General features: G+C 70.9%; 50 protein-coding genes (2 of these 50 running past the window's edge). 14 read left to right on the top strand and 36 right to left on the bottom strand.

The window, feature by feature from the left end; translation table 11 throughout:
- A protein-coding gene (locus IPK24_09615; GenBank protein MBK8075808.1) for an ATP-dependent DNA ligase crosses the window boundary here: on the bottom strand, positions 1-634 show its 5' portion. It extends 449 nt beyond the left edge of the window; 634 of the gene's 1,083 nt are visible here — the first part of the coding sequence; the start codon lies at positions 632-634; its stop codon lies beyond the left edge, outside the window.
- 236 nt (positions 635-870) lie between these two features.
- Here IPK24_09615 and IPK24_09610 point away from each other — a divergent pair, with 236 nt between their 5' ends.
- From IPK24_09610 to IPK24_09600, 3 genes are all read left to right on the top strand, one after another.
- Positions 871-1,782, top strand: coding sequence for a hypothetical protein (locus tag IPK24_09610; GenBank protein MBK8075807.1), 912 nt, complete (start codon positions 871-873; stop codon positions 1,780-1,782).
- Between the two features lie 224 nt (positions 1,783-2,006).
- Entirely contained in the window at positions 2,007-2,912 is a 906-nt protein-coding gene (locus IPK24_09605; GenBank protein MBK8075806.1) for an Rpn family recombination-promoting nuclease/putative transposase, read from the top strand.
- A 2-nt stretch (positions 2,913-2,914) separates the two neighbouring features.
- On the top strand, positions 2,915-3,991 hold the full coding sequence (locus IPK24_09600) for a DNA polymerase domain-containing protein (protein MBK8075805.1): 1,077 nt from the start codon (positions 2,915-2,917) through the stop codon (positions 3,989-3,991).
- Between the two features lie 165 nt (positions 3,992-4,156).
- Here the strand turns inward: IPK24_09600 and IPK24_09595 are convergent, their stop codons facing one another.
- The 3 genes from IPK24_09595 to IPK24_09585 all read right to left on the bottom strand — a co-directional run bounded on the left by IPK24_09595 (position 4,157) and on the right by IPK24_09585 (position 7,381).
- A complete protein-coding gene (locus IPK24_09595) occupies positions 4,157-5,041 on the bottom strand; it encodes a sugar ABC transporter ATP-binding protein (GenBank protein MBK8075804.1) in 885 nt (294 codons plus the stop codon).
- Positions 5,038-6,078: an ABC transporter permease gene (locus IPK24_09590; GenBank protein ID MBK8075803.1), complete on the bottom strand. Its 1,041-nt coding sequence runs from the start codon at positions 6,076-6,078 to the stop codon at positions 5,038-5,040. Before IPK24_09590 ends, IPK24_09595 begins: the two co-directional genes overlap by 4 nt.
- 181 nt (positions 6,079-6,259) lie before the next feature.
- Positions 6,260-7,381 (bottom strand): substrate-binding domain-containing protein, encoded by a 1,122-nt coding sequence (locus IPK24_09585; protein ID MBK8075802.1) that lies wholly within the window; start codon positions 7,379-7,381, stop codon positions 6,260-6,262.
- Positions 7,382-7,529: 148 nt separating this feature from the next.
- Between IPK24_09585 and IPK24_09580 the strand changes: the two genes are divergently transcribed.
- On the top strand, positions 7,530-8,594 hold the full coding sequence (locus IPK24_09580) for a LacI family DNA-binding transcriptional regulator (protein MBK8075801.1): 1,065 nt from the start codon (positions 7,530-7,532) through the stop codon (positions 8,592-8,594).
- Between the two features lie 111 nt (positions 8,595-8,705).
- Here the strand turns inward: IPK24_09580 and IPK24_09575 are convergent, their stop codons facing one another.
- The 16 genes from IPK24_09575 to IPK24_09500 all read right to left on the bottom strand — a co-directional run bounded on the left by IPK24_09575 (position 8,706) and on the right by IPK24_09500 (position 26,778).
- Complete coding sequence (locus tag IPK24_09575) at positions 8,706-9,743, bottom strand: polyprenyl synthetase family protein (GenBank protein ID MBK8075800.1); 1,038 nt, start codon at positions 9,741-9,743, stop codon at positions 8,706-8,708.
- Between the two features lie 58 nt (positions 9,744-9,801).
- A complete protein-coding gene (nuoN, locus tag IPK24_09570) occupies positions 9,802-11,352 on the bottom strand; it encodes an NADH-quinone oxidoreductase subunit NuoN (GenBank protein ID MBK8075799.1) in 1,551 nt (516 codons plus the stop codon).
- A 65-nt stretch (positions 11,353-11,417) separates the two neighbouring features.
- Complete coding sequence (locus IPK24_09565; protein ID MBK8075798.1) at positions 11,418-12,953, bottom strand: NADH-quinone oxidoreductase subunit M; 1,536 nt, start codon at positions 12,951-12,953, stop codon at positions 11,418-11,420.
- 45 nt (positions 12,954-12,998) lie between these two features.
- A complete protein-coding gene (nuoL, locus tag IPK24_09560) occupies positions 12,999-14,882 on the bottom strand; it encodes an NADH-quinone oxidoreductase subunit L (protein ID MBK8075797.1) in 1,884 nt (627 codons plus the stop codon).
- 70 nt (positions 14,883-14,952) lie between these two features.
- A complete protein-coding gene (gene nuoK / locus IPK24_09555) occupies positions 14,953-15,252 on the bottom strand; it encodes an NADH-quinone oxidoreductase subunit NuoK (GenBank protein ID MBK8075796.1) in 300 nt (99 codons plus the stop codon).
- 7 nt (positions 15,253-15,259) lie between these two features.
- A complete protein-coding gene (locus tag IPK24_09550; GenBank protein ID MBK8075795.1) occupies positions 15,260-16,090 on the bottom strand; it encodes an NADH-quinone oxidoreductase subunit J in 831 nt (276 codons plus the stop codon).
- Positions 16,087-16,743 carry an NADH-quinone oxidoreductase subunit NuoI gene (nuoI, locus tag IPK24_09545; protein MBK8075794.1) on the bottom strand — a complete coding sequence of 219 codons (657 nt, stop codon included), beginning with the start codon at positions 16,741-16,743 and terminating at the stop codon, positions 16,087-16,089. The genes IPK24_09550 and nuoI overlap by 4 nt, the downstream gene beginning before the upstream one ends.
- Positions 16,721-18,124 (bottom strand): NADH-quinone oxidoreductase subunit NuoH, encoded by a 1,404-nt coding sequence (nuoH, locus tag IPK24_09540; protein ID MBK8075793.1) that lies wholly within the window; start codon positions 18,122-18,124, stop codon positions 16,721-16,723. The genes nuoI and nuoH overlap by 23 nt, the downstream gene beginning before the upstream one ends.
- A gap of 2 nt (positions 18,125-18,126) precedes the next feature.
- Complete coding sequence (locus IPK24_09535) at positions 18,127-20,694, bottom strand: NADH-quinone oxidoreductase subunit G (protein MBK8075792.1); 2,568 nt, start codon at positions 20,692-20,694, stop codon at positions 18,127-18,129.
- Entirely contained in the window at positions 20,691-21,938 is a 1,248-nt protein-coding gene (nuoF, locus tag IPK24_09530) for an NADH-quinone oxidoreductase subunit NuoF (protein MBK8075791.1), read from the bottom strand. The genes IPK24_09535 and nuoF overlap by 4 nt, the downstream gene beginning before the upstream one ends.
- A gap of 62 nt (positions 21,939-22,000) precedes the next feature.
- Positions 22,001-22,669: an NADH-quinone oxidoreductase subunit NuoE gene (nuoE, locus tag IPK24_09525; GenBank protein MBK8075790.1), complete on the bottom strand. Its 669-nt coding sequence runs from the start codon at positions 22,667-22,669 to the stop codon at positions 22,001-22,003.
- On the bottom strand, positions 22,669-24,033 hold the full coding sequence (locus IPK24_09520) for an NADH-quinone oxidoreductase subunit D (protein MBK8075789.1): 1,365 nt from the start codon (positions 24,031-24,033) through the stop codon (positions 22,669-22,671). Before IPK24_09520 ends, nuoE begins: the two co-directional genes overlap by 1 nt.
- Entirely contained in the window at positions 24,033-24,767 is a 735-nt protein-coding gene (locus tag IPK24_09515; protein MBK8075788.1) for an NADH-quinone oxidoreductase subunit C, read from the bottom strand. The genes IPK24_09520 and IPK24_09515 overlap by 1 nt, the downstream gene beginning before the upstream one ends.
- Complete coding sequence (locus tag IPK24_09510) at positions 24,764-25,318, bottom strand: NADH-quinone oxidoreductase subunit B (GenBank protein MBK8075787.1); 555 nt, start codon at positions 25,316-25,318, stop codon at positions 24,764-24,766. The genes IPK24_09515 and IPK24_09510 overlap by 4 nt, the downstream gene beginning before the upstream one ends.
- A gap of 71 nt (positions 25,319-25,389) precedes the next feature.
- Positions 25,390-25,749 (bottom strand): NADH-quinone oxidoreductase subunit A, encoded by a 360-nt coding sequence (locus IPK24_09505; protein MBK8075786.1) that lies wholly within the window; start codon positions 25,747-25,749, stop codon positions 25,390-25,392.
- Positions 25,750-26,085: 336 nt separating this feature from the next.
- On the bottom strand, positions 26,086-26,778 hold the full coding sequence (locus tag IPK24_09500) for a demethylmenaquinone methyltransferase (protein MBK8075785.1): 693 nt from the start codon (positions 26,776-26,778) through the stop codon (positions 26,086-26,088).
- A gap of 51 nt (positions 26,779-26,829) precedes the next feature.
- On the opposite strand from IPK24_09500, the gene IPK24_09495 reads away from it, so the two are divergent.
- The gene (locus IPK24_09495; protein MBK8075784.1) at positions 26,830-28,095 is read left to right on the top strand and encodes a chorismate-binding protein; all 1,266 of its coding nucleotides are present in this window, start codon (positions 26,830-26,832) and stop codon (positions 28,093-28,095) included.
- Positions 28,096-28,248: 153 nt separating this feature from the next.
- Here IPK24_09495 and menD read toward each other — a convergent pair whose 3' ends face one another.
- The 4 genes from menD to IPK24_09475 form a co-directional block, all read right to left on the bottom strand.
- The gene (gene menD / locus IPK24_09490) at positions 28,249-30,036 is read right to left on the bottom strand and encodes a 2-succinyl-5-enolpyruvyl-6-hydroxy-3-cyclohexene-1-carboxylic-acid synthase (protein ID MBK8075783.1); all 1,788 of its coding nucleotides are present in this window, start codon (positions 30,034-30,036) and stop codon (positions 28,249-28,251) included.
- A 462-nt stretch (positions 30,037-30,498) separates the two neighbouring features.
- A complete protein-coding gene (locus IPK24_09485) occupies positions 30,499-30,918 on the bottom strand; it encodes a hypothetical protein (GenBank protein MBK8075782.1) in 420 nt (139 codons plus the stop codon).
- Positions 30,919-30,944: 26 nt separating this feature from the next.
- Positions 30,945-31,664: a hypothetical protein gene (locus IPK24_09480; GenBank protein ID MBK8075781.1), complete on the bottom strand. Its 720-nt coding sequence runs from the start codon at positions 31,662-31,664 to the stop codon at positions 30,945-30,947.
- Positions 31,665-31,875: 211 nt separating this feature from the next.
- The gene (locus IPK24_09475; GenBank protein ID MBK8075780.1) at positions 31,876-32,898 is read right to left on the bottom strand and encodes an o-succinylbenzoate synthase; all 1,023 of its coding nucleotides are present in this window, start codon (positions 32,896-32,898) and stop codon (positions 31,876-31,878) included.
- Here IPK24_09475 and IPK24_09470 point away from each other — a divergent pair.
- A complete protein-coding gene (locus IPK24_09470; GenBank protein MBK8075779.1) occupies positions 32,816-33,865 on the top strand; it encodes a 1,4-dihydroxy-2-naphthoyl-CoA synthase in 1,050 nt (349 codons plus the stop codon). The genes IPK24_09475 and IPK24_09470 overlap by 83 nt on opposite strands.
- Positions 33,866-33,942: 77 nt before the next feature.
- Here IPK24_09470 and IPK24_09465 read toward each other — a convergent pair whose 3' ends face one another.
- The 4 genes from IPK24_09465 to IPK24_09450 form a co-directional block, all read right to left on the bottom strand.
- Positions 33,943-35,880, bottom strand: coding sequence for a hypothetical protein (locus IPK24_09465; protein MBK8075778.1), 1,938 nt, complete (start codon positions 35,878-35,880; stop codon positions 33,943-33,945).
- A 324-nt stretch (positions 35,881-36,204) separates the two neighbouring features.
- Complete coding sequence (locus IPK24_09460; protein MBK8075777.1) at positions 36,205-38,253, bottom strand: PilZ domain-containing protein; 2,049 nt, start codon at positions 38,251-38,253, stop codon at positions 36,205-36,207.
- Between the two features lie 69 nt (positions 38,254-38,322).
- A complete protein-coding gene (locus tag IPK24_09455; GenBank protein ID MBK8075776.1) occupies positions 38,323-39,123 on the bottom strand; it encodes an N-acetylmuramoyl-L-alanine amidase in 801 nt (266 codons plus the stop codon).
- Between the two features lie 89 nt (positions 39,124-39,212).
- Positions 39,213-40,592 carry a hypothetical protein gene (locus IPK24_09450; GenBank protein ID MBK8075775.1) on the bottom strand — a complete coding sequence of 460 codons (1,380 nt, stop codon included), beginning with the start codon at positions 40,590-40,592 and terminating at the stop codon, positions 39,213-39,215.
- Between IPK24_09450 and IPK24_09445 the strand changes: the two genes are divergently transcribed.
- Together IPK24_09445 and IPK24_09440 are read left to right on the top strand one after the other, a co-directional pair.
- Positions 40,561-41,820 carry an AMP-binding protein gene (locus IPK24_09445; GenBank protein ID MBK8075774.1) on the top strand — a complete coding sequence of 420 codons (1,260 nt, stop codon included), beginning with the start codon at positions 40,561-40,563 and terminating at the stop codon, positions 41,818-41,820. The genes IPK24_09450 and IPK24_09445 overlap by 32 nt on opposite strands.
- Before the next feature lie 9 nt (positions 41,821-41,829).
- Positions 41,830-42,702 carry a 1,4-dihydroxy-2-naphthoate polyprenyltransferase gene (locus tag IPK24_09440; protein ID MBK8075773.1) on the top strand — a complete coding sequence of 291 codons (873 nt, stop codon included), beginning with the start codon at positions 41,830-41,832 and terminating at the stop codon, positions 42,700-42,702.
- 40 nt (positions 42,703-42,742) lie between these two features.
- Here IPK24_09440 and IPK24_09435 read toward each other — a convergent pair whose 3' ends face one another.
- Complete coding sequence (locus IPK24_09435; GenBank protein MBK8075772.1) at positions 42,743-43,048, bottom strand: DUF4229 domain-containing protein; 306 nt, start codon at positions 43,046-43,048, stop codon at positions 42,743-42,745.
- A 165-nt stretch (positions 43,049-43,213) separates the two neighbouring features.
- Here IPK24_09435 and IPK24_09430 point away from each other — a divergent pair, with 165 nt between their 5' ends.
- Both IPK24_09430 and IPK24_09425 read left to right on the top strand, forming a co-directional pair.
- Entirely contained in the window at positions 43,214-45,175 is a 1,962-nt protein-coding gene (locus IPK24_09430; protein MBK8075771.1) for an EAL domain-containing protein, read from the top strand.
- A 3-nt stretch (positions 45,176-45,178) separates the two neighbouring features.
- Complete coding sequence (locus IPK24_09425; GenBank protein MBK8075770.1) at positions 45,179-45,586, top strand: PLDc_N domain-containing protein; 408 nt, start codon at positions 45,179-45,181, stop codon at positions 45,584-45,586.
- On the opposite strand, the gene ccsB is transcribed toward IPK24_09425, so the two are convergent.
- From ccsB to hemL, 6 genes are all read right to left on the bottom strand, one after another.
- Positions 45,574-46,566, bottom strand: a complete 993-nt coding sequence (gene ccsB, locus IPK24_09420) for a c-type cytochrome biogenesis protein CcsB (GenBank protein ID MBK8075769.1) — start codon at positions 46,564-46,566, stop codon at positions 45,574-45,576. The genes IPK24_09425 and ccsB overlap by 13 nt on opposite strands.
- On the bottom strand, positions 46,566-48,227 hold the full coding sequence (locus tag IPK24_09415) for a cytochrome c biogenesis protein ResB (GenBank protein ID MBK8075768.1): 1,662 nt from the start codon (positions 48,225-48,227) through the stop codon (positions 46,566-46,568). Before IPK24_09415 ends, ccsB begins: the two co-directional genes overlap by 1 nt.
- On the bottom strand, positions 48,227-48,967 hold the full coding sequence (locus IPK24_09410; protein ID MBK8075767.1) for a cytochrome c biogenesis protein CcdA: 741 nt from the start codon (positions 48,965-48,967) through the stop codon (positions 48,227-48,229). Before IPK24_09410 ends, IPK24_09415 begins: the two co-directional genes overlap by 1 nt.
- The gene (locus IPK24_09405) at positions 48,964-49,671 is read right to left on the bottom strand and encodes a TlpA family protein disulfide reductase (protein MBK8075766.1); all 708 of its coding nucleotides are present in this window, start codon (positions 49,669-49,671) and stop codon (positions 48,964-48,966) included. The genes IPK24_09410 and IPK24_09405 overlap by 4 nt, the downstream gene beginning before the upstream one ends.
- Positions 49,672-49,688: 17 nt before the next feature.
- Positions 49,689-50,363, bottom strand: coding sequence for a histidine phosphatase family protein (locus IPK24_09400; protein ID MBK8075765.1), 675 nt, complete (start codon positions 50,361-50,363; stop codon positions 49,689-49,691).
- Positions 50,364-50,508: 145 nt separating this feature from the next.
- Positions 50,509-51,855 (bottom strand): glutamate-1-semialdehyde 2,1-aminomutase, encoded by a 1,347-nt coding sequence (gene hemL / locus IPK24_09395; protein ID MBK8075764.1) that lies wholly within the window; start codon positions 51,853-51,855, stop codon positions 50,509-50,511.
- Positions 51,856-51,952: 97 nt separating this feature from the next.
- Here hemL and IPK24_09390 point away from each other — a divergent pair, with 97 nt between their 5' ends.
- The 4 genes from IPK24_09390 (at position 51,953) to IPK24_09375 (ending at position 55,303) form a co-directional block, all read left to right on the top strand.
- Positions 51,953-52,558, top strand: a complete 606-nt coding sequence (locus IPK24_09390) for a hypothetical protein (GenBank protein ID MBK8075763.1) — start codon at positions 51,953-51,955, stop codon at positions 52,556-52,558.
- Positions 52,559-52,578: 20 nt separating this feature from the next.
- The gene (locus IPK24_09385) at positions 52,579-53,346 is read left to right on the top strand and encodes a prolipoprotein diacylglyceryl transferase (GenBank protein ID MBK8075762.1); all 768 of its coding nucleotides are present in this window, start codon (positions 52,579-52,581) and stop codon (positions 53,344-53,346) included.
- Positions 53,343-54,941: a radical SAM protein gene (locus tag IPK24_09380; protein MBK8075761.1), complete on the top strand. Its 1,599-nt coding sequence runs from the start codon at positions 53,343-53,345 to the stop codon at positions 54,939-54,941. The genes IPK24_09385 and IPK24_09380 overlap by 4 nt, the downstream gene beginning before the upstream one ends.
- An 86-nt stretch (positions 54,942-55,027) precedes the next feature.
- A complete protein-coding gene (locus tag IPK24_09375; protein ID MBK8075760.1) occupies positions 55,028-55,303 on the top strand; it encodes a hypothetical protein in 276 nt (91 codons plus the stop codon).
- A gap of 29 nt (positions 55,304-55,332) precedes the next feature.
- On the opposite strand, the gene IPK24_09370 is transcribed toward IPK24_09375, so the two are convergent.
- Positions 55,333-57,671, bottom strand: partial view of an AAA family ATPase gene (locus tag IPK24_09370; GenBank protein ID MBK8075759.1) — the 3' portion only. 796 nt of this gene lie beyond the right edge of the window; the window shows 2,339 of its 3,135 coding nt (coding positions 797-3,135); its start codon lies beyond the right edge, outside the window; its stop codon occupies positions 55,333-55,335.

Below are 57,671 nucleotides of genomic sequence, written 5' to 3'. Positions count from 1 at the left end.
AACCGGCCACCACGCAGTCCGCCGTCCGTTCGTGTTTGACCTTGAACATCACCCGCTTGTCGGGTTGGTACCCCCCGATGAGCGGCTTGGCGATCACGCCGTCCAGCCCGGCTCCCTCGAAGGTCTCGAACCACTCTCGGGCCAGCACCAGGTCGGACGTCGCGGGCGTGACGTGCACACTGCCCCCCTCGACGCGGGTGGCGCCCAGGGCCTCGACCAGGACGGCGCGACGCTCGCCGAAGTCGACGTCCATCAGGGAGCGATCGCCGAGCGCGAGGATGTCGAAGGCGACGAACGAGGCCGGTATCTGCCCGGCCAGCAGGTTCACCCGGCTGGCTGCCGGGTGCAGCCGCAGTTGCAGACTGTCGAAGTCGAGCCGATCACCGGTGGCGACCACGATCTCGCCGTCCAGCACGCAGCGGGGCGGCGTGGCCGCCTTGATCGCCTCGACCACCTCGGGGAAGTAGCGGGTCAGCGGGCGCTCGTTGCGCGAGCCCAACTCCACCTCCTCGCCGTCGCGGAAGATGATGCTGCGGAAGCCGTCCCACTTGGGCTCGACGTGGCCGACATCGGGGATGTCCTTGATCGCCTTGGCCAGCATCGGCGACACGGGTGGCATGACGGGCAGGTCCATGGCGCCATCATGCCCGGCGGCACCGACAGTCGCGGCCCGGCAGACGGGCATCGGCCGGACGGCGACCCGCCTGCCCCCACCGGGAGCCGACCGTTTGTCGGTGGTCCCGGTTAGGTTCCCTGCAGTTCGACGTCCGCTGTCACCCCGACAGTCGTGAGGCCGCGTGTGGCCACCCCGGGGTCAGCCGGCGTCCGAGCGCCCTGAACCCGGTCCGGACCTCCTCTACGGAGTTGCTCATGACCGACGTCCGCCCACCCTCGGCACCCGGCCCGGTCGAGGTCACCTCGACCGAACCCCGCCCGGGGCCGATCCACGACAACGCCCTGCGCCAACTCGCCGCCGACGAACTGTTGGCCCTGTGCCGCTGGCTGGGCATCCCCGCCGATCCGGGCGCCGTCCGGATCGGCGAGGCCTTTCCCTCGACCACCCGGTACGCCGATCTGCTCGTCGGGTGCGGGCCCGGCCGGCTGGCCCAGGTCGAGTTCGTGCGCCGCCCGACCCGGGAACTGCCCTGGCGACTGCTCGAGTACCGCGCTCGGATCATGCGGCTCGAACCCGAGTGCCGGCTGAGCCAGCACATCGTCGTGTTGGCGGGCGGTCGGGTCCAGGCCGAACTGAGCGACGGATCCGAGGTGTGGACCCGGTTCCACGTCACCTACCTGCGCGAGCAGGATCCGGCCGAGCTGCTCGCCGACCCCGCCCTGGCTCCGCTGGCACCCCTGGCCAGAGTGCAGCGCGGCACGTCCCGACCGCAGCTCTTGCGGCAGGCGCTGCAGACCATTCGGAGCGCCCCTGAGGATCGCGTCCGCGGCCTGGCTGCCCTGGCGATCGTTCTGGCGGCGATCCACCTCGACCCCGATACCATCGAGACAGCACGAAGGGAGACGGCCATGCCGATCAGCCTCGAGGGAACCGTCGCCGGGCGCATCCTGGAGCAGCGGGCCGAGGCCCGTGGCCGCACCGAGGGCGAGGCACATGGGCGCACCCAGGGCGAGATCGCCGCCGTCATCCGCGTCCTGAACGCTCGGTTCGGTTCCGATCCGCGGGTCGAAGCGCTGGCCCGCCGACTGGTCGGACGAGCCGGCGAGCGCGCGATCGATATCGCGCTCGCCGCTGCGCAACTCGACGATCTCGACACCACCGACTGACCTCTCACGCTCGCCCGCTGCCCTGGCAGGTGCCGCCGGGAAGCAGCGGGCGGGCTTCGCCATGGTTTGTTCGGCGTGGTAGGTTTTCGACCGTTTTCCCAGCACCTTCCCAGCACCGCCGTCACGTCGGACGGCGTTGAGGCCGTTCCTGTGTGGGCGGTCGCCCGGAGCAGCATCAGGCGGCTCCGGGTCCTGCGGGATCCTCTCCGAGGCAGGTCAGCTCTGTGAGCGATACCCCGTCCCCATCCGAGAACCCCCGATCCGGTCCGATCTACGACAACGCCCTCCGCACCCTCGCCGGCGACGAGATCCTCGCCGTGTGCGGCTGGCTCGGCATCCAGGCCGACCCCGGCACCGTTCGGCTGAGCGAAGCCCTGCCGTCGGCGACGCAATACGCCGATCTGCTGGTCGGCACCGGGCCGGGACGCCTGGCACAGGTCGAGTTCATCCGGCGGCCGGCACGTAATCTGCCCATCCGCATGCTCGAGTATCGGGCTCGGATCATGAGGCTGGAACCGACGGCACGGCTCTACCAACACGTCGTCGTCCTCGCGGGCGGCGACGTCGAGAACGAACTGACCGATGGCGACCGCTTCTTCACCCGATTCGACGTCACCTACGTACGCCGACAAGACCCTGATGAGCTGCTGAGCCAGGTCGCCCTGGCGCCACTGGCCAGCCTCGGGGCCGTCCAACGGACCCGGGACCGGCGCGTGATCCTACGCCGAGCGCTCCAGGTGATCCACGACGGCGCCGCCCCGGAACAGGCCCGACGACTCGTCGACGTCGCCGCCGTCCTGGCTGCGATCCATCTGGACGCGGCTACCATCGAAGAAGTGGGAAGGGAGGCAGCGATGCCGATCAGTCTCGAGGGCACCGACGCCGGCCGGGTGATCGCCCAACGCGGTCGAACCGAGGGGCGTGACGAAGGCCGGGTCGAGGGCCGGGTCGAGGGCCGGCTCGAAGGCCGCGCCGAGGGCGAATCCGCTGTCCTGGCCGAACTGCTCACGGCACGCTTCGGCGCCGACGATCGCATCCCTCACCTCGCCCGCAGGCTGGCTGCCGCCGGTGAGAAGGCCGCAGTCAGCGCCGTCCTGGCCGCTGCGACGCTCGACGCCCTCGAGACCTGAGCGTGGCCTCTCCCGCCGAGGAGCTGGACGTCGCCGGGGTCCCGGTCCGACTGACCAGCCCCGACAAGACCTACTTCCCCGCACTGGGCGAGGCAGGCACCAAGCGACACCTGGTGGAGTACTACCGCTCGGTGTCGACCATGACCGGTACCCCGCTGGTCACGGCCCTGCGCAACCGTCCGACCTACCTGCAGCGGTTTCCCGACGGCATCGAGGGCGAGGAGGTCTACCAGAAGCGCCTTGCCGCCAAGGGCGTCCCGAGCCACATCGAGTCCTGTCGGGTCACGTTTCCGTCCGGCCGCTGGGCCGATGCGCTCAAGGTCGTCAAGCCTGCGGACGTCGTGTGGGCCGCCAATCTGGGCACCGTCACCTTCCATCCGTGGCACGCGCGCTGCGCCGACGTCGACCACCCTGACGAGCTGCGGATCGACCTCGACCCTCAGCCGGGCACCGCGTTCGGTGAGGCGCGCACGGTGGCGTGTGACGTCGTCCGGCCGCTGCTCGAGGAATTCGGCTACCGCGGCTTCCCCAAGACCAGCGGCGGCCGGGGCATTCACATCTATCTACGGATCGAGCCGCGCTGGACCTTCGTGGAGGTGCGCCGCGCGGCCATCGCCTTGGCCCGTGAGATCGAGCGCCGCGGCGGCGGGCTGGTCACCACCGCCTGGTGGAAGGAACAGCGCGGTGAGCAGATCTTCATCGACTACAACCAGAATGCCCGCGATCGCACCATCGCCTCGGCCTACTCGGCCCGCCGGACGCCACGCGCCACCGTCTCGACTCCGCTGACCTGGGACGAGCTGACCGACGCCGAGCCCGACGACTTCACCATCGCCACGGTGCCCGACCTGCTGGCCCGGCGGGGCGACCCGATGTCGACCCTGGACGACGTCGCCCACTCCCTCGATCTGCTGTTGGAACTGGCCGAACGCGATGAGGCCGGGGGCCTCGGCGATCTGCCCTATCCACCGAACTATCCGAAGATGCCCGGCGAGCCCAAGCGGGTGCAGCCCAGCAAGTCCCGTTCCGACACGGTCGGCAATCCCCCACCCGTCGGCCAAGGCCTGCCCGACCTCTGAACACCCCCACCGCACGCACACCCCCAAACCTGCTCATGCTCCGCAGGTGACCTGTTCATGCTCCGCAGACACGGCCTGTGGCGTCATCCGCGGAGTACGAGCAGTCACCCATGGAGCATGAGCGGGTTTGGTGCAGGTGTGGTTCGGGTTGTTGTGTGGTTCGGGTCAGCCGTCGGCGGCTTCTTGCAGACCGGTCTTGATGATGCCCTCGACCTTGGCGGGGACACGGACCGGACCGAGGGTCTGCTCCTCGATGGGTACCTGGAGTGCCCCGGTCATGATCGCCACCACATCGGTGATGGTCACCGACTGCGGGGTGATCACGGCGCCACGCTTGCCCAGCCGCTGGACGTGGATGCGGTCGGCCACCTCGAACACCTGCGGCATGTTGTGCGAGATCAGGATGACCGGCATCCCCTTGTCACGCAGGTTCTTGATCAGCTGCAGCACCTGGGCAGACTCGCGGACGCCGAGCGCGGCAGTCGGCTCGTCCAGGATGATCACCTTGTGGCCGAAGGCGGCAGCCCGGGCCACCGAGACGGCCTGGCGCTGACCACCCGAGAGGGTCTCGACGGACTGTCCCATGTTCTGCAGCGTGCCGATCCCCAGGCTGGACATCTGCTCCTTGGCCTTGCGCCGCATGCCGCTGCCGTCGAGCATGCGCAGCACCGAGCCCAGCGGCCCGGCCTTGCGCTCCTCGCGACCCAGGAACATGTTGGTGGCGATGTCGAGCGCCGGGGAGACCGCCAGGGTCTGGTACACCGTCTCGATGCCGGCGGCCTTGGCATCACCCGGGCGGGTGAAATTGACCTCCTGACCATCGAGCTTGACCGTGCCGCGGTCGGGGATCTCGGCTCCGGACATCGCCTTGATCAGGCTGGACTTGCCGGCACCGTTGTCGCCGATCACGGCGAGCACCTCGCCGGGGTAGAGCGCGAAGTCGGCGCCGTCGAGGGCGACCACGCGGCCGTAGGTCTTGACCAGCCCGATGCCTTCGAGCACCGGACGCAGACTGCTCAACTCGCTCGACGCTTCGGTCGTGGTGCTCATGCGCGGGCCCTCCGGATCCACTGGTCTGCGGCAACGGCGACGATGATCAGTGCGCCGATCGCCAGTCGCTTGTAGGCCTGGTCGAGGCCGGCGATGCTCAGCCCGCTCTCGACCACGGAGACGATCAGCGCACCGATGAGAGTGCCCACGACCCGGCCACGACCACCGAACAGGCTGGTACCGCCGATCACCACTGCGGTGATCGAGTCGAGGTTGGCGTCGATGCCGGAGTTGGGGCTCGCCGCCCCGACCCGGCCGATGAGAACCCAGGACGCGATGGCGAAGATGAAGCCGGCCACGGTGTAGACGCTCAGCAGCACCCTGTTCACCTCGATACCGGCCAGGCGGGCGGCGTCGGGGTCATCGCCCACCGCATAGACGTGACTACCCCAGGCCGTGTACCGCAGCACGTACGCGAAGATCGCGTAGAGCACCAACATCGCCAGCACGCCCATGGTGATGGTGAAGCCCCCGAGGTCGAGGCCCTTGCCGAGCCACTTGAGCTCGGGAGCCAGCTCGCGACTGCGCACCGTACGCCCGGTCGCATACAGCAGCGTCAGCGAGGTGAAGATCCCCAGCGTGCCCAGGGACACGATGAACGGCGGCAGGTTGAGTCGGGTGATCAGCGTGCCGTTCACGAATCCGGCCAGGCCACCGACCAGCACACCGAGCAGGAGCGCCACGCCGCCGGGCAGGTTCATTCCGCTCTCCATGGCGGTCTTGGCCATCACCATCGAGGTGAAGACCATGATCGCGCCACAGGACAGATCGATGCCCGCGGTGAGGATGATGAGGGTCTGGCCGATCGCGAGGGTTCCGATGACGGCTGTCTGCTGCGTGATGGTGCCGAAGTTGCCCAGGGTCGCGAAGTTCGGCGCGACGAAGGCGAACACCAGCGTTGCGATCACCAGGACCGACGCCGGGCTGAGCCAGGGATAGCCGTGAAGAATGGTCTGCAGGCGCTGGAGCCCGCTCTGCCTGCCGAGGAACTCCTCGGCGGCGTCGTACCCGGCGCTCGTCGCCGTGGTCTCACTCACCAGCGTGCCGCCTTTCCGGATCGATCGAACGTGGGATCAGAACATCGAGTGGACGACGCGAGCCCTGTCGCGAGGAAGCGACGTGGGCCGACGGTAAACACCGATGGGGGCGACCGCCAGAGGAGGCCGCCCCCACCGATGTCTTCATGCGTTGAGCATCAGCTCACGAGCGGTGCGTCGATCAGCCCCAGGAGTTGTCGAGGCCGTACTGCACGTCCTTGCTCTCGACACCCTCGGCCGGGTCCTTCGCGATCAGCGTGACGCCGGTGTTGTAGAAGTCGAGACCCTCGCTGACGGCGGGCTTGGCGCCACCGGTCGCGACGTCCTTGATCGCCTTGACACCGAGCTCGGCCATCTTCAGCGGGTACTGCTGCGAGGTGGCGTCGATGATGCCGTCGCCGACCGCCTTGACGCCGTCCTTGCCGCCGTCGACCGAGACCATGATGTAGTCCTCGGCCTTCTTGCCCTTGGCGGTCATGGCCTGCTCGGCGCCGGCCGCGGTGGGCTCGTTGATCGTGTAGATCACGTTGATGTTCGGGTTCTTGGCGAGGAGCTGCTCCATGCCCTTCTGGCCGCCCTCTTCGTTGGCGCCAGTGGCCTCGTTGCCGACGATCTCGTAGTCGCCGCCCTTGCCGCCGGTGTACTTGCCGGTCTTGGCCTCGTCACCGTTCTTCTTCGGGTCGCCGACCGGGATGCCCATGCCCTCGAGGAAGCCCTGGTCACGGTTGTAGTCGACCGAGACGACCTTGTCGTCGAAGATGTCGAGCAGCGCGATGACGGCCTTCTTGCCGTCGAGCTTCTTCGCCGTGTACTGACCGATCAGCTTGCCGGCCTCACGGTTGTCGGTGGCGAAGGTGATGTCGACCGCGTCCGGCGGGTCGGTGGGGGTGTCGAGGGCGATCACGTAGATGCCGGCGGCACGCGCCTTGGCGATGGCCTCGTTCACACCGGTGGACATCGGCGTGATGAGGATGCCCTTCTGCTTGGTCGCGATGGCGGTCTCGATGGCCTTGATCTGGCCATCGTCGTCGCCCTCGGCCTTGCCAGAGGCGATGGTCACGTCGACACCATTGGCCTCGCCGGCCTTCTTGGCGCCTTCCTGCATGGCGACGAAGAACGGGTTGGTCGAGTCCTTGGTGATCAGCGAGACGGCGATCTTGTCGCCACCGGCTGCGGAGCTGGCGGCGCCGCTGGCCGAGGTCGAGGTGCCGGTGCTGGAGTCGCCGCCACAGGCGGCAAGGACCATCGCCGCGGCGAGGCCTGTTCCGACCAGCGCGAGCTGGCGAACGCTGCTGCGAGTCATGTGCTTCCTTCGAATCGGTGAGCTGAGCCAGGCCCGGTGAAACCGTGACGACACGCGGCTGCAACGTGACTGACATCGTTGTCGGGATAGTTGTAACCTCGTCCCACCGCAGCGTCAAGGATGATGACCCCAGCGGAGGACGACCGTGATGACACCGTTACCTGAGCTCGCACCCGAGGGCACACCTGGACCCGTGCTGGCTCGCCACCGTGCCACGATGCGCGACGTCGCTGCGCGGGCAGGTGTCAGCCTGAAGACCGTTTCTCGGGTGATCAATCGAGAACCCGGGGTCTCGACCACGCTGGCGCAGCGTGTCGAGGCCGCGGCCGCCGAACTGGACTTCCGGCCCAATCTGGGCGCCCGGAGCCTTCGGCGTGCCGATGGCAAGACCGCCACCATCGGTCTGGTGCTCCAGGACCTGGCCAACCCCTACTCCGCCGCCCTGCACCGCGCCGTCGAGGACATTGCGCGTGCTCGTGGCGTGGCGGTGCTCTCGGGCAGCGTCGACGAGACCACCGATCGCGAGCGTGAACTGATCACCGCCTTCTCCTCCCGTCGTGTGGACGGGTTGGTGATCATGCCAACCGGTTCCGATCACGCCTATCTGATGTTGGAGCGGCGCGCCGGCGTGGCCATGGTGTTCGTGGACCGCCCGCCGCAGCACCTGGACGCAGACGTCGTCCTGGCCGCCAACCGCGACGGCGCCCGGGACGGCGTGGCGCACCTGATCGCCCAGGGCCACCGCGACATTGCCTTCCTGGGCGACCTGGCCACGATCCGCACCGCTGAAGAACGCTATGCCGGGTATGCGAGCGCGATGACCGAGGCGGGGCTGCCGCTGCGCGGCGACCTGATGGTGAAGAACCTCGACACCGCGGACGCCGCGCAGGCCGCCACTCAGCGACTGCTCGCCCTGCCGCACCCCCCGACTGCCCTCTTCGGGGCGCAGAACCTGGTGACCATCGGCGCGCTTCGCGCCCTGCGGGACGCGGGTCGTCAGTTCGAGGTGGCACTGGTGGGCTTCGACGACTTCGAGTTGGCCGATCTGTTGCAGCCCGCCGTCACGGTGGTGGCGCAGGACCCCCAGGAGATCGGGCACCTGGCCGCCGAGAGGCTGTTCGCCCGCCTCGACGGCGACGATTCCCCGTTCCACACGGATGTGGTGACGACCCGACTGATCGTGCGCGGCTCCGGCGAGATCCCCCCGCGGTGATCATGTAATCCGTGCACGCTCGTGAATTCCTTCACGAGCGTGCACGGATTACATGATCACGGGGGGAATGTGCACGGATTGCATGATCACCGGGGGTGGGGTTGGTGTGGGTCAGGCGGTGCGGGCGACCACGGCGGAGGCGAAGTCCCGCAGGGCGTCACGTGCAGGTGAGGGTTCGAGTGCAGCCAACGACTCCGCGGCTTCGGCAGCCCAGCGCGACGCCTCGGCCCGAGCCTGGCCCGTCACCGGGTGAACGGCCAGGCGAGCGACGACGTCGGCCAGCACCGCGTCGTCCGCCAGATCACCATCGAGGGCGGCCAGCAGCGCCACCGACTCGGCATCGACACCCGGGCCGGACGACGAGACGTGGCGGCGTAGGAGCAGCACCGGCAGGGTCGGAACGTGTTCGCGCAGATCGGTTCCCGGGGTCTTGCCGGTCACGGCCGCGTCGCTGGACAGATCGATCACATCGTCGGCGAGCTGGAAGGCCACGCCCACCTTCTCGCCGTAGGCGATGAGAACCTGCTGCACCGATTCCGCGCACCCGGCGAACATCGCCCCGAACCGAGCCGCAGTGGCGATCAACGATCCGGTCTTGTCGGCGAGCACGGTGAGGTAGTGCTCCACCGGGTCCTCGCCATCCCGTGGCCCGATGGTCTCGTGCAGCTGACCCAGGCACAGCCGTTCGAAGGTCGCCGCCTGGATCCGCACAGCCTCCGGACCCAGTGCCGCGACGATCATCGAGGCCCGGGCGAACAGCAGGTCGCCGGTGAGGATCGCGACCGTGTTCCCCCACTGCGCATGAACGCTCGGCGCCCCGCGGCGCCGATCCGCGCCGTCCATCACATCGTCGTGATAGAGCGTGGCCAGGTGGGTCAGCTCGACCACGATCGCGGCCTCGATCACCTCGGGCCGCAGCGGATCACCCAGGTGCGCCGCCAGCAACGTGAGCAGCGGGCGCGACCGCTTGCCCCCGGCCCGTACCAGGTGGCGCGCGGCGTCATCCGCCAACGGGTCGACCTGCTGGACGGCGTCGTGCAACTGCCGCTCCACCACCTCGAGCCCTGCTCGCACCCCGGCGTCGAGATCACCAGCAGCCATCGGGATCCGCAGGGCAGCGGTCACCGGCGTCGCGGACTCGGGGCTCATGTCGGCATCGGGGTGCACGGTTATCTGATCGGTATCGGATCGGGGTCAGCAGGTCGGATCAGGGCAGGAAGACCGAGGCGGCCTCGGCGGGACCGAACAGTACCGTGGGGGCGATACCCACCACGATCGTGACCACCACCGACAGCAGGATGGCGAACAGCGTGCCGACCCCGGGCTGGGCCACCACCGACGAGGCGTCACCGGGCTCACTGAAGTACATCAGCACGATCACCCGGACATAGAAGAACGCTGCCACGGCGCTGGCCAGCACACCGACCAGGGCGAGCACCCAAGCCCCCTGACTCACCGCGGCGGAGAACACCGCGTACTTGCCCATGAAGCCACTGGTCAGCGGGATGCCCGCCATCGCCAGCAGGAACAGCGTGAACGCTCCGGCCGCCATCGGGTGACGCTTGCCCAGACCCGCCCACTGCGACAGGTGGGTGGCCTCGCCGCCCACACCGTCCTCGCCGGAGTCCCGCACCAACGACACCAGCGCGAAGGCACCGATCGTGGTGAAGCCGTAGACGAACAGGTAGAACAGCACGCCCGAGACACCGACCTTGTCGACGGCCAGCACACCGGTCAGCAGGAAGCCGGCGTGAGCGATGGAGGAGTAGGCCAACATTCGCTTGACGTCGGTCTGCACGATCGCGATGACCGACCCCACCACCATGGTCAGGATCGCCACGCCCCACAGCACCGGGCCGAAGTCCCAGCGGGCCCCGGGCAGCGCCACGTAGACCACGCGCAGCAACGCCCCGAAGGCGGCGACCTTGGTGCACGCGGCCATGAAGCCGGTCACCGGGGTGGGAGCGCCCTGATAGACGTCGGGGGTCCAGATGTGGAACGGGGCGGCACCCACCTTGAAGAGCAGGCCCACGGCCACCAGGCCGATGCCGATCAGCAGCAGTCCGTCCTGGCCACTCACGGCAGGCCGGCCGGTGCCGGTGATCGCGGCCGAGATGTCGCCCAGGCGCACCGAACCGGCGAAGCCGTACAGCAGAGCACTGCCGTAGAGGAAGAAGGCGGACGAGAAGGCGCCCAGCAGGAAGTACTTCAGGCTCGCTTCCTGGGACAACAACCGCCGCCGCCGAGCCAGACCGCACAGCAGGTACAGCGGCAGCGAGAACACCTCGAGCGCGACGAACATGGTCAGCAGGTCGTTCGAGGCCGGGAAGAGCAGCATGCCGACGACCGAGAACATCATCAGCGGGAACACCTCGGACTGCACGAAACCGACCCGGCGGGCGGTGCCCTCGGCGGCCGAACCGGGCACGGCCGAGGCCTGCGGTGTGAACGGGCCACCGTCCGTCGTCCGCTCCGACATCGTCAGCACCGACAGCAGCGAGAGCGCCAGGATCGTCCCCTGCAGGAAGATCGCCGGCTTGTCGATCACGACAGCGCCCTGCAGCACTCCCCCGGCGCCGGCGACTCCGGCGGTCTGCACCTCAGTGCCGCGCACCACGAGACGGGCCAGCGCGCCCAGGGCAGCCAGCAATCCGATCAGGGCCACGCCCACCTGCAGCACGAACCGGTTGGCCCGCGGCGCGAAGGCCTCGACGAGCACCCCCGCGCAGGCCGCGCCGAAGACGATCAGCATCGGCATGACGGCGACGTAGTCCACCGACGGCGCGGTGAACGCGGCCGCGACGGGGACGGACACCAGCGAGGTCACGGCGTGGCTCCTTCAGCGATCTGAACAGCCGGTGCGGGATCGACCTGCTGTACCTGCGTCATGGTGCGTTCGACGGCCGGGTTGAGCACGTCGAGCACCGGCTTGGGGTAGAAGCCCAGCGCGATGATCACCGCTACCAGCGGCGCCACCACCCACCGCTCGCGCGAGTCGAGGTCACGCCACCCGGCAGCGAAATCCTGCTTGGGGCCGGTGAACATCCGCTGGTAGGTGATCAGGATGTAGAGCGCCGCCAGGATGATGCCGAGCGTGGCGATCACGGCGGCCACCGGATAGCGCTGGAAGGTCCCGACCAGCACCAGGAACTCGCTGATGAAGCTCGACAACCCGGGCAGGGCCAGCGAGGACAGACCCGCGAGCAGGAAGGCGCCCGCCAGCAACGGGGTGGAGCGCTGCAGGCCGCCGTAGTCGCCGATCGCCGCCGACCCGCGGCGGCTGATGAGCATGCCGGCGACCAGGAACAGCGCCGCGGTCGAGAACCCGTGGTTGACCATGTACAGCGCCGAACCGGACTGGCCGGTCGAGGTCATCGCGAAGATACCCAGCACGATGAACCCGAAGTGCGAGATCGAGGTGTAGGCGATCAGGCGCATCAGGTTGCTCTGCCCGATGGCCAGCAGCGCGCCGTAGAGCACCGAGATCACAGCAAGCACCATGATCACCGGAGCGGCCCAGCGGCTGGCGTTCGGGAACAGCGGCAGGCACAGCGTGATCATCCCGAAGGTGCCGACCTTGTCGAGCACACCGACCAGCAGGACGGCGACCGACGGCGGGGCCTCGCTCGCGGCGTCCGGCAGCCAGGTGTGCACCGGCCACATCGGTGCCTTCACCGCGAAGGCGATGAAGAAGCCCAGGAACATCAGCCGCTCGGCTGCCCCGGGGCTCAGACCCAGGTCGGCCGGGAAGACACCGGTCAGGTTCGTGGTCAAGAACCCCTGCGTCCCACCGGGGCCCTGGTGGTAGAGCCCGATCACGGCGACCAGCATGATCAGGCCACCGAACAGGCTGTAGAGCAGGAACTTGACCGCGGCGTAGCGGCGCTGGGCGCCACCGAACTGCCCGATCAGGAAGTACACCGGGATCAGCATGGCCTCGAAGACCACGTAGAACAGGAACACGTCCCGGGCGGCGAACACGGCGATCATGAACGTCTCGAGCACCAGCACCAGCGCGAAGAAGTTGCGCGCGGCGTTGCCGCGGTAGTCCTTCCACGCGGCGAGCACGCAGACGGGCACCAGGATCGCCGACAGCAGCACCATCACCAGGGCGATGCCGTCGACCCCCACGGCGTAGCTCGCGCCGATCTGAGGGATCCAGGAGTGGTTCTCGGCGAACTGATAGCGCTCGGCGTGGCTCACGTCGAATTGCAGCGCCATCGCCAGACCGAGCACGAAGACCGCCAGCGAGATGGCGAGCGCCACCACGCGGGCGACCTGATCGCGACCGTTGGGCAACACCCAGACGATCACCGCGCCGATCAGCGGCAGCAGACCCATGATGGTCAGCCAGGGCATGTCAGACCTTCCCTCTCTCCACCAGCTCAGCCATCAGACCCGCCATCAGACCCGCACCGCCAGCACCCCGAGCAGCACCACGACCACGCCGCCCAGGATGGACGCCGCGTACGAGCGCACCATGCCGGACTGCCAGCGACGCAATCGCCCGCCCAGCCCACCGACGCCGGCTGCCAGGCCACCGACCGCGCCGTCCACGCCCTTGCTGTCGGTGAAGACCAGCGAGCGGGTCAGATACTGGCCGGGGCGCATGAAGATCGCCTCGTTGATGTCGTCCTGGTACAGATCGCGACGCGCTGCGCGGGTGGCCCAGGTGCCCCGCGGCGCGGTCTGCGGCACCTCGGCCTGCCAGTACTGCCGCCAGGCCAGGAACACCCCGAACGCGACCAGGACCAGGGTCAGCGCCATCAACGGGTACTTGGCGATCACCGGGTGGTGCTCCTCGACGGCACCGGTCACCGGTTCGAGCCAGTCGTGGAACCGCCCGCCGACGAACAGGAAGCCACCCAGGAACACCGACCCGAGCGCCAGGACGATCATCGGCGCGGTCATCAGGGTCGGCGACTCGTGCGGATGAGCCTCCTGTGGCCAGCGCTTGCGGCCCTGGAAGGTCATGAAGAACAGCCGCGACATGTAGAACGCGGTGATCCCGGCACCGATCAACGTGGCCAGGCCGAAGACCCAGGGCCGCCAGCCCTCACCGGTGGCGAAGGCGGTCTCGATGATGCCGTCCTTGCTGAAGAAGCCGGAGAACGGCGGGACGCCGAGGATCGCCAGCCAGCCCAGGCCGAAGGTCAGCCAGGTGGTCTTCATCGCCCCGGACAGGTTGCCGAACCGGCGCATGTCGACCGAGTCGTTCATGCCGTGCATCACCGAACCGGCGCCGAGGAACATGCCGGCCTTGAAGAAGCCGTGGGTGAGCAGGTGCATGATCGCGAACACGTAGCCGATGCCGCCCAGCCCGGCGGCCAGCATCATGTACCCGATCTGGCTCATCGTGGACGCCGCGAGCGCCTTCTTGATGTCGTCCTTGGCGCAGCCGACGGTCGCCCCGTAGAGCAACGTGATGGCACCGACGATCACCACGGCGAGCTGGGCGGTGGGCGCGGCCTCGAAGATCGCGCCGCTGCGCACCACCAGGTAGACGCCGGCGGTGACCATGGTCGCGGCGTGGATCAGGGCCGAGACCGGCGTCGGGCCGGCCATCGCGTCACCGAGCCAGGCCTGCAGCGGGAACTGCGCCGACTTGCCGCAGGCGCCGAGCAACAGGGCCAGACCGATCCAGGTCATCGCCGTCGAGGACCCCTCGGCGGCGTTGGGCAGAACCTGGGCATAGGTGACGGTCCCGAAGGTCGCGAACATGATCATGATGGCGACGGACAGGCCGAAGTCGCCGACGCGGTTCATCACGAACGCCTTCTTGGCCGCCGTGGCGTAGACCGGGTTCTGGTTCCAGAAGCCGATCAGCAGGTAGGAGGCCAGACCGACGCCCTCCCAGCCGACGTAGAGCAGGGCATAGGAGTTCGCCAGCACCAGCAGCAGCATCGAGGCCACGAACAGGTTCAGGTAGGCGAAGAACCGGCGGCGGTCGTGATCATGCTCCATGTAGGCCACGGCGTAGACGTGGATCAGCGAGCCGACGAACGTGATCAGCAGCACGAACGCGATCGACAGCGGGTCGAGCAGCAGGCCGGCGTCCAGATTGAAGCCACCGGTCGGCATCCAGCTGAACAGGGTCAGGTCGCGTACCCGCTCCTCCGGGGCCAGCCCGCGCAGATCGAAGAACAGCAACGCGCCGTAGAGGAACGCACCCCACGAGGCCAGGACGGCGAGCCAGTGGCCCCAGGCATCGGTCTTGCGGCCACCGAGCAGCAGCACGGCTGCACCGGCCAGGGGCAGCGCGACCAGCAACCAGGCGTTGTGCTGCAGGGCACCCTCGGCCGCGGCGATCGCCGCACGCGAAGTGCCTTCCGCCAGTAGGTGAGACACGATCCGCCTCTCAGTACTTCAGCAGGTTGGCGTCGTCGACCGAGGCCGAGCGGCGGGTCCGGAAGATGGTCATGATGATCGCCAGCCCGACCACGACCTCGGCGGCCGCGACCAGCATCACGAACAGCGCGATCACCTGACCGCTGATGTCCCCGTGCATCCGCGCGAAGGTGACGAAGGCGAGGTTGGTGGCGTTGAGCATCAGCTCCACACCCATGAACACGATGATCGCGTTGCGCCGGACCAGGACCGTCGTGGCCCCGATCGAGAACAGCACCGCCGACAGGTACAACCACCAGTCGAGAGTCACGGCCGGCTCACTCACCCTTCCCGGAGACGTCGGACCCAGACTCTGCCTCGGGCACGGAGTCCGGCTCGGACGGCGTCAGGTCGAACGGGTCCTCGATCTCGGCGAGCACCGTGGTGACCTCGCCGGCACGCTCGGACGTCGGGCGCATCTGACCTCGCGCGGTGAGCACCCGCGAGACCGACAGCTCGCTCGGCGTCCCGTCGGGCAGCAGCGCCGGGGTGTCGACCGCGTTGTGCCGGGCGAAGACCCCGGGCGCCGGCAGCGGCGCCTTGACGATGCCCTCGCGGATCCGGCGCACGGACTGCTCGCGCTGGGTCTCCCGCGGCACGAACCGCTCGCGGTGGGCCAGGATCATCGCCCCGAGAGCGGCGGTGATCAGCAGCGCCCCGGTGGCCTCGAAAGCGAACACGTACGCACCGAAGATGTCCCCGGCCAAGGCCCCGAGGTTGCCCTCGGCGTTGACGTCGCCCAAACCCACCGGCTTGGCGAAGGTGACCCCGGCCAGTCCCGAGATCAGCAGCACGACCAGGCCCACCCCCAGCAGGGCTGCGGCCAGCCGCTGCCCCCTGATGGTCTCGACCAGGGAATCGGAGGAGTCGACGCCGACCAGCATCAACACGAACAGGAACAGCATCATCACGGCGCCGGTGTAGACGAAGATCTGCACCGCCCCGAGGAAAGCCGCCTGTTGCGCGAAATAGACCATGCCCAGGCAGATCATCACGAGGGCCATGCAGAGCGCCGCGTGCACCGCCTTCTTGGCCAGCAGCAGGCCGAGGCCGCCGAGCACCATCAGGGGTGCCACCACCCAGAACAGGGCCGTTTCGCCGCCGCTCACGAGGTCACCTCCGTGCGCCGTTCGCCGGCGTCCTCGTCGTCCGCACCGCGCCGGGCCGAGACCCACTCACGCTGCTCGTCCACGGCACCGGTGACGCTGCCCTGGTAGTAGTTGCGCTCGGTGGTACCCGGCACCATGGGGTGGGGCGCCTCGAGCATGCCGTCCAGCAGCGGCCCGAGCAGATCCTGCTTCTCGTAGATCATCTCGCCGCGGGTGTGACCGGCCAACTCGTACTCGTTGGTCATGGTCAGCGCCCGCGTCGGGCAGGCCTCGATGCAGAGCCCGCAGAAGATGCAGCGCAGGTAGTTGATCTGATAGACGCGGCCGTACCGCTCGCCCGGCGAGAAGCGCTCTTCCTCGGTGTTGTCCGCGCCCTCGACATAGATCGCATCCGCGGGACAGGCCCAGGCGCACAGCTCGCACCCGATGCACTTCTCCAGCCCGTCCGGGTGCCGGTTGAGCTGATGCCGGCCGTGGAATCGCGGCTGCGTCGGGACCTTCTCGTCCGGGTAGTACTCGGTGACCGGCTTGCGGAACATCTCCATGAAGGTGACGCCGAAGCCGGCGATGGCGGACAGCCACCCCCCGCGATCGCGCGGGTCGGCAGCACCCTGGCCGCCTGTGGTGCGATCAGCCACCGTGAACCTCCTCATCTGCCTCACCCGCGGCGGCCAGGGCCGGCCGGAGCTCGTCGTCGTCACGGCCGTTGCTGCGGATCAGCCGCTGGCCGGGCAGGGCCGGCACCGGGAAGCCACCGGCGAACGGATCGACCTCGTCCTCCGGGGTGACATGGCGGGCGGCGTCGCGTCGCTCGGCGCGGTCGACCGCGGTGAGCAGCGCACCGAAGATCACCACCAGCAGCGCGGCACCGATCCCGAGCAGCACCAACCGCTGGACGCCGGTCGCCCCCACCGAGGCCGAGTTCGCGGCACGCCAGAACGAGACCGCCACGATCCAGACCAGCGCGACCGGGATCAGCACCTTCCAGCCGAAGCGCATGAACTGGTCGTAGCGCAACCGCGGCAGCGTGCCGCGCAGCCAGATGAAGAAGAAGATGAAGCCGAGCAGCTTGGCGATGAACCAGAGCATCGGCCACCAGCCCTCGTTCAACATGCCGCCACCGATGGCCGACAGCGGCCACGGTGCCCGCCAGCCACCGAGGAACAACGTGGTGGCGATCGCCGAGACGGTGATCATGTTGACGTACTCGGCGAGGAAGAACAGGGCGAACTTGAGCGAGGAGTACTCGGTGTGGAAGCCACCGACCAGCTCGCCCTCGGCCTCGGGCAGGTCGAACGGTGCCCGGTTGGTCTCGCCGACCATGGCGATCACGTAGATCACGAACGCCACCGGCAACTGCACGATGAACCAGGACGGCATGGTCAGCCCGAACCGCTCGGCCCCGTTCGCCTGGGCCTCGACGATGGCCGAGGTCGACATCGACCCGGAGTAGAGGAACACGCTGATCAGCGCCAGCCCCATCGCGATCTCGTACGAGATCACCTGAGCCGAGGATCGCAACCCACCCAGCAGCGGATAGGTCGAGCCGGACGACCAGCCGGCCAACAGGATGCCGTAGACGCCGACGGCGGCGACGGCCAGCATGAACAGCACGGCGATCGGCAGGTCGGTCAGCTGCAGCGGGGTGACGATGTCGGTGAACGGGATCCGCGCCTCGGGGCCGAACGGGATCACCGAGAACGAGATGAAGCAGGTGACCGCCGAGATGATCGGCGCCAGGATGAAGACGAGCCGGTCGACCGCCTTCGGGATGATGTCTTCCTTCAGAGCCAGCTTCACCCCGTCGGCCAGACCCTGGATCAACCCGAACGGACCGGTGCGGTTGGGGCCGGGTCGCGACTGCATCCGCGCCACGACGCGGCGCTCGCCCCAGATGGTCAGCAGGGTGAGCACCACCAGGAAGACGAAGATGAACAGCGCCTTCCCGAACACCACCCAGCCGTTGTCCTGACTGAAGTCGACGGCAGGACCTTCTGCCGTCAGGCCCTCCGCCGTCACCGCTGCGCTCAGCATGCTCATGCCTGCTCACCCGTCCCCGCGGTCGCGGCCACTGGTCGAAGGGACACCACGGCGCCGGTGTCGGCGCCCAGGTCGGCCCGCACGGTGCAGCCGGGCGAGTTGGTCGGCAACCACACCACCCGGTCCGGCATCTCGGTGATCACCACCGGCACGGTGATCCACCCTGCATCGGTCGAGACGATGACATCGCCTCCGTCGCTCACGCCCGCCTCGGCGGCAGTGGCGGCGGACATCCGCGCCACGGCCCGGTGGGCGGTACCGGCCAGGTGCGCCTCGCCGTCCTGGCCGCGGCCCGCGTCCAGCAGCAGTGCCCAGGTGGCCAGCGCCGCGGTCCCGGCGGCCGGGGCCGGCGGGGTGCCTGCCGGAGCCATCGGGGACGGCGCGTGCAGGCCGTCCCAGGTGTCCAGCGAGGCGATCTCGCTGCGTACCTGCTCGATGCTGCGCAACCCGAGGACGACGCCCATCGCGTCGGCCACCATCTCGAGCACCCGGAAGTCGGCCAGGGCGTTGCCGGGCAGCGCGGGCTCGAACGGCCGCCACCGGCCCTCCCAGTTCACGAAGGTGCCCGCCTTCTCGGTGACCGGCGCCACCGGCAACACCACGTCGGCGCGCTGGGTCACCTCGCTGCTGCGCACCTCGAGGCTGACCAGGAAGCCGACCGTGTCCAGCGCCTTGCGGGCCAGATCGGGGCGGGGCAGGTCGCGGGGGTCGACACCGCCGACCACCAGGCCGGCCAGCTCACCACGGGCGGCGGCGGTGACGATCCCGGTGGTGTCGCGCCCGACCGTGGTCGGCAGCCCGTCGACCCCCCAGGCCGCGGCCAGGTCGACGCGCGCGGTCGGGTCGTTCACCGGACGGCCACCGGGCATCAGGTTCGGCAGCGCACCGGCCTCGACCGCGCCACGCTCCCCGGCACGACGCGGCACCCAGGCCAGTCGCGCCCCGGTCGCCTTGGCCAGGTCGAGGGCCGCGGTCAACGCCCCGGGGACGGCGGCCAGCCGCTCGCCCACCAGGATCACCGCGCCCAGGCTGCGCAACGCCTGTCCGGCGTCCGCGACCGCCTGCGGCACCTCGGCTCCGGCCGCCTGACCGGCACCGGCGATCGCCGAGATCACCTCGGTCTCGGTGCCCGGCGCCGACATCACCAGCCGTCCGTTCAGCTTGGTCAGCCCCCGGCTCGCCCAGGGCGCCACCGAGAACACCGCGAGCTTGGCGCCGGCACGCGTGGTCGCCGCCTTGCGCAGCCGCAGGAAGACGATCGGCGACTCCTCCTCGGGCTCGAACCCGAGCAGCAGCACGGCCGGGGCGGTCTCGAGTTCGCGGTAGGTCGGGCCCATCGCCCGGCCGGCCACGGCGTGCGCCAGGAAGTGCGCCTCCTCGACCGAGTGCGGGCGGGCCCGCATGTCGATGTCGTTGGTGTGCATCGCAACCCGGGCGAACTTGCCGTAGGCGTAGGCGTCCTCGACGGTCACCCGACCACCCACCAGGACGCCGACCCCGCCGTTCGCGGCCGCCGCGGCCAGTCCCCGGGCGGCGACGTCCAGCGCCTCCGGCCAGGAGGCGACCCGCAGCTCGCCGGTCTCGTCGTCGCGCACCATCGGGTGCTCGAGCCGGTCCGGAGCGGTGGTCCAAGTGAAGGCCCAGCGGCCCTTGTCGCAGTTCCAGTCCTCGTTGACCGCGGGGTCCTCGAGGGCGAGGCGGCGGGTCACGGCGCCCCGCCGGTGGTCGACCCGCAACGCGCACCCGCTGGCGCAGTGCTCGCACACGCCGGCCGAGGAGACCAGGTCGAACGGCCGTGCCCGGAACCGATAGGCGGCGCCGGTGAGGGCACCCACGGGGCAGATCTGCACCGTGTTGCCCGAGAAGTAGCTGGCGAACGGCTGGCCGCTCTCGGTGATGGCCGCATCGCCGGTGGTGGTGAAGCCCAGCACCTCGGGCGAGAAGGTCCCGATCTGCTGGTTCGCGCCGCGCATCTGCAGGTCGATGAACGGGTCGCCGGCGATCTCCTCCGAGAACCGCGTGCAGCGCTGACACAGGATGCACCGCTCGCGGTCGAGCAGCACCTGGGTCGAGATCCGGATCGGCTTGGCGAAGGTGCGCTTGACGTCGACGAACCGGGACTCGCTGCGCCCGTTGGCCAGCGCCTGGTTCTGCAACGGGCACTCGCCGCCCTTGTCACAGACCGGGCAGTCCAGCGGGTGGTTGACCAGCAGGAACTCCATGATCCCGCGCTGCGCCTTCTCGGCCACCGGCGAGGTCTGCTGGGTACGCACCACCATGCCGGGTGAGCACTCCATGGCGCAGGATGCCTGCGGCTTGGGCATCGGACGCAACGTGCCGTCCGGGCCGGGGGTGGCCACTTCGACCAGGCACTGGCGGCAGGCGCCGGCCGGGGCGAGGGCCGGGTGGTCGCAGAACCGCGGGATGGCGATCCCCAGCTGCTCGGCGGCCCGGATGATCAGCGTGCCCTTGGGCACGCTCACCTGGGCGTCGTCGATGGTCAGCGTGACCAGGTCCGGCGCTGCTGCCTGCGGCTGACCGGAGGAGTTGGCAGTCACGGTCATCGGGCGTTCGCTCCCTGGAAGAGGGCGGACCGAGCGGGATCGAACGGGCAACCGCCCTCGGTCACATGGCGGAGGTACTCGTCCCGGAAGTACTTGATGGACGACGTCACCGGGCTGGTCGCGCCGTCCCCGAGGGCGCAGAACGAGCGGCCCAGCAGGTTGTCACACACATCGAGCAGGGTGTCGAGGTCCTCCTTGGTGCCCTGGCCGCGCTCCAGCCGGTGCAGCACCTGGACCATCCAGTAGTTGCCCTCGCGACACGGCGTGCACTTGCCGCAGGACTCGTGCTTGTAGAACTCGATCCACCGCTCGACCGCCCGCACCACGCAGGTGGTCTCGTCGAAGATCTGCAGCGCCCGGGTGCCGAGCATCGAGCCCGCGGCCCCCACCGACTCGAAGTCCAGCGGGGTGTCGAGGTGCTCCTCGGTGAACAGCGGCGTCGAGGAGCCGCCCGGCGTCCAGAACTTCAGCTGGTGCCCACCGCGGACCCCGCCGGCCATGGCCAGCAGCTCGCGCAGCGTGATGCCCAGCGGGGCCTCGTACTGGCCGGGCCGGGTGACGTGACCGGACAGCGAGAAGAACCCGAAACCGGTCGAGCGCTCGGTGCCCATCGACTTGAACCACTCGGATCCGCCGGTGACGATCGACGGCACGCTGGCGATGGACTCCACGTTGTTGATCACCGTGGGGCGGGCGTACAGCCCCGCGACGGCCGGGAACGGCGGCTTCAGCCGCGGCTGTCCGCGCCGTCCCTCGAGCGAGTCGAGCAGCGCGGTCTCCTCACCACAGATGTAGGCGCCGGCGCCGGCGTGGACGACGACGTCGAGGTCGAAGCCCGAGCCGAGGATGTTGTCGCCGAGGTAACCCTTGGCCTTCGCCTCGGCGACCGCGTTCAACAGCCGGCGGTAGACGTGCACCACCTCACCGCGCAGGTAGATGAAGGCCTTGTGACACCCGATGGCGTAGCTGGTGATGATCACGCCCTCGATGAGCGCCTGGGGGTTGGCGAGCATCAAGGGGATGTCCTTGCAGGTGCCCGGCTCGGACTCGTCGGCGTTGACCACGAGATAGCGCGGTCCGCCGTCGGGCTTGGGCAGGAAGGACCACTTCATACCGGTGGGGAAGCCGGCCCCGCCGCGACCGCGCAGCCCGGAGTCCTTCACCTCGGTGATCACCGCGGAGGGGTCCATGGTCAACGCCTTGCGCAATGCGGAATACCCACCGTGCCGCTCGTAGGCGGCCATGGTGAAGGAGTCGCGCTCGTCCCAGTGTGCTGACAGCACCGGGGTCAACGTGGTCGCCACGACTAGCCCTCCTTGGTGGCCGGCGGCGCCGTCCAGTTGCTGCGCTGGGCGAGCAGGGTGCCCTCGAGCGTCGGCCCGCCGCCCTGCACCCCTTCGTTCGCGCGCCCGTCCGGGAAGCCGGCCAGCACCCGGGAGACCTCTTTGAAGCTGCAGACCTTGGCGGCGCCGCGGGTCGGCGCGACGTCGCGGCCCGCGCGCAGTTCGTCGACCAGGTTCTTGGCGGTGGTGGGCGTCTGGTTGTCGAAGAACTCCCAGTTGACCATCACCACCGGCGCGTAGTCGCAGGCCGCGTTGCACTCGACCCGTTCGAGGGTGATCGCGCCGTCCGGCGTGGTCTGGTCGTGACCGACGCCCAGGTGCTCGGCCAGTTCGTCGAAGATGGCGTCGCCACCCATCACCGCGCACAGCGTGTTGGTGCACACCCCGACGGTGTAGGTGCCGTTGGGGTTGCGCTTGTACTGGGAGTAGAAGGTGGCCACGGCCGCGACCTGCGCGGTGGTCAGGTCGAGCTGCTCGGCGCAGAACGCGATGCCGTCGGAGCTGACGAAGCCTTCTTCGCTCTGCACCAGGTGCAGCATCGGCAACAGCGCCGAGCGCGGCACCGGGTACCGGGCGATGATCGCCTGGGCATCGGCGACGAGCCGTTCCCTGGCCTCGGCTGAGATCGACATCAGCGGTCCACGCCTCCCATGACGGGGTCCAGAGAGGCCACGGCGGCGATCACGTCGGCGATCTGCGATCCCTCGCACACGGCGGCCACGGCCTGCAGGTTGACGAACGACGGGTCACGGAAGTGCGCCCGGTACGGCCGGGTGCCGCCATCCGAGACCAGGTGACAGGCGAGCTCGCCGCGGGCCGACTCGACCGCCGAGTACACCTGACCGGCCGGCACCCGGAAGCCCTCGGTGACCAGCTTGAAGTGGTGGATCAGGGCCTCCATGGAGCTGCCCATGATCTCGCGGATGTGGTTGAGGCTGTTGCCCATCCCGTCGCCGCCGACGGCGAGCTGCGCCGGCCAGGCGATCTTCGCGTCGCCGACTATCACCGGCTGACCGTCCATCGCCACCAACCGGTCGACACACTGCTCGACGATCCGCAGCGACTGCTTCATCTCCTCGATGCGGATCCGCAGCCGGCCGTAGGCGTCACAGGTGTCCCAGGTCGGCACCTCGAAGTCGTAGGTCTCGTAGCCGCAGTACGGCTCCGACTTGCGCAGGTCGTGCGGCAGGCCGGTCGAGCGCAGCACCGGGCCGGTGATGCCCAGCGCGATGCACCCGGTCAGGTCGAGGTAGCCGACATCGACCAGGCGGCCCCGCACGATCGGGTTCTCGTTCGACAGCTTCTCGATGTCGGAGATGCCGCGGTACAGGTCGGGCAGCGTCACGCGGACCCGGTCGAGGGCGCCGGGCGGGATGTCCTGTGCCAGGCCACCCGGGCGGATGTAGGCGTGGTTCATGCGCAGGCCGGTGATCAGCTCGAACAGCTGCAGCACCCGCTCGCGCTCGCGGAACCCGACGGTCATCACCGTCAGCGCGCCGATCTCCATGCCGCCGGTGGCCAGCGCCACCAGGTGCGAGGCGACCCGGTTCAGCTCCATCATCATCACCCGGATGACACTGGCCCGCTCGGGGACGTCGTCCGTGATGCCGAGCAACTTCTCGACCCCGAGGCAGTACGCCGTCTCCTGGAAGAGCGGGGTGAGGTAGTCCATGCGGGTGCAGAAGGTCACGCCCTGGGTCCAGGTGCGGAACTCCATGTTCTTCTCGATGCCGGTGTGCAGGTAGCCGATGCCGCAGCGGGCCTCGGTCACCGTCTCGCCGTCGATCTCGAGGATCAGCCGGAGCACGCCGTGGGTCGAGGGGTGCTGCGGACCCATGTTGACGACGATGCGCTCCTCGCCGAGGCTCGCGGCCTCCTCGGCGATCTCGCTCCAGTCGCCGCCGGAGGCGTTGAACACCCGGGCGTCGCCGTCGTTCGCCTCGTCACCCGCACCGCCGGTGGCGTGAACGGGGTCGTGCTGAGCGGTCTGGCTCATCAGCTGTACGACCTCCTCGTGTCGGGCGGCGGGATACTCGCACCCTTGTATTCCACCGGGATGCCACCCAGCGGGTAGTCCTTGCGCTGCGGGTGACCGGGCCAGTCGTCCGGCATCTCGATCCGAGTGAGCGCCGGGTGGCCGTCGAAGATGATCCCGAAGAAGTCCCAGACCTCCCGCTCGTGCCAGTCCGCGGTCGGGTAGAGGTCGACCGCCGAGGGCAGGTGCGGGTCGGCGTCCGGGCAGGTGACCTCGAGCCGGACGCGACGGTTGTGGGTGATCGAGAGCAGGTGGTACAGCCCGTGCAGCTCGCGCCCGACATCGTGCGGATAGTGGACGCCGCTGACGCTGACGCACATCTCGAACCGCAGGTCGGGGTCGTCGCGCAGCGCGGCGAGGACGGCGAGCAGGTGCTCGCGGCGCACGTGCAGCGAGAGCTCGTCGCGGTCGACGATCACCTTCTCGACCGCCTGGCCGGCAGCCTGCTCACCGAGCACGGTGACCAGCCGGTCGGTGACCTCGTCGAAGTAGGAGCCGTACGGCCGCGGCGAGGGCGCCGGCATCGTCACGGTGCGCACCAGACCGCCGTAGCCGGAGGTGTCACCCGACCCGTGGACGCCGAACATGCCGGTGCGGGTGTCGATCACCTCGGCCGTGGCGTCGGTGGTTGCCGGTACACCTGGCGTCGCGCCGGCAGCGCTGTTCGGGGTGGTGTCAGCGGTCTGGTCGCTCACCGCAGCAGACCCTTCATGTGGGAGGTGGGCACGGCGGCCATCGCGGCCTCCTCGGCGGCCCGGGCCGCCTCGACCCGGTTCACGCCCAGCGGCATGGCCTGGATCTTGTCGTGCAGCGTGAGGATGGCGTTCATCAACATCTCGGGCCGCGGCGGACAGCCCGGCAGGTAGATGTCGACCGGGACGATGTGATCGCAACCCTGCAGGATCGCGTAGTTGTTGAACATGCCGCCGGACGACGCACACGCGCCCATCGACAGCACCCACTTGGGCTCGACCATCTGGTCGTAGATCTGCCGCATCACCGGGGCCATCTTCTGACTCACCCGACCGGCGACGATCATCAGGTCGGCCTGGCGGGGCGAGGCCCGGAAGACCTCCATGCCGAAGCGGGCCAGGTCGTACTTGGGACCACCGGTGGCCATCATCTCGATGGCACAGCAGGCCAGACCGAAGGTTGCCGGCCACAGCGAACTCTTGCGCATGTATCCGGCCAGCACCTCGACCGTCGTCAGCAGGAAGCCGCTGGGCAGCTTCTCCTCGATTCCCATTCGACCTCTCCGTCCGAACGTGCGCGCGCGTCGTGCTGTCAGGGGATACCGGCGGCCCTGGGCCTACCCGGTCAGTCCCACTCCAGACCGCCGCGACGCCACACGTAGGCATAGGCGACGAACACCGTGACCATGAAGAGCACCATCTCGATGAGCGCGAACAGACCCAGCCGGTCGAAGGCGACCGCGAAGGGGATCAGGAACACGCTCTCGATGTCGAAGACGATGAACAGCATCGCCACGAGGTAGTACTTGATCGGGAAGCGCCCGCCCCCGGCGGCATGTGGAGTCGGCTCGATGCCGCACTCGTAGGCGTCGAGCTTGGCTCGGTTGTAGCGCTTCGGCCCGGCCAGCGCCCCCGCGCCGACGGAGAACACGGCGAACGCGGTCGCGATCGCTGCCAGAACCAGGATCGGCACGTAGGGACTCACGCGCGTTCCCTTTCCTCTCGTCGGCCGGATCGGGTCCGGCGGTGGTGCTCTGCCCTGATGACACACCTCCACCGAACGGTGGAGGCCGACTCCGGGACGTCACGCTGTGATGCAGCTCGGCCCCATCCTAGGGGGACGGGAGACCGGCCTTGGGATGCGGCGTGCCACTTCGCGACGCACGGGGTCATGTGCATTTGTGAACGATTTCACGAGTCGTTGCGGGGCGAGCATACGGGGACTCCTCGAACGCTCGGCGCGCGCCCCGCGCGGCGATCGGTCGAACGGAGGGGACGTCGGCTCGAGCGAGCTCGCAGCGGGGCCGAACGGCCCCGCTCCTCAGGGACGGGTGGCGCGGTGGAGCGCCACGATGCCCCCGCTCAGATTGCGATAGGCGACGTCGTCCCAGCCCGCCGTGCGGATCAGCGCGGCGAGCGCGAGCTGGTCGGGCCAGGCCCGGATCGACTCGGCGAGATAGGTGTAGGAGTCCGGGCTGGACGAGACCGTCCGGGCCACGGCCGGCAGCAGCCGCATCAGGTACCCGCCGTAGAGCGCGCGGAACGGCGCCCACGACGGTTGCGAGAACTCACAGATCACCAACCGGCCGCCGTGGCGGCTGACCCGGCGCAGCTCGACCAGCGCCGCCTCGGTGTCGACCACGTTGCGCAGCCCGAACGAGATGGTCACCGCGTCGAAGACGCCATCCGCGAACGGCAGGTGCAGGGCATCGCCGGCCACGAAGGACAGCTCGGGGTTGCGCCGTGTCCCGGCCTGCAGCATGCCGAGAGAGAAGTCACAGGACACCACGTGGGCGCCGGCGTCGACGAAGGGCTCACTCGAGGTGCCGGTTCCCGCGGCGAGGTCGAGCACCCGTTCGCCGGGGCGCACGTCGAGCGCCCGGCGCACCTGCTCGCGCCACCGCCGGTCCTGGCGTAGCGAGAGCACGCTGTTCGTGTGGTCGTAGCGCGGAGCTACCTCGTCGAACATCGCCGCGACCTCGTGCGGCTGCTTGTCCAGGTTGGCGCGGGGCATGGGCGAATGGTTGCACGAGCATCGATGGGCGCGCCGTACCCTGGTGGGGCGATGACCACCGACCCTGTCGGTGTGCCCCTCGTGGTGCGCACCCTGCCGCTGAGCGACCCCGGGCCGCTGTTGGCGCTGCTCCCCCGGACGGCGCCGCTGGCCTGGGTGCGCCGTGGCGAGGGCATCGTCGGGTGGGGAAGCGTGGCGCGGATCGACCTCCCGCCGGGCCGCCGCGAGAACTCCCCGCTGCACCAGGCCGACCGGGTGTGGTCCGATCTGGTGGCCCACGCCTTGGTGCGTGACGTCGTCGGGCTGCCCGGCTCGGGGCTGGTGGCCTTCGGTTCGTTCAGCTTCGCCACCACCTCGCCCGCCGGCGCCGTCCTGGTGGTGCCCGAGGTGGTGGTCGGCCACCGGGCCGGGCAATGGTGGTTGACCACGGTGAGCGCCGGAGGGCTGCCGCCGCCGCCGGATCTGCCGGACATCGAGCCGGTCACCTCCCCCGGGGAGGTCTCGTTCGCCGATGGCGCGCTCGGCGCGACGCAGTGGGCCGGTGCGGTGGCCGAGGCGATCGATGCCATCGCCGCCGGCCAGGTCGACAAGGTGGTGCTGGCCCGCGACATGGAGGCCCGCACCGAGCAGGAGATCGACCCGCGGTGGCCGCTGCGCCGGCTGGCCGAGCGCTACCCCGGCTGCTTCACCTTCAGCGTCGACGGCCTGATCGGGGCGACGCCGGAGTTGCTCGTGCGGCGCGAGAAGGGCCTGGTCACCTCACGGGTGCTGGCCGGCACGATCCGGCGTACCGGGGACGACGCCCGCGACCTGTCGCTCGCGGCCTCGCTGGCGCGGTCGAGCAAGGACCTCGAGGAGCACGAGTACGCGGTGCGCTCGGTGGCCGATGCGCTCACCCCGCACTGCACCTCGACGAACGTGCCCGAATCGCCGTTCGTGCTGCACCTGGCGAACGTGATGCACCTGGCCACCGACGTCACCGGGGTACTGGCTGATGCGTCGTCCTCGCTCGCGCTGGCCGAGGCACTGCACCCCTCGGCCGCGGTGTGCGGTACCCCCACCGAGGACGCCGCCGAGCTGATCGATCGTCTCGAGGGCATGGACCGCGGTCGCTATGCCGGGCCGGTCGGCTGGATCGATGCCGAGGGCGACGGCGAGTGGGGTCTGGCGCTGCGCTGCGGCCACCTCGACCCGGCCGATCCGCACGGCATCCGGTTGTTCGCCGGCTGCGGCATCGTCGCCGGCTCGGACCCCGAGGCCGAGCTGGCCGAGTCGGTCGCCAAGCTGGTGCCGATGCGAGATGCCCTCGCCACCTGAGGATTTCGCCGCGCCGCGCCGCCCGCGCCACCTGGGTAGCCCCCGTGATCACGTTGAAGATCACGTTGAAGACTCACGGCTCACACGAAGATCACGGTGAAGGGTTCGTCTGCACAGATGCGACAGATTCCTTCAACGTGATCTTCAACGTGATCACGGGTGAGGCGGGGTGGGTTCCGGCTGCGCAGCGACGACGTCAGCGACGACCTCACCGACACCGGCATCAACAGCGGCATCGACAGCCGCACCAACAGCGGCATCGACAGCGGCACCGACAGCGGCCTGGACGGCGGCGCGGATCGCGGCATGCCGAGTGCGCAGGGTGGCCCGATCGGCGGGAACCTCGACCACGTTCAGGCCGGGATCGGGTTGCGCCAGAAGCTCTTCCGCCTCAGCGAGGGTGTTCGCCCGGCGATGCGGGACGGCGTAGCCGCGGCACAGTGCGGCCAGATCGGCGGCGTGCGGCGTGCCGAAGAGCACCTCGAACCGCTCGTGCTCGGCAGCGTCCCGCTCGGCCAGCTCACCGTATTCGAGCATCGAGAAGATGCCCCCGCCGGCGTCATTGAGCACCACGATCTGCAGCTGGGGGCGCGCCTCGTCCAGTGGCACCAGCAGGGCGCCGACGTCGTGCAGGAACGCCAGATCCCCGATCAGGACGCGTGTGGGTCCACCGGAGGCGAGCGCGTGACCCACCGCGGTGGAGAGGGTTCCGTCGATACCGGCGAGGCCCCGGTTGGCCAGCACCACCACGTCGTCCGGCAGGGTGCCGCCCGCCAGATCGAGGTCACGGATCGGATTGCTGGCCGCCGAGATGAGGGTCTCCCCCGGGCGCAGTGAGCGCACCACCGCACGGGCCAGCGCAGGCCCGCCCGGGGTGGGCTCGGCGTCCAGCACCTCGTCGAGCGCGCGGCGGGCGGCGCGATCGGCGACCGCCCAGTGCGCTGCCCACGGGTCATCGAGGCCGTCGGTGTCGGGATCGACGCGCACCAGGTGCGCCCGGCGTACCGGCCGGGGCGGCACGGGCCAGTCCGGGTGTGGTGAGGCGAGCACCACCTCGACGTCCTCGCGGGCCAGCAAGCGGGCCACCGGCCGGGACAGCGTGGGCCGACCGAAGACCACCACCCGCTCGATCGCCCCACCCCAGGCAGGCAGGTCGAGCAGCAGCCGGTACGGCCCCACGGCCCGGACGCCGCCCCGAGCGCCGGACGACGGCTCGGCCAGCAGGGGCCACCCCACCGACTCGGCGAGCAGCCTCGCCCCCACCCCGGCGCCGTCCCCGGCCACGACCACGCTCCGGGGGCCGCGGGGCAACGTGGTGATCGATCCGGCCACCGGAGCGACCGCGGCCACCGGCCGGGGCAGGCGCTGGGGTCGGAGCTGGGGTAGGGGCAGGGTGCCCCGGGGTGTCGTCGGTCCGGCGGGCAGCAGCGGTTCGGGCAGGCAGAGATTGAGGTGTACCGGTCCGGGCCGGGAATTGCCGACACCGCAGGCATGTTCCAGGACGGCAATCAGGTGCCCGAGGTCGGCCTCCGCCGTGTCGAGCCGGGCGCGCAGGGCCTCACCGAACAGGTCCGACTGGAGTTCGGTGGTCTGGTTGGCCCAGGTACCCCGCAGGGCGGCGGGCCGATCGGCACTGACCACGATCAACGGGACTCCCGCGTGATGCGCCTCGAGCACCGCAGGGTGCAGGTTCGCCACCGCCGTGCCCGACGTGGTGACGACCGCCGCAGGTGCCGCGGCGCGGGCCATGCCCAGGGCCGTGAAGCCAGCCACCCGCTCGTCGTGACGGACCCAGAGCCGCAGCTCGCCGTCCTGCTGCGCGCGGGCCAAGCGGTAAGCCAACGGCGCGCTGCGCGAGCCGGGGCACAGGACGACGTGCCGCACCCCGCAGCTGACCAGTGCCGTGACAGCGGCCTCTGCCACGGCGTGGGACGGCGTCATGCCCGCCATCCTGACCTATGGCCGAATCGCTCGACAGCGCGGTGTGGTCAGCGGCGGTGACGATGCCGTCCGGTCCGATGACGGTGACCGGGTCGGCTGTCCCGGTCGCGCCGGGCGATCCGACGCGGAGCGACGGTGCGCGCGGCCGAGGAGCCGACCACCCGCGCCGCCCTTGTGGTTGAGGGCGCCGCCCGGGAGCCGGCCAGCGCGGATCGTGCGCTCGACCCCGCCGCGGGCCGCGTCGTACGGGACGACGAGGTGTCCCCGTCGGAGGCCGGTGGCGTGTCACGGGACGTGGCATCCAGTCCACCACGACTGACCGTGGCGCCGGCCTGACCGAGGACGGGTGCCGAGACGGCCATCACGGTCTCGAGGTCCCGCGCCTGAGTGGCTCCCAAGGCGGTCAGAACCGTGGCGGCGACCGCGAGTGCTCCTCGCGTCACCCGGCTCGGCATGTCGCGATCAGCCGTTCCCGACGGTGCCGGCGAGGACCGCCAGGCGAGCCAGGAGGACGGCATTGTCGGGGACGGCGGCGATGCCGTTCGGACCCATGGCCGGCCCGGGGCATCGATGGCGCGCTCTCGAGATGACCTCGACGGCCACGGGCTGGGCCGGCTCGGCCGGCGTCGCCCCGATCGACTGCTGCACCACAACGACCGGGACGTCGACCGGCACCGGGGCCACCCGAGCCGGCGTCTGCTCGATCGGCGGCGCCTCGGCCGGGGTCACCGGCACCGGGGGGGTCACGACGGGCGGAACCTCGACCTGCGGGGCCTCTAGCGGCGGGGCGTCCACCGGCGGCGTCTCCACCGGAGGTGTCACGACGGGAGGCGACTCGACCGGCGGTGTCTGCACCGGCGGCGTCTCCACGGGCGGGGTCACGACCGGCGGAACCTCGACCGGCGGCGTCACCACGGGCGGCGTCTCGGCGTCTCGACCGGCGGCGTCACCACGGGCGGCGTCACGACGGGAGGCGTCTCCACGGGCGGCGTCACGACGGGCGGCGTCACCACCGGCGGCGTCACCACGGGCGGCTCGACCGGTGCGGGCGCCGGGGCCGGCGCGACCGGTTCGGGAGCGGGTGCCACCGGCTTCGGCGCGGGTGCCACCGGCTCGGGCAGAGGGGCCGGCTCGACCGGTTCGGGGGCAGGCGCCGGGGCATGCTCGACCGGCACGGGCGCGGGCTCGACCGGAGGCTTCGGCGCGGGGGGCTGCTCGACCGGGCCCTGATCGGCGGGGGTTTCCTCATCGATGCCGGTCACGGGCGGGACCGGATCCACCACCGGAGGCGTGGCGTCGACCAGAGGCTGAAGGACGGGACCGCCCAACTGATCTGTCGCCGTCCCACCACGTGTCACGGGGGGCGTGGCCCCGGGGGTCTCGGCGTCCGAGGTCGTATCCAAGCCACCCCGGCTCACGCCGGCGCCGGAGTCCGGCTGGTCGCCCGAGGCCGCCGGAGCCGTCGTGGCACCGGTGCTCTGGATGGTGTCCGGAACGGAGTACGCGACGACGTCCCCGTCGTCACCCGCCTGAGTGGCACCGAACGTCACCAGGGAGGAGGCGGCAACAGCCAATGCCCCCCACAGCACCCTGCGCGTGACGACGTCACGCCCCATGTTCTCGGCCACGATGTGGCAGCCCTCTTCCCGCACGCATCCGAAACAACGACTGAGATCACCTGACGGCAACCTGAGCCGAAGCGTAGTCGCCCCTGACGAATCGCATCAGAGATGTCCGCCGTTCGTACCCAGAGTGACCGCGATATGCAAGAAGTGGCGCACAGTTCAGCACCCAGAGTCACGGCGAGGCCCGAACGGTGAGCCCGAACGAGTGCACCGTTCAGTGCAACTCGAGGTGCTTCGCACTCACCACGGCATGACACCGCGCCAATCGCTCGAGCCACCAACTGCGCCGCTCGGCCGAGGCCCCCACCCGGGCCAGACAGCTCAGCTCGGCCTCGACGGTTCGCACCCGTACCCGGCCCGCCTCGGCCTGCAGCGGCCGGGGGGTGACGTCGGCCGCGAGCAGAGACGCGGTGCCCAGGCCGCAGGCGTACGGCAGCTCCGGCAGCGCGGCAGCCAATCGCACCCCGGCGGCCAGACCGACCGAGGTGTCGAGAGCGGAGGAGACCACCACCGCGACCGCGAAGTCGGCGTGCAGCCGGGTGGCGACCTCGAGGGCGGCTCGCACGCCACCGAGCGGGGCGACCTTCAGGACGACGACGTCCGCGGCGCCCGCCACGGCGACCCGCAGCGGATCGGTCGCCTTGCGCACGCTCTCGTCGGCGGCCACCGGGACATCGATGCCGTGACGGGCGAGCTCGATCCGCAGCGATCGCAACTCGTCGAGGGTGGCGCACGGCTGCTCGGCGTACTCCAGGTCGAACCTGCTCAGCGCCGCGAGGGCCCGGCGCGCCTGCTCGACGTCCCAGGCGGCATTGGCGTCGACGCGAAGGCGGCCCGCCGGGCCGAGCAGGGAACGCACCTCGCCGACGCGGGCGACGTCGTCCGCCAGCGACTGGCCGGGCTCGGCGACCTTGACCTTGGCCGTGGTGCAGCCGTCGAAGCGGGCCAGGACGGCGGCGACCGCCTCCGGGGGTATCGCGGGGATCGTCGCGTTCACCGGGACGGCGTCCCGCACCGTCGGCAGCGGCGGCGACCAGGCTGCCTCGATCGCACTGGACAGCCATCGGCTCGCCTCGGCGTCGTCGTATTCGACGAAGGGCGCGAACTCGCCCCAGCCGTGGGGTCCACGCAGGAGGAGGGCCTCACGGGCGGTGATGCCGCGGAACCGGACCCGCAGCGGCAGCGAGACCACGGCACTGGCCGCGAGCAGCTCGTCCAGCGGGGGCGGGGCAACCAAGGGGTCGGGCACCGCCCTATTCTCGGCCCCTGTGAGCAACGATCAGGTTTCGGAGATCTTCGACCCCGCGGTGTGGCAGCCGGTGCCCGGCTTCGAGCTGACCGATCTGACCTATCACCGGTGCGTGGTGGACGGGCCGGCGCGGGGCACCGTGCGGGTGGCGTTCGACCGGCCCGAGGTGCGCAACGCGTTCCGGCCCCACACCGTCGACGAGCTGTACCGGGTGCTCGATCACGCCCGGATGACCCCGGATGTCGGGTGCGTCCTGCTGACCGGCAACGGGCCGAGCCCGCGCGATGGTGGCTGGTCGTTCTGTTCCGGTGGCGACCAGCGGATCAGGGGTCGGTCGGGCTACCAGTACGCCGCCGGCGAGACCGCAGACACCGTGGACGACGCACGCACCCGTGCGCACGGCGGGCGGCTGCACATCCTCGAGGTGCAGCGGCTGATCCGGACCATGCCCAAGGTGGTCGTCGCGGTGGTGCCCGGCTGGGCGGCCGGAGGCGGGCACAGCCTGCACGTGATCTGCGACCTGACGATCGCCAGCCGCGAGCACGCCCGGTTCAAGCAGACCGACGCCGACGTGGGGTCGTTCGACGCCGGCTACGGCTCGGCCTATCTGGCCAAGATGGTCGGCCAGAAGTTCGCCCGCGAGATCTTCTTCCTGGGGCGGGCCTACGACGCCGAGGCCATGCAGCGGATGGGTGCGGTCAACATCGTCGCCGACCACGCCGACCTCGAGGCGGTGGCGCTGGAGGTGGCCGCCGAGATCCTCGGCAAGAGCCCTACCGCGCAGCGGATGCTGAAGTTCGCCTTCAACCTGACCGACGACGGCCTGATGGGCCAGCAGGTGTTCGCCGGCGAGGCGACCCGCTTGGCGTACATGACCGACGAGGCCGTCGAAGGCCGGGACTCGTTCCTGCAGAAGCGATCCCCCGACTGGTCGGACTATCCCTGGTACTACTGATGTGGGGATTCTGTGTGGCGAAAGTGGGGCCATAGGCCGACTTTGACCGCACACAATCGCTGGACTCGACCCGTTGTTCAGAAGGGTGGCGGGAGTGGCCAGGCGCCGGGCAGGTCACCCTCAGCCGCCAGGGGTGGTGGCATGTCGGGTGGTTCGCTGACGGTGTGTCCGGACGGCGTGCGCCAGGTGACCTGCCCGGTGGTCGGGTCCAGGGTCGGGGTGAAACCGGCGTGGTGCTTCAGCAGGTGGTGGAACCGGCACAACGGGGCCAGGTTCTGCTCGCTGGTCGTGCCGCCCTTGGCGTGGGCGGTGAGGTGGTCGAGGTCGGCCTCGATCGCGGGGCGTCCGCACCCGGGGTGGGAGCAGCGGGGCCGGGCGGCCTTCACCAACGTCTTGACGAATGGGGACGGCGTGTAGCCGGGGTCGGTGGCGGCGCGTCCGATGGCGATGAGGGTGCCGTAGGTCGGGGAGTCGGGTCGGTCGTCGAGGACTTGGCATCGCCACAGGGCGCGTTGGCCGTACTTGTCGAGGATGGCGGCGAGGGCGTCGGTGGGGATGGGTCCGTGGCCGGCCGCTTCGACCCATCCGGACCCGGTCGGTGGCGGTTGCCCGGCCCAGAGCGCGGTGAGGACCTGGAACGGGATGGTGACGTTCAACGACACCTTGGGTTCGACTCGGATCCCCGGGCAGGCCGGTGCCGGGGCACTGACAGCCCCGCCGCCGAGCAGGCCACCACCGGTCACGCCGCCACCAACCACGCCGCCATCGGTCACGTCGTCACTGACCACCTCGTCACCGGTCACGTCCTCGCCTGTCGGCTGAGCCGTGGGCGCCTCGGTCGGTTCCGGTGCGTGCGGGGTGTGGGTGTGCTGGGTCGTGGTCGCGGTGTCCGGGTCACCGTCGCCGGTGCTGCCGGGTGTGGTGGGTAGCAGCGGGGGCATGGTGTTGGGGTCGGTGATCAGGTCGAACATGACCTGCGCCATCGAGGCCGCCTGACGCTCCCGCTGCCCCACCGACCCACCACTGTCCAGGCCACTGCCCGTGGTGGTGTCGGGGCAGGCGGCGGCCTGCACTCGGTGCAGCAGTGCGGCGTGCAGGTCGGCGATGTTGGTGATCGAGCCCCGGTAAGTGATGGCCGCCCGCCCGTAGCCCTGCTGGGTGACCTTGACCGAGTCCTTCTCGGCGGCGGCGTCGTCCAGGATCCGGCGATACGCCGCGGCATCGGCCTGCGCGATCAGCCGCTCGATCCGATTCTTCAACCCCACGGCGCCGAGCTGCTCGGCGACCGGCAGGATCATCTGTTCCACCCAGTCCCGCGCCCGACCCGCTGCGAGGCGTCCGGTCTGGCGGGCCACCTCCCGTGCCCGGGTCGTCGAGATCGACCCGTCCAGCAGCGCCCGGTACAGCCGGCCGTGGTCCTCGGGCCAGGTCGCCAGCATCTCCACCCGTGCCCGGAGTCCCGACGGACTGATCCGCGCGACCGCGGCGACCTCCTCGATCGCTGCCGTCAACGCCCGCTCCTCGGGGTCGCGCACCCACGCCGGCAGGTTCACCTCGACATCCAGGTCGAGTTCATCGGGGTGACGCGCCTGGTACCGCCACGCCAGCTCCCGGGTCAGCTGCGCCTGGGTCAACTCGATGTGGGTGATCGCCTGCCGACACGCCACCGCCGCCGAGACCACCTCCGCATCCGACAGTCCCGAGGGCTGCGACTGCGCCAACGTCACCGCCGCCACGGTCACCAAGGAGGGTTCGACGTTCCCGGGAGTCAGGAACGTCCGGCAGATCCGCCCCGCGACCTGATCCCGGTCGTCCTCGTTCTCCGGTCCGCCGTCGGTGAACCAGTCCCACACCGCCTCCCGCGCCGACAACCGTGCCGAGCCGCGGTCGAGCTGTTCACGCTGCACCGAGTTCTCGGCCCGCAGTGCCTCGACCTGTTCCCGCAACGCCTCGTTCTCGACGCTGAGCCGAGCCACCTCGGCGTCCGCGTCGTGCAACAGGTCGGGCGTGAACATGCCTCGATTCTACCCGAACACCTGTTCGAACGCCATTGGGTAGGCCGTCGAATTCGTCTACCCCAGAACGGTTTTCACGCCAACCCAAGCCGAGCGGCGGGGTCGGCAGAGGGTGGGGGTGGGTGGGGTTGTCGCGCGCGGCTGGCTGGGTCTGGCGGGAGCGCGAGCCTGCGAGCGCGGATGGATCGCCGCGCGCGACAACCCCACCCACCCCCGCCCGACCCACGCGAGACCGCCGCGCGCGACAACCCCACCCACCCCCACCCCCCCCCCCCCCCCCCCCCACCCGGAACCACGAACAAACCAACCCAGAGCAGGAACACCTCACCCCACCTCGGCCGACGCCTCCCCCAGCACCCGCGCCACGTATCCCTGGATCGCCGTCCTGGCCTCGGTGTCGAGCCCGGTGAACTCGATCCCGATGTCGAGGCCGAGCTCGGCGTTCTTCGCCCGAACCACCAGGCCGTCGAGGCGCACCAGTCGCCCACCGAGGCTGAGCCGCAACCCGACGCTGTCCCCGATGCCCAGCTCCAGCAGACTGTCCTCGATCACACACTTCAAGCCGGTCTCACTGATGTCGAACAGGGTGCCGACGATGGAGCGGCCCATGGCCTCCAGCTCGACCGTGCCCTCGGTCTCGACCCGCTGGGCACCACGGCGCTCACTCTGACTCGAGGTGGCCATCGCCTCGACACGGGCGAGGGCGTCGTCCAGGGCGGTCACCAGGGCCGAGATGCCTTGCCGCTGCCGATCGGCGGCCGAGGTGAGCTCGCCGGTCTCGTGCCGGATGCCCACCGCCCCCTCGCTCATACCGTTGATCACCAAGGACATGCCCTCGACGTCCTGGTGCAGCTGACCCAGCGTCGTGGCGATCTCGCGGGTGGAATCGGCCGTCGTGGCCGCCAGGTTCTTCACCTCGCCGGCCACCACGGCGAATCCCTTGCCGGCCTCACCGGCCCGGGCCGCCTCGATGGTGGCGTTGAGCGCCAACATGTTCGTCTGCTCGGCAACCCCCGAGATCATGCGGGCGATGCCGCTGATGCGCTGCAGGCTGTTGTCCACCGCGGCCGCCGAGCGGCGGCCCTCATCGGCTCGTTCGGCAGCAGCCTCGGTCACCTGGGCGGTCGCCGAGATCCGCTCATCGATCTCACCCACGGCATCACGCACGGACTGGGCCTCGGTCTTGACCTCGCGCAGTTCCTCGACCACGGTCAACGCCGTCTCGTGCACTGCCTTCTGCGCGCGTTCACGCAGGTGCCCGAGTGCCAGCCGCTGCTGCAGGAAGTTCTGCCGCAGCTGGGATTCGCGGGACTGTTGGAGCTCGGACAGTTCCGCATCGCGTGCCGCCATCGCGTCGAGCATGTCGTCGATGGTCTTGGCCAGCGCGCCGAGGTCACCGCGGTCGGTCGAGGCGATGCGCAGCGTTCGGTCACCGGAGGAGATGACCTCCTCGGCGGTCCGGCGCAACGGCGCGATGCGCAGCCGCACCTCACGCCGCGTCAGCAGGACGACCCCGGCGAACAACGCGATGCCGACCCCGGCCGATGCCATCATCATGCCGCGCAGCAGGCTCTGGGCCTGCTGGTGGATGACTCGTTGCTGCACGGCCTCCAGCACCACCGGCGTGCCACCCACCGAGGGCACCTGCACCCGCAGCGCCATGGCCGTCGAGCTCAGCACCGCGGTGCTGACACCCAGCTTGCCGATCTGGCTCTCGATCGTCGGCGAACTGGAGGCGGCAGTCGAGGTGGCGGCGCCTTTGACCAGGGCGAGCGGCATGGTCAGCTCCTGCCCCAGCTGCTTCAGGCCCCGCTCGCCGAGCGAGCGCAGATAGATCAGGCCGCCGGCGATCTCCTCGCCGCCATCACCGCGGTGGGCAGCGAAACCACAGAACAGGTACGGCGCGTCGGAGGCCACCGTGATGCCGCACCGGGCCGCGCCGGCCTCGGCTTCGGGGTCGAAGAGTTTGATCAGCTCAGCCGGCTCGCTCAATCCGGCCGGGGGCTTGGTGAAGGCGGTGCCGTCACTGAGTCCACCCACCCGCAGGGTGCCGTCCGGCCCCACACCCAGCACGCCGTCCAGCCCGTAGAGGTCACGCACGTCGGCCGGCGGGAAGTCGGCGGCGAAGGTCTCGGCGTCCCGCTTGGCGACATCGTCGAACGAGCTGTCCCAGATGGAGTTCGTCGACCCGTAGTTGCGCACCAGGGTGGTCCAGGAATCGAGCCCGGTCCTGACCCGCTGGGCGTCGGCCGCGATGCGGTCCGATTCCAGCCTGTCGAACGCTGACGACGTGGCACCCTGCAGCACACCGAAACCGGCGAGCATGACCATCGTCACCAACAAGCCCGCGAGCACCGTCCCGTTGAGGCGCATGAGTCGTCGCACCGTCTGGATGTCGTCATCGGGACGAGCTCGCTTGAGATCAGACCAGCGGGACCACCCTCAGGCGACGCCGTTGCGCAGCACGTTGCGCACCGCGGTCTCGACGTCGGCCGCGGTCAGGTTGCCGTCGGCTCCCTTGGGCAGAGCGGCCACCACGGCAGCGGCGATCACCTTGGGGTCGGGTGAGGTGTTGACGGCGGCCCGCTGCAGCATCGTGCCCGTGGTCGGGCTCTCGCCGAAGCGAGACCCCCACACCGTGGCAGCGATCTTGTTGAGGTCGTCCTGGGTCAGGGCCATGGGATCTCCGTTCGGGGGCGGGGGTGGCGGGGGTGGGTTCTGGCCCAGGGCGACGGCGATCCGCGGGATCACCACGTCGATCAGCTGGGCGATACGCGTCTTGCCGGGGCAACTGCGCCCGTCGGGCGCCCAGGCCGGGAAGCGGGCGTGATAGCCGATGCCGGACTGTGAGGTGGAGGTGACCAACCGGGCCGGCGCGCCGGTCTGACGGCACCACCAGGTTCCCAGCCGGACCAGCGCATCCACCTGTTTGGTCGACCAGGCGCGCAGCGGCTCGCCACCGTCCGAGGTCTCGATCGACGTCGCGTAGGCGTTGCCGGCGTTCTGGGCGTCGGCCTGGTAGTCGAGGGACTGCCACTGCCAGACCGCGCCGTCGAGCGCCGCGCCGTCCCAGGGGCCGCCGAGCCCGAAATGCGACTCGGTACCGGTGTAGCCCTGGCCCCGGAACAGCGAATCAGTGCTCTTCAGATACCCGACCATGGTGTGGAAGATCAGCACCCGGGGGGTGATCCGCGGCTCGACCTGAGTGCCGAGCGGACGCCAACTCGCCTCGGGATAACGCACTTGCATACCGTGGCCCCCCCTGTGCGACTCACCGACCCGACCCGATGAAGCGGCAGCCTAGCCCGTACGGGTGAGAGTCGGCGCCGTGATCACTCCAAGACCACGTCGCGATGCAGCACCCGGTGACGCAGGGCCGCCCGGAACAGCGTCGCCGCCCCGGGCCGGGCCTGCAGCCGCCGGCCGGTCAGCGCGCCGGACTCCTCCATCAGCTCCAGCCACCGCAGTTCGCGCAACACCGCGAAGAACAGCGGCGAGGTGTCCGCCTCCGACGGCTGGCGTCGTCCGGCCACGCGCCACCCCGATTCGGTGACCACGGACTGCACCAGGTCCCGCACGTCCTCCTCGACGACCGAGTCACCGCTCTCGAGGACGGCGAGCACCACCTCCCAGGTCACCGCCAGGGCCGAGTGCTCCGGGCCGATCAGCCGGCCGGCCACCATGCTCCAGAGCACTCCACCCTCGCTCAGCGCAGACCGTCCGGTGGGGGTGAGCAGCAGTCGCGGGCCCCGCCTGCGCACCAGCCCCAGGCGGGTGGCTGCCTCACGCAACACCAACACCGGGTAGGCGTCCACCTCACGGTTGGAGGCCCCGATCAGTTCCTCACGCCAGCCCAGTTCGTCCAGCGCCCGCACCACGGTGCGCGGCGGCAGGTAGCCGGCCGCGGTCAGCGTGATGCCCTCACCCACCTCGGTCAGCAGCCAGTCGAGCGGGTGCAGGACGGCGCGGGCCGCCGCCCCGGTCAACGGCTCGACCGGCTCGGCCAGGCGCGCCGCGAGCGGGGCCAGCATGGCGTTGCGTGTGGTCGACCGGGCGCCTCGCACCCACCGCCCCAGGCGTTCGGTGAGCACCCGGTGGTAGGGAGTCTCGCCGCCCAGGTCGGGCCGCGGGGAGGTGAGCACCGCCAGGGTCAACTCGGTCTGGCGATCACGCCAACCGCGGGCTGCGGGCACCAGCTCGCCGACCGCGACGGCCAGTTCGAGTGTGTCCGCCACCGCCTCGAGGGCGTAGGCCTCGGCCGGCCCCATGCTCGCGCCCCAGGTGAACAGTTCGGTGCTCGGCGGTTCGATCCCCGATCGCTCGGCCGCCCGCCGCGCCAGCGCCCGGCCTCGCTCGGGGGTGTGCTCGCTGATCGCGAGCACCTCACGGGTGGTCTCACTGCGCGCGATCTCGGCGTAACGCCCCAGGCTCAACTCGTCGAGCAGCGCGGCCAAGGCCTGCGCCACCTGCCAGCGCGGCCCGACGCCGTGACCGAGCGCGGTCTGGGCCGGGAACCAGGTCTGTGGCAACTCGTCCCAGCAGTACTGCTGCAATCGCCACTGGGTCAGGGCATCCGGACCGGCGCCGGCCAGCAGGGCGTCCCAGGCGCGACGAGCGGCGTCGGCGAGCGCGGGCTCGGCACGATGAAGCGCCGCGAGTGCCTGCTCCACCGACTGCACGATGCTCAGCGTGCCATCGCTGCCCGCGCGCACGGCCGCGACGCGCTGGCCTAGGCTCCCTCGGGTGCGCGCACTGACGGCTGTTCCGGTGGGCAGCGGACCCGCGGCCCTGGACCTGCTCGATGCCCTGGCCGCCGCGCTCAACGGGTCCGGACCGGCACTGCTGCCCCATCCAACCGGCTCACAGCCGCTGCCTGCCCCGGCCACCCTGGACGCCGACGAGGACGATGCGGCGGACCCCACTGTGGCCGTGGTCGCCACGTCCGGCTCGACCGGCCGGCGCCGGGGGGTGCTGTTGCCGGCCTCGGCCTTGCTGGCCTCCGCCTCGGCCGGCCACGACCGGCTCGGCGGCCCGGGACGGTGGCTGCTCGCGTTGCCGGTGCACCACGTCGCCGGGCTCCTGGTGCTGATCCGCTCGCTGCTGACCCGCACCCGCCCGGTCGCCCTCGACCTGAGCGACGGGTTCGACCCCGAGGACTTCGCCGCGGCGGCGGCCACCCTCGCCGGCCCGCGCCGCTACACGGCCCTGGTGCCGACCCAACTGGTTCGGCTGCTGGACGCCGGCACCGAGGTGCGCCGCGAGCTGGCGCGGTTCGACGGCGTCCTGATCGGCGGGGCGGCGCTGCCGGACGTCGTCCGCGAGCGCGCCGCGAACGACGGCGTCCGCGTGGTCGCGACCTACGGCATGACCGAGACCTGCGGCGGGTGCCTCTACGACGGTCGACCGCTGGACGGCGTCCGGGTGCGACGGGACGACGACGGCCGGATCCACCTCGGGGGGCCGACGATCGCCCGGGGCTACCTCGGCGAGAGGCTGCCCGACGCGTCGGCGTTCAGTACGGACAGCCAAGCCGAGCGGTGGTTTCGCACCGACGATGCCGGTCGCTGGGATGACCACACACCCCCGCGGCTGCAGATCCTGGGCCGGCTGGACGACGCCGTGATCACCGGCGGCGTGACGGTCTCACCGGCCGGGGTCGAGGCGGCGCTGCTCACCCTGCCGGCACTCGCCGAGGTGGTGGTGGTCGGCATCCCCGATGACCGATGGGGGCAGCGGCTGGTGGCTGCGGTGGTGTTGCGTCCCGGTGCCGAACTGCCGCCCGAGGCCGAGCTGCGTCGCGTGGTGACCGAGCGGATCGAGTCGGCCGCCGTGCCCCGGCAGGTGATGGTGCTCGCCGAGCTGCCCTCGCGTGGGCCGGGCAAGCCGGACCGCGTGGCCATCGCGCGGCTGGCCGAGGGGTCGAGCGGGTCGGGAGGGTAATCTCCGCCCGTGGCGACCCGGGCGCAGTGGATCTCCGCGGCGCGGCCGCGCACCCTTCCGGCGGCGATCGCCCCGGTGCTCGTCGGAACCGGGGCCGCCGCGGCGCTGGACGGCGCCCTGATCGGCCGGGCGCTGCTCGCCCTGGTCGTGGCGCTGGCGCTGCAGGTCGGGGTCAACTACGCCAACGACTACTCCGACGGCATCCGCGGCACGGACGACGACCGGGTCGGACCCTTTCGGCTGACCGGCTCGGGTGCGGCCGACCCCGCCACTGTGCGCCGGGCGGCCTTCGCCGGCTTCGCGGTGGCCGCGGCGTCCGGACTGGCACTGGTGGCCCTCAGCGGCACCTGGTGGCTGATCGCGGTCGGCGCGGCCAGCATCATCGCTGCCTGGTACTACACCGGCGGCAGCCGGCCCTACGGCTACGCGGGGCTCGGCGAGGTGTTCGTCTTCGTCTTCTTCGGCCTGGTGGCGGTGCTGGGGACGACGTACACCCAGGCCGGACGCGTCGGCCTCGAGACCCTGGCCGGCGCAGTGGCGATCGGTCTGCTGGCCTGCGCGATCCTGGTGGCGAACAACCTGCGCGACGTGCCCACGGACACGGCAGCGGGCAAACACACCCTGGCGGTCCGGATCGGCGCCCCCGCCACCCGGCGGCTCTACGCCGCCCTGGTGGCCGGCGCGTTCGTGCTCGCGGTCCTGGTGGCGCTGCGCCGTCCGGCCGCGCTGATCACGCTGGTGGCCGTTCCGGCCGCGCTGCCGCCGGTGCGCGCGGTGCTGCGGGGGGACGCCGGACTGCAGCTGTTGCCCGTGCTCCGCGACACCGGGCGGCTGGAACTGGTCTACGCCGTGCTGCTGGGCCTGGCACTCGCCCTGGGCTGAACCAGCGGGCCGCTCGATCGGGCCGACTCGATCGGGCCAGTCAGTCGGTCGCGGCCGAGTCGCGAGGGGCCGGCTTCCTGGCGTCGAGCTCGTCGAGCTCGGCGTCCTCGGTCTGCTCATCGACACCCGGGCCGGGCCGCTGGCCGGTGCGCCGCGCGACCCGGTCGGCGACCTGCAGGGCCACTTGATCGCGCAGACCGCGCAGCAACACGTACGAGACCAGCATCGAGATGACCGCGGCCCCGATGATCGCCCAGAGCTGCCCCGCGCCGGCCCAGACGAGCAGGCCGAGCGAGACCACGAACAGGGCGAGCCGGGCCATCGAATAGCGCAGCAACGGGTTCACGCCACCCAGCCTAACTATCCCGTGGCGCCACCCCGACCGCAGGCCGTGTCGACCCGACCACGCGGGCGTCCGAACTGTGCCGTCCACCCTCAAGTGCGCGCTCGGGACGGTCGACGCACAGCGCACAGGCGACGGGGACGCCCTCGTTCACGCTGGGGAGAAGACATGAGCGGCGACCGCACCACACACGGACATCGTCGCCTCGCCGAGGGCTCGCGAGCACGCGAGGACGCCACCACCGGCCGGGACGACGCCGAGCTCGCTCCCGAACTCGACCCCGAGCTCGACCCGCTCGACGAGGTGGACGGCCCGGGCGACACCTTGCTCGATCGGCTCGGTCGGCTCGACGACGCGGACCCGGGTTCCCCCGGCACTCGTCCGGCACCGGGGCGCACCGGGTCGCCCCCGCCCGGGCCGAGCCTGCGCCATCTGGTGCTGCTGTCACTGGGGGTCGCGGCCTTCGCCGTCCCGGCCATGGTGTCGGCCGTCGTCCTCGCTGCACCCGGCCTCTCGCAGGCCCTCACGCTGGCACTCGGGCTGTCGGCCGGACTGGCCCTGGTGGTCGCCATCCCCATCATCGCGCTGGCCGGTGGCGGCAGGCGTGGCCGAGGCGGGCGTCCCGTGGCACGGGGCGCGCGCCCCCGGCGGCCCGTTCCCGCCGCAGCCACCCCTCGACCGGCCGCGCGCCGCGGCGGGGCGCCCCGACCCCGCCGGCCCCGCACCCGGGGATCCGCCCGGGGATCCGCTCGGCGCACGGACCGGGGGACGACGGCAGCCGCCCCCCGGCGGCCCGGACCTCGATCCCAACCCGCCGGACGCGCCGAACTGCTGAGCGCGGCCGAGGCGGCCCTGGCCCGTCGGGATCTGATGGGGGGCGAGGTGGCGCTGCTGGTCCTGGACGTGGCCGACCCCGGCCAGGTGATCTCCTCGCTCGGCGTCGCCGGGCAGCTGGACGTCGCCCGTCAGAGCATGCGCCGATTGCAGGCCTGGCTGCCCGGCCAGGACACCGTGGCCCAGCTCGGCCCGAGCACGTTCGCCGTCCTCACCGAGGGCGTCGGTGATCATGATGCGCCGCAGGAGATCGCCGCGCGGCTGGCCGCGCTGTTGACCGAGCCGATGAGCAGCGGCCAACGCCTGGCCTCGGTGCGCTTCGCCATCGGGATCGCCACCTCGAGCGGCGAGCTCAGCTGCGCCGAGGATCTACTGCTCGCGGCCCGGGAGGCCCGGCTGCATGCCGTGGAGACCGACGACGTCGCTCCCGGGGCCGTGGTCCGCAGCACCTGGTGCCGGTACGACAGCGCCCGACACGCCGATGCCACCGCCCTGGGCGCGGCCGAGATCGAGTTGCGCGATGCCCTACGGGCGCAACGGATCCAGGTCTCGTTCCGCCAGATCGTCCAGTTGGGCCGGGCCGAGGACGACGACCAGCACGGCGAGATCACCGGCCGCACGATCGCGATGCAGGCCCTCCCTCGCTGGTCCCGCGCCGATGGAAGCACCCTGCCACCCGAGCAGATCGAGGCCCTGGCCGAGTCGGCGGGCCTGGCCTCGGTGTTGGGGCTGCAGGTTCTGGGGTGCGGCCTGGACGCCGTCTCCGCCTGGTACGCAGCAGGTTTCCCGGTGGGACGATTGTCGATACGGCTGTCGGCGGGGCACCTGAGCGACCCTGACCTGGTCGCGACGGTGATCGGTCACCTCACCCGACGCGATCTGCCGCCCAGTTGTCTGGTCGTCGAGGTCGATGCCGCCTCGGTGTCGGACGCCACCCAGGTGCGCCCGGTGCTGACCCAGCTACGGGCGCAGGGCATCGAGGTGGTGATCACCTCGGTGGTCGCCCCCGGCGCCGGGATCGCCCTGCTGCGCACCGTGCCGGCCTCCGGGATCTCGCTGCATCCCACGGTCACCCGGGCCATGGTCACCAACGGTGTCCCGGTCGCCGCCGCCCTCGCGGCCTGCCGTCGCGCCGGCGCTCGACTGCTGCTCGAGGGCCTGAGCACGGTCGACGAGCTGGACGCCGCCTGCCGCATCGGGGTCGACGCGGCCAGCGGTTCGCTCATCGGTCAGCCCGCCGGACCGCGCGATGTCACGGCCCGGTTCGGACGCAGCGCGGGCACGACTTACAGTTGAGGTATGCGCGTAGTCATCACTTTGGTCACGGTGGGGGTGGCCATCTACGCGCTCGTCGACTGTCTGCGCAGCCGGCCGGGTGAGATCCGGGGGCTGCCCAAGGTTCTCTGGCTGGTCGCGATCGTGGTGATGCCGCTGGCCGGAGCGGTGGCCTACCTGGTTCTGGGCCGGGTCACTCCCCCGGGGACTGCCGGTCTCAGACCGCCCGGACGCCGGGTGGTCGCCCCGGATGACGACCCCGAGTTCTTGCGCTCACTGCGCGTTCGCCGTCCCGATCAGACGCCGCCACCGGCCACGCCACCGCCGCCCGTCGTCCCGCCCGCCCCGCCGGCGCCGCCGGAATCGACCGACGACGAGGCTGAGCCGGCCGACACCACCGACGGGCCGGACGGCGGGGATCACCGCGCGTAGGTGTGCTTGCCCACCGCGAAGAAGTTGACCACCAGGAAGTTCGCCAGCAGGCAGGCGTAGCCGAACATCACCAGGTAGGCGGCGCGACGGCCCTCCCACCCGCGGGTGGCCCGAGCGTGCAGGTACGCGGCGTAGACGACCCAGATGATGAAGCTCCAGACCTCCTTGGGGTCCCAGTTCCAGTACCGGCCCCAGGCGGCTTCGGCCCAGATCCCGCCGGCGATCAGGGTGAACCCCCACAACGGGAATGCGGCGATGTGCAGCTGGTAGCTGGAGCGCTCGAGATCGGCCGAGCCGGGCAGCGCGTCCATGAACCGGCCACGGCGCGGGGTGCCACCGGCCGCCCGGGTGAGCTCACGGCGCTCCTGGAGCAGCTGCAGCACCGAGGTCGAGAAGCCGAGGGTGAACAACGCGGACGCGACGAAGGCGACCGAGACGTGGATCAACAGCCAGTAGCTGCGCAGCGCCGGCACCAGTTGGGCGGCCTCGGAGTAGAACACGCTGACCGCCAGGCCCAGGGTGAGGAGCACCGGACCGATCACGAAGGTGCCCAGGTAGTGGACCTTGCGCTTGAGCAGGACCCCCAGGAACACCGCGGTCACCACCACCGCCCCGGTGGTGGCGAACTCGAACATGTTGCCCCAGGGCGCCCGCTGCACCGACATCCCACGAGTCACGACCGCGGCCAGGTGCAGGCCGAACGCCAGCCAGGTGAGCGACATCGCGATGCCCAGCGCCCGGCGACGTGGCGGTGCCTCCTCGGGCCGGGCCGTGGCCTCGATCACGAGGTCCGGATCGGCACCGGCCGGGGCGCCGACCGTGGCCAGCTCCCGGGCCTCGAGCCGAGCCGATTCCAACCCCGCCCGGGCGCCGCGCGCCCCGAGATCGGCCACGAACGCCCCGAAGGCACCGGTGTACACCGCCATCGACGAGTACACCAGGACGTTGCTCAGCTGGGCCAGATTCTGCTCGATGGCCATCAGGACTCCCTCGTCGTCGACGTCTGCGCCACCCCGTCAGGCAGCGTAGCCCGGGCAATGGCCGTCACCTCGGCGCCCAGCGTGGCGTCGTCCCCGCGGGACAGCCCTGCCACGGTGAGAATGAGGCGACCGTCCTCATCCGGCGTGGCACGCACCCAGACCCGGCGACGGCGGACGAACAGCGAGGCGGTCACCCCGCCGAGCGCCAGCAGCGCCGAACCCAGCGCCCAGCCTTTCGACGGATCCCGCCGAATGTCCAGGGCGGCATAGCGCGTCAGTCCGTCGAAGGAAACCGATCCTGCGCCGTCCGGCAGCGGCGCCGTGGTGCCCGGGGCGAGCAACACCTTCAGGGGTTGCCCATCTGCCGTCTTGGCCGTGGTCATCGAGCCGCCCAGGCGCATCACGGACTGCGGCACCCCGGTGCGGAACTCGAGGCCGTCCTGACCCGGCGCGGCCAGCAGCACGTTCACCATCAGCCGCGGCTCGAGCGGCTGCGGGAACAGCGACACCGGGACGCCGTCCTGCAGGTCGTAGGTGGGCAGGAACACCCCGACCAGGGCGATCTGGCGCGGCGTGGCGTCCGGAACCTTGACCACGGCGAGCGACTTGTAGTTGCCGTCCTGCGGCCGGGTGATCACCGGGCCGCGGTAGGCGACGTTGCCCTGCCCGTCGGTGACGGTGATGATCGGGGCGTACCCGTTGCCGACCAGGAACGCCCGGGTGCCGTTGACGTCGAGGGGGTGGTTCGGGCTGACCGTGACGGTGCGCGGCGCCCGGCCGGGTTCGTCGACGACCGAGAAGGTGGCCTGGAACTCTCGAGGGGCGCCCATCTGACCGGCTTGGGATCCGGTCTCGAACTCGACCTTGAAGTCGGTCAGCTCGGCCGTGAAGGGGGGCAGGGTGCCGGTGTCGATCAGCCGGCCGGCGCTGAAGGAGTCGTAGCTGATCACGGTGTTGGCGAAGGTGCCGCCCTGCACGACCACGGCCTGACCGGAGTAGCTGGCCAGGGACCCCCACGCCAGCGCTGCCAGCAGCCCGAGCAGCGCGAGGTGGAACAGCAGGTTGCCGGTCTCGGCCGAGTAGCCCTTCTCCGCCGAGATGCTGGCGTCGTCCCGAGACCCCCGGTTGTCGACCACCCGGTAGCGCCGACGGCGCAGCGCGACCAGGGCGGCGTCCAGGACGGTGTCGGCTGTGCCGGCGCTCGCCCCGGACGGCGCGGCCAGGGTGAGGTGGTCGGGCAGCCGCTCCAACCGGCGCGGCGTTCGGGGCGGAGCCGAGCGCATCGCCCGCAGATGCAGCCGCGCCCGGGGCAGCACGCAACCCACCAGTGAGATGAACAGCAGCAGGTAGATCGCCGAGAACCAGACCGAGGTGTAGACGTCGAAGAAACCCAGCCGGTCGAGCCAGGGGCCGACCGTCGTGTGCTCGTCGAGATAGTCGATGACCCGGCTGGGGTCCTCACGGTTCTGCGGCACGATCGAGCCGGGCACCGAAGCGATGGCCAGCAGGAACAGCAACAGCAGCGCGGTGCGCATGCTGGTGAGCTGGCGCCAGGCCCAGCGCAGCCAGCCGCCGAGGCTCAGGGTGGGTTGGGTGATCGGGGCGTCGGCGTCGTACTCGCTGAAGGCGCCCTCGGCCTCGGGTCGGGTACTGGTCGCCATCACAGCACCGTCTCGAAGTCGAGTACCCAGGTTTGGATCCGCTGCATCCAGTCCCCCCACAGCCCGGTGGCCAGCAGCAGGCCCACCACGATCAACATCCCGCCCCCCAACCGAGTGACCAGCACCCGGTGCCGCCGCACGAGGCCCAGCGCTCCGAGCATCCGGCGATAGGCCAGGCCGGCGACCACGAACGGGACGCCGAGCCCCAGACAATAGGCGGTGGCCAGGACGGCGCCGCGGGTGGCGCTGGCGTCGTCCAGGGTCAGCGCCAGGATCGCCGCGAGCGTCGGCCCGGTGCACGCCGTCCAGCTGAGACCGAACACGATGCCGAGCAGCGGGGCACCGGCCAAGCCCGCCGCGGGCCGCACGTCCAGCCGGCGCTCGCCGCCGAGCAGCGGCATGATGCCGATGTAGACCAGGCCCAACCCGATCGTGATCACGCCGAGGATCCGGCTGAGCAGGGCGGAGCGTTCGATCAGCAGGCCGCCGAGAGCCCCGGTGGTGGCGCCGATGAGCACGTAGACCGCGGTGAACCCGAGGACGAACAGCGCCATTCCGGCGACCATGCGTCCCCGACGCCGTGATTCCAGGTCGATACCGCTGAGCCCCGTGACATAACCGAGGTAGCCCGGCACCAGCGGCAGCACGCACGGCGACAGGAACGAGACCAGACCTGCGGCCACGGCGATGGGGACGGCGAACAGCAGCGAGCCGTCGGCAACCGTCGCGCCCGGGTTCACGGCGTACCCGTGGGTGCGGGCGACGACGTGGCAGAGGAGGTCGGAGCGGACGTGGCAGACGACGTCGCCGTGGTCCCAGGAGAGATCACGAGCGGTATGCCGTCGAGGACCGAGGCCACCACGGCGGTCAGGGTGTTGTAGGTGAGGCCGCCGGAGATCCGGCCGGCAATCCGTCCCTGTGGGTCGATCACGAGCGTGCTGGGAACGGCCCCGGGCGCGACCGAGCCGCGCAACGCGAGAACGGCGCGCTTGGTGTCGTCCAGCAAGCTGGGATAGGTGATCTTGTAGGTCCGTTGAAAGGCCAGTGCGGCCGCCGGGTCGTTGCTGACCTCGCTGGCGATGCCCAGGAACTTCACGCCGCGAGCGGCCAGGTCCGTGCTGGCGCGCTGCAGGTCGGGCGCCTCCTTGTGGCACGGCGAGCACCACGAACCCCAGATGTTGAGTACCACCACGGACCCCCGCAGGGAGGCCAGGTCGAGCGGCGCGCCCTCGAGGGTGGTGCCGGACAGGGCGACAGGCTGCTCGCGGCGGCTCGGGTCGACCACCCGGATGAGCCCGTCGGCGCCGGTGTAGTCGATGCCCGTGCCCGTGGTGGCCGAGCTCTGACCGGATGAGCCGGTGCAGCCGGCCGACCCGAGCACCACGATCAGGCCGATCGTCACGGCGGCGAGCAGGCTCGACCGTCCCCGGGTGTGCAGGCGCATTGCGTTCGTCGTCCTCCTCAGGCCCCGGACACCGTCGACGCCCCGGCGACCAGGTCGGCCGCCGGCTCGGCATAGGAGATCAGGGCCAGCTGTGTGTCGTCGTAGTGGAAGGAGGTCACCGAGGCCAGGTTGCACTGGCGGCGCCGCGGGTCGTGCCACAGCCGGCGCTTCTCTGCTGCCAGCCGGGCGATCCAGATCGGCAGCTGGTGGCTGACCAGCACACTGTGTCGCCCCGGTGCGGCCTCACGCGCTGCCGCCAGCGCGGCGTGCATCCGCTGGGCCACCCGGGCATAGGGCTCGCCCCAGGAGGGGCGGAACGGGTTGTACAGGTGACGCCAGGCGCTCGGCTCGCGCAGCGCGCCGTCCCCGATGCCGAATCGCTTGCCCTCGAAGACGTTGGCGGCCTCGATCAGCCGGCCGTCGACGGCGATGTCGAGCCCCAGCGCCGCGGCGAGCGGGGCCGCGGTCTCCTGCGCGCGCTCCATCGGCGAGGCGACCACGCGGGCGATCACCGGGTCGATCCCGTCGTCGGCCCGGGCCGCCAGCTCGGTCACGAAGTACTCCCGCGCACGCTCGGCCATCGCCCGTCCCCGCTCGGACAGGTGGTAGTCGGGCAGCCGGCCGTAGAGGACCTTGTTCGGGTTCTCCACCTCGCCGTGACGCAACAGATGGACGACGGTGCGCGTGCTCACGCCGACATCCTCTCAGGCCGAGTGGGGACGAGCGGAACCTGGCCCATCTCCGCCCCCGCCCCGATGCCGCAACGTCCCCTACCTACCCCTCCCCAACCCGCGGTGATCATGTAATCCGTGCACGAAACGTGCACGGATTGCATGATCACCGCGGGTTGGGACGTGCATCGGCGGCGGCTCGGGCGGCGGCCGGCAGGGCTGCGATCACTCGGTCGAGCGCGGCGTCGTCGTGCGCCGCCGAGAGGAACCAGGACTCGAAAGCGCTCGGTGGCAGGTAGACCCCCTGCGCCAGCATGGAGTGGAAGAAGGCCTTGAACGCCTCGGTATCCTGCCGGCGGGCGGTGTCGTAGTCGGTGACGGCCTCGACACCCTCGGGCGTGAAGAACACGCTGAACATGCTGGCCGCGTGCTGGATCACATGCGGCACGCCGGCGTCGTCCAAGGACTGGTGCACCGCGCCCGACAGCCGCTCGGCGGCAGCGGCCAGGTGGGTGTAGACCTCGTCGGCGCAGTGGCGCAGTGTGGCCAACCCGGCCGCGGTCGCCACCGGATTCCCGCTGAGCGTGCCCGCCTGGTAGACCGGCCCGGACGGCGCGAGCCGGCTCATGATCTCGGCCCGGCCCCCGAACGCGGCCGCCGGGAACCCACCGCCCATCACCTTGCCGAAGGTGAACAGGTCGGGCACCACGCCCTCGATGCCGAACCAGCCCGCCGGCGAGCAGCGGAACCCGGTCATCACCTCGTCGCTGATCAGCAGTGCACCGTGCTCGGCGGTGACGCGCCGCAGGGCCTGGGTGAAGCCCGGCCTCGGCGGCACCACGCCCATGTTGCCGGCTGCGGCCTCGGTGATCACCGCCGCGATCCGGTCACCGTGCGTTCGGAAGACAGATTCCAGAGCGGAGAAGTCGTTGTAGGGCAGCACGAGGGTGTCCGCCGCGCTGGCGCCGGTGACCCCGGGCGAGTCCGGCAACGCGAAGGTGGCCACTCCTGAGCCGGCCGCGGCCAACAGCGCGTCGACGTGCCCGTGATAGTGCCCGGCGAACTTCACGATCACCGGGCGCCCGGTGAAGCCGCGGGCCAACCGGATCGCACTCATCGTCGCCTCGGTGCCCGAGGAGACCAGCCGCACCTGTTCCACCGGCTCGATCCGGCGCACGATCTCCTCGGCGAGGGCCACCTCGTTCTCACTCGGGGTGCCGAACGAGAAACCCTGGGCCGCGGCGTGCCGGACGGCGTCCAGCACCGCCGGGTGGGCATGGCCGAGGATCATCGGCCCCCAGGAACACACCAGGTCGACGTACTCGCGGTCGTCGGCATCGCGCAGATACGGCCCGTGGCCACTGACCATGAACCGTGGCGTGCCCCCGACGGCGCGAAACGCACGCACCGGGGAGTTCACGCCGCCCGGGGTCACGACGAGCGCCCGCTCGAACAGTGCAGCCGAGGCCGGCGCCTCCTGCGCGAAGACACCCCGATAGGTACTGCTACTCATCCGGCCAGTCTGTCAGGCCCTTACGGTGAGCCCATGTCGAGGCCACCGCGGTCGCTCACCGAACGCGCCGCAGTCGAGAGTCGGCACCCTCGGGCTGGTGGCCATCGCCGTACCGGCCGTGGTGGCCCGGCCCACGGGAAGCGCCATCCTGGTCACCGTCATCGTCTCTTCGGGCCGTTCGGCTGGGTGTGAGGGAATCGCCATGAGCATGCCGCCACTGCCACCGCCACCCCCGCCCGAGCCGGACGACGGCACCCCGGGTACGCCGGCCACGCCACCGCCTGACCCCTACCAGCCGGCACCGGATCCGTACCAGCCGCACACCTGGGCCACGTGGTCGGACGAGCCCGGTGCACCCGGCGTTCCCGGTGCGCCGGGTCAGGGCCACCCCACCGCGCCGGGCTACCCGCAGGCCGCGTCCATCGATACCGGCCCCAGCCGACTCACCGGGGTCGGCGTCGGTTGCGGCGGCCTGCTGCTCACCGTGGTGGCGCTCGTGGTGATCGGCAACCAGAGCTGGTTGGGGCCCTCCGCGGGACTGGTCGCCCTGCTGCCGCTGGGGCTGCTGATCGCCGGCATCGTCTTCACGGCGCAGGAACGCACCCGCCGCTTCGGCACCGGATTGCTGATCTCGGTGGGGGTCGCGGTGCTCATTGCCGGCGGCTCGTGCCTGGCCCTGCTGGCTGCATTCTCCACCGCGTGATCGTGGTGATCTCCATCGCTGTGGTCTCGGGGATCCCGGCGGCAGGCAGCGACCTGGTCCACGGCGCCTTCGTGGCGCTCGGGGTCGCCGTCGCGGCCTTGCTGTTCCACCACGAGGTGCGGCGCCGAGGCGTCACCGACGACCGGATGTGGGTCATCGTCGCCCTGGCGCTCGCAGGCGGTGCGCTGATGGCGCGGCTCGGCACCTGGTTCCAGCACGTCGATCTACGCGCCAACGCCTCACTGCTCGAACAGTGGGTGTACGGCAACCGCAGCATCCTGTCGGGCCTGGTGGGCGCCTGGGGCGGCGTCCACCTGGGCAAGCGGTTGACCGGCTACCGCGAGCGCACCGGCGACCTGTTCGCCCCGGCGGTCGCGGCTGCCATGGCCCTCGGACGCATCGGGTGCCTGCTCACCGAACGCCCCGGGACGCCGACCGGCACCGGATTCGGCATCACGTTGCCGCCCGAGCAGGCGCAGCTCCTCGGCGCCCCGGCCGGGATCGCACTTCACCCCTCCTTCGGCTACGAGATCGCCTTCCACGTGGTGGCCTTCCTGGTGATCTGGCGGCTGCGCGATGCGCTGACCCGACGTGGCGACCTGTTCATCGGCTACGTGGCGGCCTATGCGATCTTCCGGTTCGGCGTCGAGTTCGTCCGCGGCAACGAGGTCGTCTGGGCCGGCCTCACCCGGCCGCAACTGTTCCTGCTCGTCAGCGCGCCGCTGCTCGCCCGCCGCGCGGCCGGCATCCGGGTCCGTACCTCGACGCTCACGGGGAGGGTGACATGACCGGGCTCTCACCCGGCCGCCCCCTGCGCGGCGACCGGATCCATCGCTACGTCACCGCGTTCTGTCCGCAGTGCCACGCCGACGATCCCGAACGACCGCTGGACGACGTGCGCCGGCTCGCCGGCTGGCTCGTGGTACGCGACGGGGCGGTCTGGCTCGAGCGCGGCTGCCCCGACCATGGCCTGGTGCGCACCTACTACGACGAGTCGCCGCACATCCTGAGCTACCTGGAACAGTGGCAGGCACCGACGAAATCCCATGTGCCCGATCAGGTCTCGAACTTCCGGCCGATCCCGGCGGCCTACGCCCACGGCCTGCCGGCGATGCAGACCCAGCACACCTGCATCCTGGTGGCCGATGTGATCGAACACTGCAACCTGCGCTGTCCGACCTGTTTCACCGCCTCGGGGCCGCAGCTGCGCGGGGTGGCATCGGTCGAGACCGTGCTGGCCAATGTGGACGCCCGACTGGCCCGCGAGGGTAACCGTCTCGACGTGCTGATGCTCTCAGGTGGCGAGCCGACCCTGTACCCCGAACTCGACCGCCTGTTCGACGAGCTGGTGGCTCGACCGATCGTGCGAATCCTGCTGAACAGCAACGGGTTGCGCATCGCCGAGGACGACGAACTGCTGGCCCTGCTACGACGTCACCGGCAGCGGGTCGAGGTCTACCTACAGTACGACGGCCCGTCGGCGCAGTCCTCGATCCACCACCGCGGCGCCGACCTCACCCGGTTCAAGGAAGCCGCCATCACCCGGCTGAGCGAGGCCGAGGTGTTCACCACGCTCACCATGACCGCGGCACTCGGGGTCAACGACGGCGAGATCGGCGCGGTGGTGCTGCGCGCGTTGCAGACGCCCTTCGTGGGCGGCGTCGCGATCCAGCCGGTGTTCGGGTCGGGCCGGGCGAACCCGATCGACGCCTCGAACCGGTTGACCCACACCGGGGTACTGGCCCGGCTCGAGGCCCAGACCGGGGGCCAGGTGAGCTGGCACGATCTCACCGCGCTGCCCTGCTCGCACCCGCACTGCGCCTCGGTGGGTTACCTGGTCAAGGACGACGCCGGCACCTGGCGCTCGCTGGCCGGTCTGGTCGGCCACGACCGGCTGAAGTCCTGGCTCGACCTCGACCCCGACCTGTTGGCGAACAGAGTGGCCGATTCGACCCTGCCCAGTGCGCTGCGCGAGGCGGTCAAGTCCTCGCTGCTCGACCTGCTCTCGGACCAGTCCTCGCTGTCGCACCCGCGCACCGGTGACCTGTGGCGCACCATCTGCACCCAGTGCGACCTGGGCGTCGGCACCCTGGCCACGCTGGCGGCGGGTCGGCTGCCGGGCCAGCAGGATCGATTGAGACGGCTTCTGGCCCAGAGGATCACACGCATCACCGTCAAACCGTTCATGGACCTGTCGACCATGATCGAGGAGCGGCTGATGCAGTGCTGTGTGCACGTCGGCACTCGCAGCGAGGACGACGCCGACCAATGCGCCCCGTTCTGCGCGGTGCAGGCCTGGCCGGCGTTGGCCCGGCAGCGACTGTCCAGCGCGGCCGCAGCGCCCCCTGCTGTGGACCTCCCGCTGACCGAGGTGACCCGATGAGCGCGCCGACCCCCACACCGACACCACCCGGTGACCCCAGCGATCATCTGCCGTCCGGATACCTCCCGCCCGGTGTGCCGCCGCCCCTGCTCGACCAGCACCTCGAGGCCGCGCCGGCACCCTTCGACCCGTTGCGGCTGTGCATCTTCGCCACCATCGCCCTGCTCGGTTGGCTGGGCGGTCCGGTCACGCTGGTGGTCTTCGCCGTCCTCGGCCTGGTGGGCTACACCCGGGCCTGGCGCCGTGGCCTGACCCGGTCCCGCTGCTTCCTGCGCGACATCCGGCTGGTCGTGGCCTATCTGAGCGTGCTGGCCATCGCGGGCCTCACCGGGGTCGCGGCCGCGGTGCTGCGACTGACCTGACCCCGGCGGAGCCGCACCGGCTGCCGCGCTCAGATCTCGATCAGGCCCTGCCGGCGGGCCAGCGCCGCCGCCTCGGTGCGCCCGGAGGCACCGAGCTTGGCCAGGATGTTCGACACGTGCACGCTCACCGTCTTGGTGCTGATGAACAGCCGCGCGCCGATCTCACCGTTACTGCGGCCCAGGGCGACCAACTCCAAGACCTCGTGCTCGCGCGGGGTGAGCACGAGGGGGCTCCCCCGGCCGTTGCGACCCGAGCCCGCCCGAGCCGCGCTCGTCCCGCCGGGCAGTCGCGCCAGCCGATCGAGCAGGGGCTGCGCACCGAGCCGACGGGCCACCTCGCCGGCCGATGCCGCGACCCGCCTCGCGGCGTCCGCCTCGCCGGTGGCCATCAGGATCTCGGCGAGGCTCACCCGAGCCCGGGCAGCCAGGTGCACGTCGCCGAACCGATCGAGCCCGGCCACCGCGTCGGTCCACCCGGCCACGAGCTGCTCGGCACTCAGATCGTGGCTGTCGTGGCGGTCATGGCTGTCGTGGCTCTCTCGGCTGCGCTGGTCGCGCTGGCTGTGCTGGTTGTGCTGGTTGTGCTGGTTGTGGTGGTCGGGCTCCGGGTGGTGGCTGGTCAGCCAGTGCCAGCGCGCGTGTTCGGCGCGACCCAGCCCCGCCCAGGCCAGGGTCTCGACCCCGGGGTGGGCGGCGTCGGCGAAGACCTGCTCGACGTCGGCGGCCAGTTCGTCGGCCACCTCGCTCATCTCGGCCCACCGGGCGGTGGGCAGATGCTGCGCCCCATCGGCGATCACGCTGAGGGCCGTGGTGGCCAACCGCAACCGCGCCTGGAACAAGGGGTGCCAGACCCGGCTCATCACCGCCACCACGTGGCGATACGCCTCGACGGCCCGCGAGAGCTCCCCCGCCAGGCCCGCCGCCTCGATCTCCACGCCGGCCGACGTCACCGCGAGCAACCCCTCGACCTGCCAGAACCGACGCATCGCCGGTAGCCGGCCGACGCCCTCCGGCTCGCCACGGGCCACGGCGATCTGGACGGCGAGGGCGTCGAGCAGGGCACCGGCGATCGGCGGGGCGCTGTGGTGCGGGTCCGCCAGGACGTCGAGCGCCTCGTCCCAGCGGCCCTGACGCAGCAACACCCATGCCAGGTACCACCGGCACTCGAAGGCATAGGGCGCCCACGGGGTGCCGAGGTCGGCGCCGAGCGTCACCCCGGCGCGCAGGCTGGCCTCGGCCTCGACGTACTCCGCCGTCACCAGGTAGGACAAGGCGAGCCAGAACCCGCCGCGCAGTTCGGCCGCGCGGTTGCCCACCTGACGTGAGCGCGTCATGGCCTCGACCAACGCGGCACGACGCTCGGGGCCGACCTGCCGCCGACCGGCACGACTGATCGTGGTCAGCGCGTCGCCGGCCAACCAGGCCCAGCCGAGCTGGTCGGCCAGCCGCACGGCCTCCCCGGCGGTCCGGCGGGCCTGGTCGTCCCGGCCGGCCTGCGCCAGGATCCGGGCGTGGGCGGCGAGCACCTTGGCCCGCAACGGGGTGTCGGCCTCCCCCAGCAACCGCACCGCCTCGGCCGAGACGGCGACCGGGTCCTCGTCCGGCTCGATCAGACTCAGCGCGAGGGCCCGGGCCGAGAGCAACCGGGCTCGCCCCGGCGCAGAGGTCTCGACCGGTAGCCGGCCCAGCTGCTCGGCCGCCAGCGCGGCCGCTCGCACCACGTGCCCACCGGCCATCAACGCCTCGACCGCCTCGGTGGCGACCACGGCGGGCTCGAGGCGGCCGGACTCGGCCGCGGCCGACTCGGGATCACCGGACTCCTCGCCGAGGCCCACCAACTGTTCGCGAGCCAGCACGGGGTCGGCCAACAACTCGAGCGCGGCCTCGTAGTGCCGCGCTGCGTCGTCCGGGCCACCGACCGACATCGCCTCTCGCGCCGCCTCGACACCGGCGGCCAGTGCCGTGCGCCGGTCCAGGGCACGGTGAGCATGGCGGGCGAGTTCGGCGGCGGTTCCGGTGCCGCGGCGATCGGTCAGTGCCTCGACGTAGCGGGCGTGCAGCCGCACCCGCTCGCCCGGCAACAGGTCGTCATAGGCTGCCTCGGCCAGCAGGGCATGCCGAAACGCGTAGTGCTGATCGTCGGCCCGCAGAATGTTCATCTCGATGGTGCGACGCACCGCCTCGTCCAGCCGCGCGGCCTGGAATCCGCAGATCGCGGCGAGCAGGCCATGACTCACGCGGCGCCCGGCAACCGCGGCCACCCGCACCACCTGGCGGGCGTCCTCGTCCAGTTGGTCGAGCCGGACCAACAGCAGATCGGCCAGGTTCAGCGGCAGCGCACTGCCGGGCTGCCCGTCGGAGCCGGCCA

The organism is Kineosporiaceae bacterium (assembly GCA_016713225.1).
GTDB lineage: Bacteria > Actinomycetota > Actinomycetes > Actinomycetales > Kineosporiaceae > JADJPO01.
The sequence above is the reverse complement of the archived record's forward strand: the minus strand, read 5'-3'. Positions and strand labels throughout refer to the sequence as shown.

What these genes read in the sequence shown, in the direction of transcription:
- IPK24_09565 (MBK8075798.1), bottom strand. Translation starts at nt 12,953, where the DNA reads ATGCCCTGGCTGACCATCATGGGTCTGCTGCCGCTGATCGGCGCGGTG.
- IPK24_09445 (MBK8075774.1), top strand. Translation starts at nt 40,561, where the DNA reads ATGCTCAGCGTGCCATCGCTGCCCGCGCGCACGGCCGCGACGCGCTGG.
- IPK24_09595 (MBK8075804.1), bottom strand. Translation starts at nt 5,041, where the DNA reads ATGAGCACCACGACCGAAGCGTCGAGCGAGTTGAGCAGTCTGCGTCCG.
- IPK24_09470 (MBK8075779.1), top strand. Translation starts at nt 32,816, where the DNA reads ATGCCGCGGAACCGGACCCGCAGCGGCAGCGAGACCACGGCACTGGCC.
- IPK24_09405 (MBK8075766.1), bottom strand. Translation starts at nt 49,671, where the DNA reads ATGCGCCTGCACACCCGGGGACGGTCGAGCCTGCTCGCCGCCGTGACG.
- nuoE (MBK8075790.1), bottom strand. Translation starts at nt 22,669, where the DNA reads ATGTCGATCTCAGCCGAGGCCAGGGAACGGCTCGTCGCCGATGCCCAG.
- nuoN (MBK8075799.1), bottom strand. Translation starts at nt 11,352, where the DNA reads ATGCCGATGCTGATCGTCTTCGGCGCGGCCTGCGCGGGGGTGCTCGTC.
- nuoH (MBK8075793.1), bottom strand. Translation starts at nt 18,124, where the DNA reads ATGCTGAGCGCAGCGGTGACGGCGGAGGGCCTGACGGCAGAAGGTCCT.
- menD (MBK8075783.1), bottom strand. Translation starts at nt 30,036, where the DNA reads ATGACGCCGTCCCACGCCGTGGCAGAGGCCGCTGTCACGGCACTGGTC.
- nuoI (MBK8075794.1), bottom strand. Translation starts at nt 16,743, where the DNA reads ATGAGGAGGTTCACGGTGGCTGATCGCACCACAGGCGGCCAGGGTGCT.
- IPK24_09460 (MBK8075777.1), bottom strand. Translation starts at nt 38,253, where the DNA reads ATGCGCCTCAACGGGACGGTGCTCGCGGGCTTGTTGGTGACGATGGTC.
- IPK24_09535 (MBK8075792.1), bottom strand. Translation starts at nt 20,694, where the DNA reads ATGACCGTGACTGCCAACTCCTCCGGTCAGCCGCAGGCAGCAGCGCCG.
- IPK24_09500 (MBK8075785.1), bottom strand. Translation starts at nt 26,778, where the DNA reads ATGCCCCGCGCCAACCTGGACAAGCAGCCGCACGAGGTCGCGGCGATG.
- IPK24_09495 (MBK8075784.1), top strand. Translation starts at nt 26,830, where the DNA reads ATGACCACCGACCCTGTCGGTGTGCCCCTCGTGGTGCGCACCCTGCCG.
- IPK24_09430 (MBK8075771.1), top strand. Translation starts at nt 43,214, where the DNA reads ATGAGCGGCGACCGCACCACACACGGACATCGTCGCCTCGCCGAGGGC.
- IPK24_09465 (MBK8075778.1), bottom strand. Translation starts at nt 35,880, where the DNA reads ATGTTCACGCCCGACCTGTTGCACGACGCGGACGCCGAGGTGGCTCGG.
- IPK24_09380 (MBK8075761.1), top strand. Translation starts at nt 53,343, where the DNA reads ATGACCGGGCTCTCACCCGGCCGCCCCCTGCGCGGCGACCGGATCCAT.
- nuoF (MBK8075791.1), bottom strand. Translation starts at nt 21,938, where the DNA reads ATGGCCGCCTACGAGCGGCACGGTGGGTATTCCGCATTGCGCAAGGCG.
- IPK24_09425 (MBK8075770.1), top strand. Translation starts at nt 45,179, where the DNA reads ATGCGCGTAGTCATCACTTTGGTCACGGTGGGGGTGGCCATCTACGCG.
- IPK24_09585 (MBK8075802.1), bottom strand. Translation starts at nt 7,381, where the DNA reads ATGACTCGCAGCAGCGTTCGCCAGCTCGCGCTGGTCGGAACAGGCCTC.
- IPK24_09580 (MBK8075801.1), top strand. Translation starts at nt 7,530, where the DNA reads ATGACACCGTTACCTGAGCTCGCACCCGAGGGCACACCTGGACCCGTG.
- ccsB (MBK8075769.1), bottom strand. Translation starts at nt 46,566, where the DNA reads ATGGCCATCGAGCAGAATCTGGCCCAGCTGAGCAACGTCCTGGTGTAC.
- IPK24_09575 (MBK8075800.1), bottom strand. Translation starts at nt 9,743, where the DNA reads ATGAGCCCCGAGTCCGCGACGCCGGTGACCGCTGCCCTGCGGATCCCG.
- hemL (MBK8075764.1), bottom strand. Translation starts at nt 51,855, where the DNA reads ATGAGTAGCAGTACCTATCGGGGTGTCTTCGCGCAGGAGGCGCCGGCC.
- IPK24_09510 (MBK8075787.1), bottom strand. Translation starts at nt 25,318, where the DNA reads ATGGGAATCGAGGAGAAGCTGCCCAGCGGCTTCCTGCTGACGACGGTC.
- IPK24_09610 (MBK8075807.1), top strand. Translation starts at nt 871, where the DNA reads ATGACCGACGTCCGCCCACCCTCGGCACCCGGCCCGGTCGAGGTCACC.
- IPK24_09415 (MBK8075768.1), bottom strand. Translation starts at nt 48,227, where the DNA reads ATGGCGACCAGTACCCGACCCGAGGCCGAGGGCGCCTTCAGCGAGTAC.
- IPK24_09520 (MBK8075789.1), bottom strand. Translation starts at nt 24,033, where the DNA reads ATGAGCCAGACCGCTCAGCACGACCCCGTTCACGCCACCGGCGGTGCG.